Origin of the sequence: Gallintestinimicrobium sp. (genome assembly GCF_046968865.1) — a bacterium.
Lineage (GTDB): Bacteria > Bacillota > Clostridia > Lachnospirales > Lachnospiraceae > Gallintestinimicrobium > Gallintestinimicrobium propionicum.
In genome coordinates, this window is the sequence record NZ_JBKVPW010000013.1 from 1 (window position 1) to 57,671 (window position 57,671).

General features: G+C 48.2%; 38 protein-coding genes, 2 pseudogenes and 1 other annotated feature (1 of these 41 running past the window's edge). Of the genes and pseudogenes, 30 read left to right on the forward strand and 10 right to left on the reverse strand.

Features of this window, described 5'->3' with window-relative positions; all coding sequences use genetic code 11:
- Together ACLTOQ_RS11560 and ACLTOQ_RS11565 are read left to right on the forward strand one after the other, a co-directional pair.
- A pseudogene (locus tag ACLTOQ_RS11560) lies at positions 1–1,412 on the forward strand (hypothetical protein); the annotation flags it as partial.
- A 286-nt stretch (positions 1,413–1,698) separates the two neighbouring features.
- Positions 1,699–3,033, forward strand: coding sequence for a D-serine ammonia-lyase (locus ACLTOQ_RS11565; RefSeq protein ID WP_021916233.1), 1,335 nt, complete (start codon positions 1,699–1,701; stop codon positions 3,031–3,033).
- A gap of 389 nt (positions 3,034–3,422) precedes the next feature.
- Here the strand turns inward: ACLTOQ_RS11565 and ACLTOQ_RS11570 are convergent, their stop codons facing one another.
- On the reverse strand, positions 3,423–4,682 hold the full coding sequence (locus tag ACLTOQ_RS11570) for an IS110 family transposase (protein ID WP_147622923.1): 1,260 nt from the start codon (positions 4,680–4,682) through the stop codon (positions 3,423–3,425).
- Positions 4,683–4,994: 312 nt separating this feature from the next.
- Between ACLTOQ_RS11570 and ACLTOQ_RS11575 the strand changes: the two genes are divergently transcribed.
- The 3 genes from ACLTOQ_RS11575 (at position 4,995) to ACLTOQ_RS11585 (ending at position 9,663) form a co-directional block, all read left to right on the forward strand.
- Entirely contained in the window at positions 4,995–5,741 is a 747-nt protein-coding gene (locus ACLTOQ_RS11575; protein ID WP_262585675.1) for a metallophosphoesterase family protein, read from the forward strand.
- Between the two features lie 171 nt (positions 5,742–5,912).
- On the forward strand, positions 5,913–7,787 hold the full coding sequence (locus ACLTOQ_RS11580; RefSeq protein ID WP_412319479.1) for an ABC transporter ATP-binding protein: 1,875 nt from the start codon (positions 5,913–5,915) through the stop codon (positions 7,785–7,787).
- A complete protein-coding gene (locus tag ACLTOQ_RS11585) occupies positions 7,780–9,663 on the forward strand; it encodes an ABC transporter ATP-binding protein (protein WP_021916236.1) in 1,884 nt (627 codons plus the stop codon). The genes ACLTOQ_RS11580 and ACLTOQ_RS11585 overlap by 8 nt, the downstream gene beginning before the upstream one ends.
- 142 nt (positions 9,664–9,805) lie before the next feature.
- On the opposite strand, the gene carB (ACLTOQ_RS11590) is transcribed toward ACLTOQ_RS11585, so the two are convergent.
- Together carB (ACLTOQ_RS11590) and ACLTOQ_RS11595 are read right to left on the reverse strand one after the other, a co-directional pair.
- Positions 9,806–13,003, reverse strand: a complete 3,198-nt coding sequence (carB, locus tag ACLTOQ_RS11590) for a carbamoyl-phosphate synthase large subunit (protein WP_412319481.1) — start codon at positions 13,001–13,003, stop codon at positions 9,806–9,808.
- A 3-nt stretch (positions 13,004–13,006) separates the two neighbouring features.
- On the reverse strand, positions 13,007–14,089 hold the full coding sequence (locus ACLTOQ_RS11595) for a carbamoyl phosphate synthase small subunit (RefSeq protein WP_412319482.1): 1,083 nt from the start codon (positions 14,087–14,089) through the stop codon (positions 13,007–13,009).
- A gap of 554 nt (positions 14,090–14,643) precedes the next feature.
- On the opposite strand from ACLTOQ_RS11595, the gene ACLTOQ_RS11600 reads away from it, so the two are divergent.
- From ACLTOQ_RS11600 to asnB, 4 genes are all read left to right on the forward strand, one after another.
- The gene (locus ACLTOQ_RS11600) at positions 14,644–15,792 is read left to right on the forward strand and encodes a trans-sulfuration enzyme family protein (RefSeq protein WP_412319483.1); all 1,149 of its coding nucleotides are present in this window, start codon (positions 14,644–14,646) and stop codon (positions 15,790–15,792) included.
- A 118-nt stretch (positions 15,793–15,910) separates the two neighbouring features.
- Complete coding sequence (locus tag ACLTOQ_RS11605; RefSeq protein ID WP_412319484.1) at positions 15,911–17,095, forward strand: MalY/PatB family protein; 1,185 nt, start codon at positions 15,911–15,913, stop codon at positions 17,093–17,095.
- A gap of 204 nt (positions 17,096–17,299) precedes the next feature.
- Positions 17,300–18,235 carry a cysteine synthase A gene (gene cysK, locus ACLTOQ_RS11610; RefSeq protein ID WP_412319485.1) on the forward strand — a complete coding sequence of 312 codons (936 nt, stop codon included), beginning with the start codon at positions 17,300–17,302 and terminating at the stop codon, positions 18,233–18,235.
- A gap of 73 nt (positions 18,236–18,308) precedes the next feature.
- Positions 18,309–18,560 (forward strand) — a binding site (T-box leader).
- Between the two features lie 145 nt (positions 18,561–18,705).
- On the forward strand, positions 18,706–20,289 hold the full coding sequence (asnB, locus tag ACLTOQ_RS11615; protein WP_412319487.1) for an asparagine synthase B: 1,584 nt from the start codon (positions 18,706–18,708) through the stop codon (positions 20,287–20,289).
- 161 nt (positions 20,290–20,450) lie between these two features.
- On the opposite strand, the gene ACLTOQ_RS11620 is transcribed toward asnB, so the two are convergent.
- The gene (locus ACLTOQ_RS11620; protein WP_412319488.1) at positions 20,451–21,074 is read right to left on the reverse strand and encodes a peptidase C39; all 624 of its coding nucleotides are present in this window, start codon (positions 21,072–21,074) and stop codon (positions 20,451–20,453) included.
- A gap of 277 nt (positions 21,075–21,351) precedes the next feature.
- Here ACLTOQ_RS11620 and ACLTOQ_RS11625 point away from each other — a divergent pair, with 277 nt between their 5' ends.
- The 7 genes from ACLTOQ_RS11625 to ACLTOQ_RS11655 all read left to right on the forward strand — a co-directional run bounded on the left by ACLTOQ_RS11625 (position 21,352) and on the right by ACLTOQ_RS11655 (position 29,384).
- Positions 21,352–23,040: an ABC transporter substrate-binding protein gene (locus ACLTOQ_RS11625; RefSeq protein WP_412319522.1), complete on the forward strand. Its 1,689-nt coding sequence runs from the start codon at positions 21,352–21,354 to the stop codon at positions 23,038–23,040.
- 199 nt (positions 23,041–23,239) lie between these two features.
- A complete protein-coding gene (locus ACLTOQ_RS11630; RefSeq protein ID WP_412319490.1) occupies positions 23,240–24,214 on the forward strand; it encodes an ABC transporter ATP-binding protein in 975 nt (324 codons plus the stop codon).
- Between the two features lie 2 nt (positions 24,215–24,216).
- Positions 24,217–25,293: an ABC transporter ATP-binding protein gene (locus tag ACLTOQ_RS11635; protein WP_412319491.1), complete on the forward strand. Its 1,077-nt coding sequence runs from the start codon at positions 24,217–24,219 to the stop codon at positions 25,291–25,293.
- 7 nt (positions 25,294–25,300) lie between these two features.
- Complete coding sequence (locus ACLTOQ_RS11640) at positions 25,301–26,248, forward strand: ABC transporter permease (RefSeq protein WP_021916247.1); 948 nt, start codon at positions 25,301–25,303, stop codon at positions 26,246–26,248.
- Between the two features lie 11 nt (positions 26,249–26,259).
- A complete protein-coding gene (locus tag ACLTOQ_RS11645) occupies positions 26,260–27,141 on the forward strand; it encodes an ABC transporter permease (RefSeq protein ID WP_117962228.1) in 882 nt (293 codons plus the stop codon).
- Between the two features lie 69 nt (positions 27,142–27,210).
- A complete protein-coding gene (locus tag ACLTOQ_RS11650; protein ID WP_412319492.1) occupies positions 27,211–28,341 on the forward strand; it encodes an amidohydrolase in 1,131 nt (376 codons plus the stop codon).
- Positions 28,342–28,418: 77 nt separating this feature from the next.
- Complete coding sequence (locus ACLTOQ_RS11655; protein WP_412319493.1) at positions 28,419–29,384, forward strand: Gfo/Idh/MocA family protein; 966 nt, start codon at positions 28,419–28,421, stop codon at positions 29,382–29,384.
- Between the two features lie 112 nt (positions 29,385–29,496).
- Here ACLTOQ_RS11655 and eis read toward each other — a convergent pair whose 3' ends face one another.
- Positions 29,497–30,741, reverse strand: a complete 1,245-nt coding sequence (gene eis, locus ACLTOQ_RS11660; protein WP_021916251.1) for an enhanced intracellular survival protein Eis — start codon at positions 30,739–30,741, stop codon at positions 29,497–29,499.
- Between the two features lie 179 nt (positions 30,742–30,920).
- On the opposite strand from eis, the gene ACLTOQ_RS11665 reads away from it, so the two are divergent.
- The 4 genes from ACLTOQ_RS11665 to carB (ACLTOQ_RS11680) all read left to right on the forward strand — a co-directional run bounded on the left by ACLTOQ_RS11665 (position 30,921) and on the right by carB (ACLTOQ_RS11680) (position 37,015).
- Positions 30,921–31,511, forward strand: coding sequence for a DUF1653 domain-containing protein (locus ACLTOQ_RS11665; RefSeq protein WP_412319495.1), 591 nt, complete (start codon positions 30,921–30,923; stop codon positions 31,509–31,511).
- 28 nt (positions 31,512–31,539) lie between these two features.
- On the forward strand, positions 31,540–32,673 hold the full coding sequence (gene mutY, locus ACLTOQ_RS11670) for an A/G-specific adenine glycosylase (protein WP_412319496.1): 1,134 nt from the start codon (positions 31,540–31,542) through the stop codon (positions 32,671–32,673).
- Positions 32,670–33,695 carry a glycosyltransferase family A protein gene (locus tag ACLTOQ_RS11675; RefSeq protein ID WP_337673525.1) on the forward strand — a complete coding sequence of 342 codons (1,026 nt, stop codon included), beginning with the start codon at positions 32,670–32,672 and terminating at the stop codon, positions 33,693–33,695. Before mutY ends, ACLTOQ_RS11675 begins: the two co-directional genes overlap by 4 nt.
- A gap of 95 nt (positions 33,696–33,790) precedes the next feature.
- On the forward strand, positions 33,791–37,015 hold the full coding sequence (gene carB / locus ACLTOQ_RS11680) for a carbamoyl-phosphate synthase large subunit (RefSeq protein ID WP_262587867.1): 3,225 nt from the start codon (positions 33,791–33,793) through the stop codon (positions 37,013–37,015).
- Positions 37,016–37,349: 334 nt separating this feature from the next.
- On the opposite strand, the gene gpmA is transcribed toward carB (ACLTOQ_RS11680), so the two are convergent.
- On the reverse strand, positions 37,350–38,099 hold the full coding sequence (gene gpmA / locus ACLTOQ_RS11685) for a 2,3-diphosphoglycerate-dependent phosphoglycerate mutase (protein ID WP_021916105.1): 750 nt from the start codon (positions 38,097–38,099) through the stop codon (positions 37,350–37,352).
- Between the two features lie 412 nt (positions 38,100–38,511).
- On the opposite strand from gpmA, the gene ACLTOQ_RS11690 reads away from it, so the two are divergent.
- The 10 genes from ACLTOQ_RS11690 to ACLTOQ_RS11735 all read left to right on the forward strand — a co-directional run bounded on the left by ACLTOQ_RS11690 (position 38,512) and on the right by ACLTOQ_RS11735 (position 53,351).
- A complete protein-coding gene (locus ACLTOQ_RS11690) occupies positions 38,512–39,855 on the forward strand; it encodes an MATE family efflux transporter (protein WP_412319497.1) in 1,344 nt (447 codons plus the stop codon).
- Positions 39,856–40,057: 202 nt separating this feature from the next.
- The gene (locus ACLTOQ_RS11695) at positions 40,058–41,386 is read left to right on the forward strand and encodes a substrate-binding domain-containing protein (RefSeq protein ID WP_412319498.1); all 1,329 of its coding nucleotides are present in this window, start codon (positions 40,058–40,060) and stop codon (positions 41,384–41,386) included.
- 148 nt (positions 41,387–41,534) lie between these two features.
- A complete protein-coding gene (locus tag ACLTOQ_RS11700) occupies positions 41,535–43,043 on the forward strand; it encodes a sugar ABC transporter ATP-binding protein (RefSeq protein WP_337562441.1) in 1,509 nt (502 codons plus the stop codon).
- Between the two features lie 17 nt (positions 43,044–43,060).
- Positions 43,061–44,713, forward strand: coding sequence for an ABC transporter permease subunit (locus tag ACLTOQ_RS11705; protein WP_412319499.1), 1,653 nt, complete (start codon positions 43,061–43,063; stop codon positions 44,711–44,713).
- 328 nt (positions 44,714–45,041) lie between these two features.
- Positions 45,042–46,655 carry a response regulator gene (locus ACLTOQ_RS11710; RefSeq protein WP_412319500.1) on the forward strand — a complete coding sequence of 538 codons (1,614 nt, stop codon included), beginning with the start codon at positions 45,042–45,044 and terminating at the stop codon, positions 46,653–46,655.
- 46 nt (positions 46,656–46,701) lie between these two features.
- Positions 46,702–48,474 carry a sensor histidine kinase gene (locus ACLTOQ_RS11715; protein ID WP_412319501.1) on the forward strand — a complete coding sequence of 591 codons (1,773 nt, stop codon included), beginning with the start codon at positions 46,702–46,704 and terminating at the stop codon, positions 48,472–48,474.
- The gene (locus ACLTOQ_RS11720) at positions 48,455–49,405 is read left to right on the forward strand and encodes a substrate-binding domain-containing protein (RefSeq protein WP_412319503.1); all 951 of its coding nucleotides are present in this window, start codon (positions 48,455–48,457) and stop codon (positions 49,403–49,405) included. Before ACLTOQ_RS11715 ends, ACLTOQ_RS11720 begins: the two co-directional genes overlap by 20 nt.
- Before the next feature lie 13 nt (positions 49,406–49,418).
- On the forward strand, positions 49,419–50,477 hold the full coding sequence (locus tag ACLTOQ_RS11725; protein ID WP_412319504.1) for a galactose ABC transporter substrate-binding protein: 1,059 nt from the start codon (positions 49,419–49,421) through the stop codon (positions 50,475–50,477).
- Positions 50,455–51,024 (forward strand): DUF6553 family protein, encoded by a 570-nt coding sequence (locus tag ACLTOQ_RS11730; protein ID WP_412319506.1) that lies wholly within the window; start codon positions 50,455–50,457, stop codon positions 51,022–51,024. Before ACLTOQ_RS11725 ends, ACLTOQ_RS11730 begins: the two co-directional genes overlap by 23 nt.
- Positions 51,025–51,314: 290 nt before the next feature.
- On the forward strand, positions 51,315–53,351 hold the full coding sequence (locus ACLTOQ_RS11735) for a glycoside hydrolase family 127 protein (RefSeq protein ID WP_412319507.1): 2,037 nt from the start codon (positions 51,315–51,317) through the stop codon (positions 53,349–53,351).
- Positions 53,352–53,426: 75 nt separating this feature from the next.
- On the opposite strand, the gene ACLTOQ_RS11740 is transcribed toward ACLTOQ_RS11735, so the two are convergent.
- The 4 genes and pseudogenes from ACLTOQ_RS11740 to potA form a co-directional block, all read right to left on the reverse strand.
- The gene (locus ACLTOQ_RS11740) at positions 53,427–54,332 is read right to left on the reverse strand and encodes an RluA family pseudouridine synthase (protein ID WP_262587837.1); all 906 of its coding nucleotides are present in this window, start codon (positions 54,330–54,332) and stop codon (positions 53,427–53,429) included.
- Between the two features lie 3 nt (positions 54,333–54,335).
- Positions 54,336–56,142, reverse strand: a pseudogene (locus ACLTOQ_RS11745) (extracellular solute-binding protein); the annotation flags it as partial.
- A gap of 164 nt (positions 56,143–56,306) precedes the next feature.
- The gene (locus tag ACLTOQ_RS11750; protein ID WP_021914658.1) at positions 56,307–57,164 is read right to left on the reverse strand and encodes an ABC transporter permease; all 858 of its coding nucleotides are present in this window, start codon (positions 57,162–57,164) and stop codon (positions 56,307–56,309) included.
- Positions 57,157–57,671 carry the final stretch of a spermidine/putrescine ABC transporter ATP-binding protein gene (potA, locus tag ACLTOQ_RS11755; protein ID WP_021914657.1) on the reverse strand. The gene runs 559 nt beyond the window's last position, so only the last 515 of its 1,074 coding nucleotides appear in the window; the start codon falls outside the window, past its right edge; the stop codon is at positions 57,157–57,159. Before potA ends, ACLTOQ_RS11750 begins: the two co-directional genes overlap by 8 nt.

Sequence of the window (57,671 nt, forward strand, 5' to 3'; positions counted from 1 at the left end):
AGACGGTAACGCAGGGCAGCGGCTCTGCCGTGCCGGATGAGGCTCCTGTGATTACACAGCGGAAGAGCTCTGTAGAGACAGGCAACACAATCACGATCAATGCAGCTGAGAATGCGACGGCAAACGTGACCATCTCCGATGTAAACATCAATACAAGCGACGCTGCTGTTTCTACAAATGGAAAGGGCAATGTAAACATCGAGCTGGATGGCACAAATACCCTTCAGAGTGGTAGGAATTATGCCGGTCTGGAAAAGAGCAATGACGGTAAAATGACCATTACGGATGAAAATGAAAACGGCAAGCTGATCGCTACCGGCGGCAATTACGGGGCTGGTATTGGCGGCGGCGACTCAGACAATGGCAGTAACATCACCATCACCGGCGGCGATATCACAGCTACTGGCGGCGATTGCGGGGCTGGCATTGGTGGAGGCTTCAGTGCAGGCGGCAAAAACATCACCATCGCAGGCGGAAAGGTTACAGCTATCGGCGGCACCAATGGAGCAGGCATCGGCGGAGGTTTCTTTGGAGATGGCAATGACATCACGATCGCCGGCGGCAAGGTCACAGCTACCGGCGGCGATTATGGGGCAGGCATTGGTGGAGGTGACCACGGCGAAGGCAAAAACATCACCATCACCGACGGCGAGGTCACAGCGGCCGGCGGCACCAATGGAGCAGGCATCGGCGGCGGCTTACGAAAAAATGGAGAAAAGATCACTGTTTCAGGAGATGCAACGCTGAAGGTACAAGGCGGCCCAGCAGATGAAGGGGATGGAGCAGGCGCAGGAATCGGTAACGGCGGCAGCCATAATGGAGACTATCCCGAACCATGCATTCCTGTAAACGGTGCGGAGACAGAGCCGGATACCTCCAACCTGACGACAGGTAAAATTGAATATTACGCACCCGGTGCGGATATGACAAAGGATGAACCGACGAGCACTATATTGGGTTCCGGACAGCCGACATCTCCCGGTGAAACCGCAGCACCTGTGGAATACAGAATGCAGACATCTGCATCAGAGCCGGTACAGGGAAATGGAAAAAGCACAGGATACAAGGCTCCCGTACAAGGACATTTTTATCAGGTAGTAGGTCAGGACGGAAAAGCCATGATTTTTGCTACCGCGCAGAAGAAAGACGTGCTGGCAATTGCAACGGATTCCGATTTTGCCATGCTGACGGGAAAAATGGAGGACATCGAAGCGCTCAGAAAACAGGGCGTGAGAAGGATTATCTTCGCTACAAAGAGAGCAATCTCCACCTTCCTCCTTTCGGAGCTTCTTGAAAAGAGGGCATACGGAGAAATCTGGAGCCTCATCCACGATGGAGAGAACGTTGCGTTTACTGCAGTCGAAAAGAAGATGGATATAAGCAGTATTCTTACCCGGTTACAAACGAAATAAAAACTGATATAATAGGTACTGGTATTTGGAAACAGACATGACAGAAACAGGAAAGAGGACATGATTGGAATGTGTGGAGATCATGCTTTGCAGACTTTGCACAGATGATTTTCCGGTAAATTTTATAGAAGGATATCAGAGGGAACCCGGCAGTGGTCAGACAGCAGTCCTGACGCTGCCGGGTTACTGTATGATTCGTTCGAATATGCACAAAAAGTTTTACGGCTTGGTGCAAGTGATATACTTTCAAAACCCATTGATATGGAACAAAGGAGGCAATAAGCTAATGATTGATGTAGCAGAACTGGAAAAAAAAGTACCAATTTTAAAGGATATACAGAATGAAAAAGAAGTATTCTGGATAAATCCAGATAAAACTAACTGCGAAGAAGCAATGAAGCATATAGAATTAACAATGGCAGATGTAGATGATGCAGAACAAAGACTGAAGCGTTTCGCACCATTTATCATGAAATGTTTTCCGGAAACGAAAGACAGAAATGGTATGATTGAATCTGTGCTTACTCCAATTCCTGGAATGAAAGAGTTACTGAACGAAAAATATAACAGTAATTTGGAAGGTACATTGTTACTGAAACAAGATAGTCATTTAGCTATAGCAGGTTCAATAAAAGCACGTGGTGGCATTTATGAAGTTCTAAAGCATACAGAAGAGCTTGCCTTAGAGCATGGTTTTTTAAAAAAAGAAGATAATTATGAAAAACTGGCAAGTGAAGAATGTAGACAATTTTTTAGAAATTATACGATTCAGGTCGGCTCTACTGGAAATCTGGGAATGAGTATCGGGATTATGAGTGCGGCAGTAGGATATCAGGTCATTGTTCATATGTCAGCAGATGCAAAACAGTGGAAAAAAGACTTACTGAGAAGTCATGGTGTAACAGTAAAAGAGTATGAATCTGATTATAGCGAAGCAGTAAAGAACGGAAGAGCATTATCTGATCAGAATCCGAAAAGCTATTTTGTAGATGATGAAAACTCCAGAACACTTTTTCTGGGTTATGCAGTAGCTGCGAAACGTCTGAAAAAACAATTGGAAGAACAAAAAATCACAGTAGACGACAACCATCCTTTGTTTACTTATATCCCATGCGGAGTAGGTGGAGCACCGGGCGGTGTGAGTTTCGGATTAAAACTGATATTTGGAGATTGTGTACATTGTTTCTTTGTAGAGCCGACACAGGCACCTTGTATGCTGGTTGGAATGACAACTGGGTTAAATCATGAAATTTCTGTACAGGATATTGGGCTTACCGGGTTAACCCATGCAGATGGACTTGCCGTAGGACGTCCATCAGGATTCGTTGGGGGAGTTATGAAGTATTTGCTCAGTGGTGAATTTACCATTAGGGATGGAAAATTGTATGATTATATGAGAGATCTTCTTGAAACAGAGAATATTTTTCTTGAGCCAAGTGCATGTGCTGCTTTTCAGGGACCTGTATATATGGAAAAAAGTGAAATCTCACAGAAATATCTGTTGGAAAATCATCTCAAAGATAAAATGAAAAATACAACACATATTGCATGGGCAACGGGTGGAAGCCTTGTGCCAGAGGCAATTCGCGAAGAATATCGAAACACTTATCTGGATAAATAAAATAAACGGTTTTGATCTGTTAGCAGGTTGAAACCGTATTATTTTATAAAATTGTTACAGATAAGGAGTCAATATCCTCGAAAGAATATATCGAATTTCTAAAACATATGGATTTAGGGTTCGCAGTATCCGAAGGAACGGTTCGAGGAAAGGATAGCAAAGCTGGTTGACCATGTATCAATCAGTCTTGTTGCAAGAAACAGGGAGAATCAAATGGTCGGTGTCCTATTCGGATTGACCGACTATGCCTATTGACTTTATGTAACTGACACAGAAGGGAATATAGAAGTTTGAAACAAAGAAGTAGAGGTTATCCGAGAAAAATAGATCATAACAAATGAACCATCCTTGGGGTGGCTTGAAAAATTAAATATTAACGCAACACCTAATCAGGAAACTGCTAAAGGTTCACCCTTTATGATGTAGCCTCGCTGTTTCAAAAGATTAAGTGCCTGTGAAGTGGAAAGAACTTTTCCTTCCTTCACAGGACGAGATTCAAGAAAACCTTCTGGAGTATATGGCTTTAAATCTGAAAGTATGTGCCAGATAGCGGTCAGGATCATACGGCAGATGGCAATGATGGCTTTCTTGTGACCACGGCGTGCTTTGATACGCTTGTAGCGGCTGGTAAATTCAGAATGCTTCTTCGATTTGATTAAAGCATTTGCAACTTGTACCAGAACTGGTTTAAAATAAGAACCAGCACGGGAAATCCTAGTGGATTTGATTTTTTGATTGCTTTGATCATTACGGGGACAGCATCCGGCCCAGGAGACGAGGTGTTTTGCTGTGGGGAAGACAGACATATCACCACCAATCTCTGAAAGCACTTGGATAGCAGTCAGCGGATTCTTATTGAATCCGGGAACAGTCCTTATTAAGTTTAAAGCAGCCTCATATTTATCACTGAGACGAAGGATTTCCTGTTCTACTTCTGAAATGTGCTTATTGAGTTCATCAATGTGGTCAAGACACTGTCTAAGTTTTACAACCTGTTCTTTCGAGATGGCACCATCAACAGCAGCCTGTATTTCTGTGATAGGAGTTTTGCATCTGCTATCAACAAAAGGTGCTATATCAAATTTTTCTCCTGGGTGTTGTAAAATATGTTCTGTAATAGAACGAGATGATTTACCAAATACATCAGAAAATACATCATCAAGCTTAAGATTAGACACGGTAAGACAATTTTGAGCACGGTTCTTCTCACCAGTAATCATACAAGTGAGCTTGAAACGGTATCTTACAAGATCGCGAAGCTCCCGGATGTCAGCAGGTGGAATAAAGGAAGGTTTGACCATACCACACATGTAAAGATCACAAATCCATTTGGCATCTTTACGGTCGGTCTTATTTCCTTTCATCGGCTTTGTGTATTTGGGATGGGATAGAGTAACCCAGAAACTGTGTTGCTCTAAGATATTGAAAACAGGGATCCAGTACTTACCAGTTGATTCCATGCAAACATCTTTACAGTTGTACTTTGCAAGCCAGTCACACAGCTCATTCAATCCTTTGGTAAAGGAAGAAAAGCGAGCTTGCTTATACTCCGTGCGATTGTTGGAATCAGTGATGCCGATACAGGCATAGATCCATGTTTTGTGGACATCAAGTCCACAACAGTTGAACTTAAAAATTTTAAATGACAAGAAACTACCTCCTGGTATTTATAGTTATAAAACTGACAGTGACTGGTCATCCGGCGAGATCGAGTCGACTTCGGAAGAGATAAGTTTACGGGCTACTGTTATGCGCCACTCATTGATGCCTTAACGGATGACCGACAACAAATATTTATACGAGGTCGCCGCTATACAGCCCCGCCACTTACCCCCACGTGTTCTGTAGTGTGTCAGTCTTATAGGTAAATAATATCAGAAGGGCAAAAAATTAGATAGCGAAGGACAGAACCTGTGTTTCATGACGCATTGGTGTCTTTCGCAGAAAGACGGGCTATATTTATGAAAGTACTTGTAATTTCAGACATTCATGCAAATATTCGGGCGTTGGATACAATTTTGCGGGAGGAAGCAGACTATGATCTGTTATGCTGCGCAGGGGATTTTACGGACTACGGGATCTCACCTCGGGAGGTCCTGGAGCGGTTTCGCCAGTTGGAAAATACAGTCCTCGTATATGGAAACCATGACCGCCATGTCATAAATATTTACGAGAGCGGAGAATGGACAAATGTAGCGGATGGAAAATACAAATGGGTGCATTATAACTGTGAAAGACTGAGTGAAAAAGATATCGATTGGATGAAGCAGCTCCCGGAAAAGGCATATTTTGAGGCAGATGGATGGAGCTATGGAATCGCGCATCAATACGACAATGGCTACGGGACGGTCGAAAGCCGCTATGCCTTTGATCAGTATTGGAATGCCAGCTATGGAGCAGAGTGTGACGGAAAGCGACGATTGATTTTTGGGCATACCCACAGACAATGCATTCATACCCTTGGGGAGGGGATGGAATGGATAAATCCGGGAAGCATTTCCTACAGAAGACCGGATGATCCCGACAAGACTGCGCACTACGCGGTAATCTTGGATGGAAACATACAGCTCAAAAGCATTGCCTATGACAGAACGCTGCAGCTTGCAGAGGCGAAGAGACTTTTGAAAAATGACCGGATGATGCGAACAGAGCTGCAGGATTTTATGTTCTTTTTTGGTGATGCAAAAACCTCAAGGGATCCGCTGTAAAATTTCATATCAGGAGACTGCCGTTTCTTCCGCAAAAGGCGGATCCGGCAGTCTCTTTTTCTCCCATTGCGTTGACTTCCCCTCTTACATCCTTTATACTAAAAAGTACGACTATTTTACTTTTTGGAAAAATATTATAGGGGAAAACAAAAGAAAAAGGAGGGGAAAGTCGTGATTTTCGGCAAGTATATCAATCGTTACTATCTGAAAAATGCACCGGCGCTGCTGCTTGGACTGCTCTCACTTTTGATCGTCGATATTGCCCAGCTGATGATTCCGGAGCTGTATCGTCTGGTCATTAATGGTGTGAACTTAGGAAAAGTGGTGGTGGATGGTCAGACGCTGACCTTTACCAGGGAGGTACTGTTTCAGAATATCTGTCTGCCCATGATCTGGATTGTTTTGATGATGGTGATCGGGCGCTTTTTATGGCGGGTATGCTTTTTCGGTTCCGCAGTGTGTGTACAGGCAGATCTGCGGGAGCGAATGTTTGATCACAGCCGTCGTTTGTCGCAGCAGTATTATCAGGTCAACAAGGTAGGAAGCCTGATGAGCCTGTATACAAATGACCTGGATACGATTCAGGAGTGCTTCGGCGACGGCATTCTGATGTTTTTCGACGCTCTGGTGCTTGGTCTGCTGGCGCTGTACAAAATGTGGCGGATGGATTTCAAGCTTACGCTGCTGGCTCTGATTCCTGCGGCGATCATGTTTGGCATCGGCACTATTATGGGTACGACGATGACAAAACGCTGGGAGGAACGGCAGAAGGCTTTCTCTGATCTTTCGGATTTTGCACAGGAGAACTTTTCCGGCATCGCGGTGATCAAGGCATTTGTCAAGGAATTTAAGGAGCTGACAGCATTCCGTAAGCTAAACCGTGAAAATGAAGAGATCAACGTTACCTATACAAAGATCGCAACCCTGCTGGAGGTGCTGGTGACGCTGTTTGTGGAATCTGTCATCTGCGTCATCTTAGGCTACGGCGGCTGGCTGGTTTATGGCGGTCAGTTCAATGCCGGACAGCTGGTGGAATACATCGGCTACTTTGAATCCATCGTCTGGCCGATCATGGCGATTTCGATGCTGATTGAAAAGACTTCCCGTGGTAAGGCTTCCCTGAATCGTATTACGGAGCTGATGGATGCGCCTGTAGATGTGACGGACCGGGATGGTGTAGGAAATCTTGAAAATCCAAAAGGCAGTATTGAATTCCGGCATCTGACGTTCCGCTATCCGGACGGCGATTATAATGTACTGCAGGACGTCAGCTTTCAGGTAGCTGCCGGTGAAAGTGTCGGTATTGTAGGCAAAACCGGCGCAGGTAAGACTACGGTAGTAGATCTGCTGCTTCGTACCTATAATGTGCCGGATGGTACGTTGTTTGTGGACGGAAAGGATGTGAACAGCGTGTCCATTCATTCCGTACGCAATGCCTGTGCCTATGTGCCCCAGGATAATTTCCTGTTTTCAGATACCATTGCACACAATATCGGCTTTGGCGTGGACGATGCAACTTTCGATCAGATCAACGGTGCGGCGTCGCTGGCGGACGTGCGGGACAATATTGTAGATTTCAAGGAGGGCTATGAAACCATCCTGGGAGAACGGGGTGTGACTGTTTCCGGCGGACAGAAGCAGCGGATTTCCATTGCTCGTGCGCTGTTAAAAAATGCGCCGATTCTGATTTTGGATGATTCGGTTTCTGCAGTGGATACCCGTACTGAAAAAATTATTCTCGATAACTTAAAGACCACCCGTGCAGGCAAGACCACCCTGTTGATCGCACATCGCATCTCGACAGTGGAGGGGATGGATAAGATCGTATTTCTGGAGGATGGCAGAGTAGAAGCGGTCGGTACGCATGATGCGCTGTATCACAGCTGTCCCGAGTATCGGCGGATGGTAGATTTACAGCGTCTGGAGGACGAAACGGCAGATTCGTCCGATGCGGTAGAGACGTCTGACATAGCGGATTCCGTTGATGCCCCAGAGCATGCGCCGGAGTCTGTAGAAAAGTGCGAAGGAGGTGCCAGCCATGATTGAAGTAAATCCGTTGCTTTTGACCGGCGCGGTCATCGGTACGATCACGGCGCTTCTGATCGCCGCTTATGTGCTGGTAAAGGACAAAAAGTCCCAGATGGGATTTGAACGCACGATGAAGGACGGCGAAATTATGCACCGTCTGGTAGCCTATGCAAAGCCGTACTGGAAGCAGTTTGTACTGGTATTGTTCCTGATGATGTTTTCAATCGCCTATGACATTATTTCGCCGCTGATCATCGGTAATATCGAAGAGCTGGTTGCAGGTGATTTTGTTCTGCCTGCCCTGTATGCCCGAGTAGGCGGTTATGTGGTGGTGCTGCTGTTTTCAATGGGAAGTACCTATCTGCAGGCGGTGATTTTGCAGCGGGTTGGACAGCGGATTGTGTCCGATCTGCGTGAGGATCTGTTTACCCATATCGAATCCCTTTCTCATGAGCAGCTCAATGAGATTCCGGTGGGCAAGCTGGTGACCCGTGTGACCAACGATACCAACGCGATTTCGATGATGTTTACGAACCTGCTGGTCAGCCTGACAAAGAATGCCTTTGTTATTGTAGGCATATTAATTGCAATGATCTGCTTAAACTATGAGCTGACGCTGATGGTGCTGTGCTTTGTTCCCTTCATCGTGATCTTTACAGTGATCTTCCGGAAGTTTTCCCGTCGGGCATACCGCAGGGTAAAGGATGCGACGACGGATATCAATACTTATCTTTCGGAAAACCTTTCCGGCATCAAGGTTACGCAGATTTTCGGGCGCGAAGAGGAAAAGATGGCGGAATTTCGTGAGAAAAGCCAGACGCAGGCAAAGGCAAACCTGAGTCAGATTTTCGTGTTCAGTGTATTTCGTCCGTTGGTGTATATGCTTTACATCTGTTCCATCCTATGTCTGTTTTATCTGGGCGGCATGGGACATTTAAACGGCGTGGCGTTTTTAGGACAGACGATCACAGGCGGAACGATCGTTACCTTTTATATGTATATTTCGAAATTTTTCACCCCGATCCAGAACCTGGCAGAGCAGTTTAACTGGCTGCAGTCGGCTTTGGCGTCTGCGGAAAAGGTGTTCTCGATCATGGATCTGGAGCCGAAGCTGGTAGATGCGCCCGATGCCATAGAGCTGGAAGAGGTGCACGGCGAAATCGAGTTTCGCAATGTGTGGTTTTCCTATATTCCCGGGGAATGGGTGCTGCAGGGTGTGTCTTTCCATGTAAATCCGCGAGAAACGGTGGCGTTTGTCGGATCGACCGGTTCCGGAAAGAGCACAATCTTGTCCCTGATCTGCCGCAACTACGAGTTCCAGAAGGGCGAGATTTTGATCGACGGTATCGACATTCGCAAGATCAAGATCGCTTCCCTGCGCAGGCATTTTGGTCAGATGCTGCAGGATGTATTTCTGTTCTCCGGCACGATCCGCAGCAACATCGTTCTGCGGGAAGAGGGCATTTCGGATGAGGAAATCCGTCGCGTCTGCCAGTATGTGAATGCCGATCATTTTATTGACAAGCTGGAGCATGGTCTGGATGAGGAGGTGCGGGAGCGAGGAAATAACTTCTCTGCCGGACAACGTCAGCTGCTGAGCTTTGCGCGAACTATCATCCACAAACCAAGTGTTATGATCCTGGATGAGGCGACTGCTAATATCGACACCGAGACGGAGCTTTTGATTCAGGATTCCCTGGAAAAAATGCGCAGCGTCGGCACGATGCTGATGGTAGCCCACAGACTTTCCACGATTCAGCATGCGGACAACATCATTGTGCTATCCCACGGCAAGATTCTGGAGCAGGGCACGCATCAGGAGCTGCTTGCAAAGCATGGACGATATTACCAGCTGTATACGCTGCAATATCATAAGGAACAGATGGAAGAGTGACGGCGGAGAGCCATCGCGGATGTAGAAAAGATTGAAAAGAAAAGCCCGGAGCACAGCAAAGGAATAGATGCTGTGCTCCGAGCTTTTTTCATCGTATAGGAAACTTCGTTTCCATACGATAAAAACGCTCCGCACGCTCCCTTTACTTTTGCAGCGTGCAGATATCGACCAGCTCTGCCGTATCCGGCGTAAAGCCGCTCTTTAAGATATCCGCCAGGGCAACTGCCGTATCCAGGCTGGTCAGGCAGGGAATGCCAAGCTCCACAGATTTGCGGCGAACCTTTACGCTGTCCCGGGCAGGGGTACGCCCCTTTTTGGAGGTCGAAATGATGTAATTGACCTTTCCGCTTTCCAGAAGTGCGATGGTGTTGTGTTCGGATTCGCTGATCTTATGGACAAGTGTAACCTGCATGCCGTGGTCACGCAGTACAGCTGCCGTACCTGCGGTTGCATACAGGTGGAAGCCAAGATCAGCAAACCGCTGTGCAATATCAGGGATTTCATCCTTATCGGTGTCGCGCACGGTGATGAAGATGCCGCCCTTGTCGGTCAGCTGGTAGCCTGCGCCGACCAATCCTTTGTAGAGCGCTTCCCGCATGGTGGGTGCGATGCCGAGCACTTCACCGGTAGATTTCATTTCAGGTCCGAGCTGCGTGTCCAGTCCAGACAGCTTTTCAAAGGAGAAGACAGGCACTTTGATCGCGGTGTAGGAGGAAATCGGGGCAAGACCGGTGCCGTAAGGCATATCCTTTAATTTTTCCCCGAGCATGACGCGGGTGGCGATATCGACCATCGGGATGCCGGTGACTTTGCTCAGATAAGGCACGGTTCTGGAGGAACGGGGGTTTACCTCAATGACATAAACCTGATCCTGGCAGATGACGTACTGGATGTTGATCAAGCCCTTCGTGTTTAAAGAGAGGGCAAGGCGGGTGGAGTAGTCCACGAGCTTTGCGGTTTTGGCGGGGCTTAAATTCCAGGCAGGGTAAACTGCGATGGAGTCGCCGGAGTGGATGCCTGCACGGTCGATGTGCTCCATAATGCCGGGCAGCAGGACATCCTCGCCATCGCAGATTGCGTCGACTTCAAGCTCCGTGCCCATCATATATTTATCGATCAGAACGAGGTTCCCTTCCATATGGGAAAGAATAATATCCATATATTCTTTTACGTCCGCATCGGAAAAGGCGATAATCATGTTCTGACCGCCAAGGACATAACTGGGGCGCAGCAGAACCGGATAGCCGAGACGGTTCGCTGTTTCGATCGCTTCCTCTGCAGTGTGGACGGTATCTCCGACGGGCTGCTTGATATGGAGCTGTTTTAAGAGAGCTTCAAACCGCCCCCGGTCTTCGGCAGCGTCAATACTGTCTGCAGGTGTGCCCAGAATCGGAACGTTGTTTTCTGAAAGCCATTTGGTCAAGCGAATTGCGGTCTGTCCGCCGAAGGCAACAACGGCACCGACCGGATTTTCCACACGGATGATGTCTCCGACATCTTCCAGAGTCAGGGGCTCAAAGTACAGGCGGTCTGCTGTATTGAAATCGGTGGAAACGGTTTCGGGGTTGTTATTGACGATAACAACCTCATACCCGGCATCCTTTAATGCCCAGACACAGTGAACGGAGGCATAGTCGAATTCGATTCCCTGACCGATCCGGATCGGACCGGAGCCAAAGACGATGACGACGGGCTTTTTGGAGCTGTGTTCCGCGATAAAAGCGGAAGCCTCGTCCTCCTCGTCAGTGGTGGAGTAGAAGTAGGGGGTTTCTGCCGCAAACTCCGCTCCGCAGGTATCGACCATCTTATAGGAATACGGAAGGTGGGGGAAAGCAGAGTTGCCGGACAGGCGTGCAATCGTTTTATCAGGAAAACCGTTTCTCTTTAATTCCCGCAGAAAATCATGTGTGAGCGGCTCTGTCTCCAGCCGTTTTTCGAGGTCGCACAGATGCAAAAGCTTTGCTAAAAACCATTCGTCGATCAAAGTCAGCTGATGGATTTTTTCGATGGAAAAACCGCGGAAGAGCGCTTCGTAAACAGCGAAGATGCGTTCGTCGTCCTGCGCCAGGATTTTGGCGGTTAGGGCTTCGTCGTCGAGTGCGCGCATATGCACGTCTGCCAGGCAGTCATGGGAGATTTCTGCTCCGCGAACGGCTTTCATCAGCGCCTGCTCGAAGTTTCTGCCAATAGCCATGACTTCACCGGTGGCTTTCATCTGGGTTCCGAGCTTTCTTGTCGCATACACGAATTTGTCAAAGGGCCATTTCGGAAATTTGACGACAACATAGTCCAATGCCGGTTCGAAGCATGCTTTCGTCTTTCCGGTGATTTCGTTTTTGATTTCGTCCATTCGGTAGCCGATGGCGATTTTGGCAGCGACTCTGGCGATCGGATAGCCGGTCGCCTTGCTGGCGAGGGCGGAGGAACGGGAAACCCTGGGGTTTACCTCGATAACAGCGTACTCGAAGCTTTCGGGATTTAGAGCAAACTGTACGTTGCAGCCGCCCTCAATGCCCATGGCTTCGATGATGTGGAGTGCAGCACTTCGAAGCATCTGGTATTCTTTATCCGCGAGGGTGACCGCAGGGGCGATAACGATGGAGTCGCCGGTATGGACGCCCACCGGATCAAGATTTTCCATAGAGCAGATTGTGATGACGTTTCCGCCGCCGTCGCGCATGACCTCAAATTCGATCTCTTTCCAGCCGGAGATACATTTTTCCACCAGAATCTGCGTGATCGGGGAAAGACGGAGCCCTGCGGAAGCAATTTGGCGCAGCTGTGCTTCGTCAACAGCGATGCCGCCGCCGGTGCCGCCGAGGGTAAAGGCAGGGCGCACGATAACCGGATAGCCTGCAGAGTGCGCGAAGGAGAGAGCACCTTCAAGCGTCGTCGTAACGACAGAGGGGATGATAGGCTCCCGGATCGCTTCCATGGTGCTTTTAAAAACCTGACGGTCTTCGGCTTTGGCAATGGTTTCCGGGTTTGCGCCAAGAAGTGTAACGCCCTCCTGTGCCAGAAAGCCTTCCTTTGCCAGCTGCATCGAAAGCGTCAGGCCGGTCTGACCGCCGAGGGTGGAAAGAATGCTGTCTGGGTGTTCTTTTTTGATGATTTTTTTTAGAAAATCCAGAGTCAGAGGCTCCACGTAGACATGATCTGCCATGGCGGCATCTGTCATGATTGTTGCAGGGTTAGAATTAACTAACACAACTTCCAGACCTTCCTCTTTTAAAGCGCGGCACGCCTGGGTACCTGCATAGTCAAATTCGGCAGCCTGACCGATGACGATGGGACCGGAGCCGATTACCATTACTTTTTTCAGATTGGGATTTAACGGCATGCTTTATGCCCTCCTTTCCATCAGTGCGACAAATTCGCGGAACAAAAACTCGGAATCATGAGGACCGCCGCAGGCTTCCGGATGGAACTGCACTGAGAAGCCGGGAAAATCCTGATAAGAAACGCCCTCACAGGTTCCGTCGTTTAGGTTGATAAAACGAAGTACTGCATTATCCGGGAGGGAATCGTTTTTGACGGCATAGCCGTGATTCTGACTGGTGATATAATCCCTGCCGGTGAGCAGATCCTTCACCGGCTGGTTTGCACCGCGGTGTCCGTATTTCAATTTTTCGGTGTCCGCACCATTTGCAAGGGCGAGAAGCTGATGCCCCAGGCAGATGCCGAAAATCGGTATGCCGGATTTGCAGAGGTGAGACAGCTCGGAAATGATAGCCGGGTTATCCTTCGGGTTGCCGGGACCGTTGCTCAACATGATACCGTCCGGCGAATAGGAGAGGATGCGTGCAGCTGTCGTGGAAGCGGGAACGATGGTCAGGTCGCAGTTTAATGCGTGCAGCTTTCGGATGATATTCTGTTTTGCACCGAAGTCCCACAAAACGACGTGATGGCGTGGAAGCGGGGACGGAATCTGGTAAGGCTCCCTGCAGGTAACGTGTGCTACCGCGTCCGTGATTGCCCAGCCCTTTAAGTCTTCAACAGCTGCAGAGTCCGGGCGGAGGGATGTGAGCCGTCCGTTCATGACGCCGTGCTCGCGGATGAGCTTGGTCAGGTAGCGGGTATCCAGATCATAGATGCCAGGGACATTTTGCTGCTTTAAAAAAGCGTCAAGATCCATCTGACATCTGAAATTGGAAGGACATGGGCACCATTCTCTGGTGATGTATGCGCTCATGTGAATTCCTTTGCTTTCAAAGTCTTTTGGATTGACGCCGTAGTTGCCGATCAGGGGAAATGTCTGAACGACCATCTGTCCGTAATAACTGGGGTCGGTCAGTGTTTCTGTATATCCGGTCATAGCCGTCGTAAAAACGACTTCCGCGATGACGTCCTCTTTCAAAGGAGCGCCGAAATGTTTTCCGGTCAGACAGGTCCCGTCCTCCAGCTGTAAGTACACAGTTTGTTCCATAAGTACACCTCGCTCATTCTCTTGTGTTTGCTGTACAAATACTGAAAGGCGTCCATGAATCAAACACTTTTCTAAATAGAAAAGTATTTCACTCATGAACGCCTTTGTTCATCTGATGCATTATAGCATTGGGAAAGGGGGCGGTCAAGAATAAATTTTATTTTGTTTACCAGTTCCCCCGTGACTTCGTGGGTACAGATTCCATGCTCGCATGAGAATCTGTACCCACGAAGTCACGGAGGAAGCGCCACTTCATGAGCAAAAGAAGCGGTGGCGCAGCCACTGCGGAAAGCGCCGCAGGCGCGATTTTGCGAATGGCGCGGGGGAACGTCCGTGTTGCCGCGCGGCGAGAAGGGCGCGATTCATGACAATAGAATGTTCACGGAGCGTGCATTCTATTGTATTGCGAATGGCGCGGGGGAACGTCCGGGAGAAGGCCACTGTGGAATCAATTATAAACATATCTACCAACTATGTTTGTGTTGACAAATGGGAAGCATCCAATTAGAATGATAGAAAATATCCGAAAAATAACTGCAAAGGAGAGCAGAAAAATGAGCAATCATATAGAAACAAAGTGTATTCACGGAAATCTGGATTTTTCCTGGGACGAGCCGACAAAGGCGGTGAGCTTCCCAATCTATCAGACGGCGACGTTCGGACATATCGGTTTGGGACATTCGACCGGCTTTGACTACACGAGAGAGAAAAATCCGACCAGACAGCATCTGGAGGAAATCCTTACCGCGCTGGAGGGCGCTTATGACACGACGGCATTTTCTTCCGGCATGGCGGCGGTGACAGCGGTATTTGATCTGTTTGCACCCGGCGACCACATGATCTGTTCTGAAGACCTTTACGGCGGCGTAACCCGTCTGGTCAATACCATCGGCAAAAAGAACGGACTGATGGTTGATTTTGTCAATACCGGTGATTTGGATGAGATCAAACGGGTGCTGCGTCCGGAAACAAAGGCACTCTACATCGAGACACCCAGCAACCCGATGATGGAGATCACTGACCTTTCGGCATGCGCAGAGCTAGCAAAAGAACACAACCTTCTGATGATCACAGACAATACCTTTTTATCTCCATATTTGCAGAACCCGATTGCGCTCGGTGCAGATATCGTCATTCACAGCGCGAGCAAGTTCCTGTGCGGACATAACGACACGATCGCCGGTTTTGTCTGCTCTGCAAGGGAAGAGCTCGCAGCAAAAATCCGCCTGATTGCAAAGACGACCGGCGGCTGTTTGTCCCCCTTCGACAGCTGGCTGGTAATGCGCGGTATCAAGACACTGGCGGTGCGCATGGAGCGGCAGCAGGAAAATGCGGGCAGCATCGCACGCTGGCTGACGGAGCAGAAGAAAGTCAGAAAAGTATATTATGCTGGACTGGAAACGCATCCTGGTTATGAGATCAATGCAAAGCAGGCGAGAGGTGCGGGTGCGATGATTTCCTTCGACGTCGACAGCGTGGAAAAGGCACAGCGCGTGCTGGAAAAGGTGCGCGTCGTCACCTTTGCGGAGAGCCTTGGGGGTACAGAATCTTTGATCACCTATCCGATGAAGCAGACCCATCCGGATGTTCCGAAGGAGTGGAGAGAAAAGCTTGGCATCACCGACACTCTGCTGCGCCTGTCCGTTGGACTGGAGCATGTGGACGAGCTGATTGCGGATCTGGAGCAGGCGTTTGTTTCCTGAGAAAAAATCCACGCTGTAGGGACTGCATTGCGGCGGAGCAGAAAAATGTCGTGTTTGCGACCCGTTGCAGGCATAAGAATCCTGCAGGGCAGGATTTTTGTTGAGAGGGAGATTAGAAATGACAACCTATAATTTTGATCGGGAAATTGACCGGAAAAAGACAAACAGCCTGAAATATGATTTCGCCGTGGAACGCGGACGTGACGTAGATGTGTTGCCATTGTGGGTGGCGGATATGGATTTTCAGGCGCCGAAGCCTGTGTTGGATGCACTGCAGAATGCGGTTTCCCATGGGATTTTCGGTTATAGCGAGGTAAAAGGAGAATATTTTGACGCACTGTATCGCTGGTTTGACAGTCGGTTTGACTGGCAGCCAAAGTCTGAATGGCTTGTAAAAACCCCCGGCGTGGTATTCGCCCTTGCGATGGCGGTACGCGCCCTGACAAAAAAGGGCGACAGTGTACTGATTCAGCCGCCGGTTTATTACCCGTTCTTTGAGGTGATTCGCGATAACAATAGAAAGATCGTAGAAAGCCCGCTCCTTTTAACAGACGGACATTATGAAATTGACTTCGACGATCTGGAAGAAAAGATCGTATCCCAGAATGTAAAGCTGTTTTTGCTGTGCAGTCCCCACAATCCTGTCGGCAGAGTCTGGACAAAAGAAGAGCTTCAAAAACTGGGAGAGCTTTGCGATCGCTACCATGTGTTCGTTGTGGCAGACGAGATTCACTGTGATTTCGCTTTTCCGGAGCATCCGCATACGATATTTGCAAAGGCATGTCCGCAGCTGGAAGAAAAGATGATTCTTTGCACTGCGCCGAGTAAGACCTTTAATCTGGCGGGGCTGCAGGTTTCCAATATCTGGGTTCCCGGAAAAGAGGTCCGGGACAGATTCAAAGCCGAGATCAACGCAGCGGGATATTCCCAGTTGAACGCCCTCGGTTTAATCGCGTGCCAGGCAGCGTACGAAAATGGCGGCGAGTGGCTTGAGCAGTGCCGGGCATATTTGCGGGAAAATTTGAAGGTCCTGCGCAGCTTCTTAAAAGAAAGACTGCCTAAGATCCGTCTGATCGAACCGGAAGGCACTTACTTTGCATGGTTGGACTGCTCGGGACTGGGACTGTCGGACACAGCGTTGGAAAATCTCATTGCACATCAGGCAAAGCTCTGGCTGGATGGCGGCTCTGTCTTTGACAAAAAGTCGGGACAGTTTGAACGCATCGTACTGGCGTGCACGAAAAAAACGCTTTTGCAGGCGCTTACACAGCTGGAAGCAGCCTGCCGGGGAAGAAATTCATAACGCAAAAACAACTGCCGGGAGGCGGTGCTTTTATTCAATGAAACCTCTGTGCTGACGCCGGAAAAACCATGGAATATTTTATTCATGACAATAGAATGCTCGCAGAGCGTGCATTCTATTGTTTAAAAAGGGTTGACAGATCCGAAAAGACAGAATATAATCACATTAACATATAAAGTAAGTAGGTTTAAGGAGGAAGAGCAAATGAGCAACGTTTATACATCCGCAGATCAGTTAATCGGCAGAACTCCCCTGCTGGAGCTGACACATATTGAAAAGGCAGAGGGCTTAAAGGCACACATCTATGGCAAGCTGGAATACTTTAATCCTGCAGGCTCTGTAAAGGACAGAATTGCAAAAGCGATGATCGATGATGCAGAGGTAAAGGGCGCATTAAAGGCAGGCTCTGTAATTATTGAACCTACCTCCGGCAACACCGGCATCGGTCTTGCGTCTGTTGCAGCAGCGAGAGGTTACCGTATCATTATCGTAATGCCGGAAACCATGAGCGTAGAGCGCAGACAGCTGATGAAGGCATACGGCGCAGAGCTTGTCCTGACAGAAGGTGCAAAGGGCATGAAGGGTGCAATCGCAAAGGCAGACGAGCTGGCAAAGGAAATTCCCAACAGCTTCATTCCCGGACAGTTTGTAAACCCTGCAAACCCGGAGGTACACAAAAAGACAACCGGTCCTGAGATCTGGGAAGATTTGGATGGTAAGGTTGATATCCTGGTAGCAGGCGTTGGTACGGGCGGAACCGTGACCGGTACAGGCCAGTACTTAAAGAGCAAAAAGGCTGATGTAAAGGTTGTTGCTGTAGAGCCTGCAGGCTCTCCGGTTTTGAGCAAAGGCACAGCCGGCGCACACAAGATCCAGGGAATCGGCGCAGGCTTCGTACCGGACGTTCTGGACACCAGGGTTTATGACGAAATTATCACCGTAGAGAATCAGGATGCGTTTGCAACCGGCAGAAAGATCGGTCATCAGGAAGGCGTGCTGGTAGGCATTTCCTCCGGTGCAGCAGTATGGGCAGCAATCGAGCTTGCAAAGCGTCCCGAAAATGAAGGAAAGAACATTGTTGTGATCCTGCCGGATACCGGTGATCGCTATCTGTCTACTCCTCTGTTTGCAGAAGAGTAAGATGCAGATGCCCTTCAAACCATTCGCAAAAATTTCTTGACAGAGCGAAACGGGTATGCTATCTTGTAAAAAACAAAAAGCGATGACGAAGAAAAGTAGTACAGACAGACGGCACAGAGAGCAGGCGGCGGTGGGAGTCCTGCGCGGATATCTGTAGGAAAGAACACTTCCGAGCTGCAAGCTGAACGCAGGATCTGTAAGTAGGCGAGCCGGAGTCCCACGTTACAGGGATAGCGTTTCATGGGAACGCGAAAAAGGGGCCGTACAAGGAAGTGCGGCAAGTTAGGTGGCACCGCGGATATAGCAGCAGCTATTCGTCCTATCTCCAATAGGACAAATGGCTGCTGTTTTTGCGTTCTTACAGTTCCCTTCGCAGCTTTCCGTGCGCAGCTTCTTATGCGAGCATGGAATCTGCACCCGGAAAGCGAAAGAAAAACTGCAACGCAGCAAAAGAAAAGGAGGAAAAGCTTATGTGTTCCATTCTCTGCTACGCGGGAAAAGATGTCACCAAAGAAACGATGGAAGGATATCTGTTAAAGACAAAGATGAGAGGACCGGATGCCCAGCAGGTCGTTGAGACCGAATTCGGGTATCTCGGCTTTGCAAGACTTGCGATCATGGGGTTGACCCCGGACGGCATGCAGCCGTTTCAACGGGACGGCAGCTGGGTGATCTGCAATGGTGAAATTTACGGCTTTCGCAAAATCAAAAAGGAGCTGGAAGAGCGCGGTTATCAGTTCCAGAGCGGTTCCGACTGTGAGGTTTTGCTTCCGCTATATGAAGAATATGGACTGGAAATGTTTTCCCATCTGGATGCGGAATATGCCTGCGTATTGTACGATCACAAAAGCGGCAAGCTGATCGCAGCCCGTGACCAGATCGGAATTCGTCCGTTGTTTTATGGTTATTCCAAGAGCGGAAAGATTGCATTTGCCAGTGAGGCAAAGAACCTGATCGGCTGGGTGGACGAGGTGCGTACATTTCCGCCCGGAAGCTATTATTACGATGGAAAATTTGTCAAATATGAGGATATCGCAGCTGTCCATGGTTATGTGCACGAAGATATTGATGTGATTACAAAAAACATCCATGATAAGCTGACGGAGGGGGTAAAGAAACGTCTGGATGCAGACGTTCCGCTGGGCTTTTTGTTATCCGGCGGTCTGGACTCAAGCCTTGTATGTGCAATTGCAGCAGATATTTTGAAAAAACCGATCAGGACCTTTGCAATCGGCATGGACACAGATGCGATTGATTTAAAATATGCAAAAGAAGTTGCTGATTTTATCGGCGCAGAGCATACCGAAGTCATCATGACAAAGGAAGAAGTGCTGGAAAGCCTGGAAACCGTTATCGAAGCGCTTGCAACCTATGACATCACGACGATCCGCGCGAGCATGGGCATGTACCTTGTCTGCAAGGCAATCCATGAAAAAACAGACTTAAAGGTGCTGCTGACCGGTGAAATTTCCGACGAACTGTTCGGCTATAAATATACGGACTTTGCACCGAGCGCGGCAGCCTTTCAGGAAGAGGCAGCAAAGAGAATCCGTGAGCTGTACTGCTATGATGTCCTGCGTGCCGACCGGTGTCTTGCGGCAAACAGCCTGGAAGCCCGTGTACCCTTCGGCGATCTCGACTTTGTCCGTTATGTGATGTCCGTTGACCCGGCGAAGAAGTTAAACACCTACGGAAAAGGAAAATATCTGCTGCGCAAGGCATTTGAAACAGATCATATTTTGCCGGAAAACATCCTGTGGAGAGAAAAAGCTGCATTCAGCGATGCAGTAGGACACAGCATGGTGGATGATTTAAAAGAATACGCAGAGAAGTATTACACCGACGAGGAATACGAAACGCTCCGTCAGAAATATGATTTTGCACAGCCCTTCACAAAAGAAAGCCTGCTGTATCGGGAAATCTTTGAAAAGTATTATCCCGGACAGGCAAGGATGGTGCCGGACTTCTGGATGCCCAACAAGAGCTGGGAGGGCTGTAATGTCAATGACCCCAGTGCCCGTGTGCTGGCAAACTACGGTGACAGCGGAAAATAAAAAAGAATGTGCCTTGGCACATTCTCGCGCCGAGGCGCGGTTGCCTCGGCAACCATCTACCCCTGCGCCGAGTGCGCATCCTCGCGGAGCGTTTTTATCGTATGGAAACGAAGTTTCCTATACGATAAAAATAACGGGTGGGGCTTATAAGCCCCACCCGTTTACGCATTCCATTCGCATTCGCCGGACGTGCGGAACATCAGCAGCGCCTCGCGGCAGGAAAATTCACCCAGCTCATAGTATCCGTGGGAAAGTCGGTTGATGCGTTCCAGAGAAACTGCGCGGTTGGCACATTTTGGCTGGTCATAAATAAACCGGATGCCCTTGGCGTAATATTCAGCGTCGAATTCGGGAGTCCCTTCTTCCTCATAATAAGGGTCGAAGAAAAACACCTCGTCCCTGGAAATGCCGGTTAAAAGCACATAGTGCGGAACTTCAAGAAAAAGACGCAGCACGACAGCTGCGCCGTGCAAAAGCGCCTGACTGATTTCACTGTTCGGGGACAGTGTAACATCGTTACCGAAAAGAAACTGCGTCTGGATCGGAAAAGAGCGGACAGCTGCCAGCTGATTTAACCAACTGCCGACAAAACGCATTGCGGCGGCGGAAGTGCCGTGACGGCATGGTTGTCCCTGTTCGTTATAAGTGTCCATTGTATAGAGCATAATACATTTGAGGATGTCAGGACTGATTTCTTCCCGATCAAACAGGTAGCGGATTCCGTTGGTAATAGAAACAGAACCGCAGTCATATTCTGAGGACTGATAATTTAAGTAATTTTTCATTGAAAAATCCTCCGGTAAAGCATATTATATAAGGTCAGTGGATTGTTCCGTACTGCGCACTCCCACAATCCTACCCACCTATGAGCAAGCTCCTGTGGGCTTAGACCTTTTGACCCTGGCATCCTTATAGGATAGAAAGAATCGTGCGCTCTGCTGTCGAATATAACGCGAACCCCGTATTTTGTCAAGAATATGGGAATAGAGTCTTGACAGATCGAAAAAAATAGAATACAATTCTCACTAACATACCGGATAGATAGGTATTGAGCGGCGGATGATTCGCCCAAAAGGAGGAGCAGTTATGAAAAAACGAAACAGGATCTTAAGCCTGCTTCTGGCAGGAGTGATGGCGCTGGGACTGACCGCGTGCGGCGCATCGAATGCAGGTGCTGCAGCAGATGAAACCGGAAGTGCAGCGGTGAGCACAGAGAGTGCATCCTCAGACACAGCAGCTTCGGGAGAGAAGATTATCAACGTCGGTGTGACCAATACCATCGGCAGTATCAATCCCCTTTTGTTAAACGGCGGCGAGATTAACAAATATGCGACCGGACTGATGTTTTTGCCGTTGATGGAGCTGGATGCTGACTTGAACTTCGAGGGCATGCTGGCAGATTCCATCACAACAGAAGATAACAAAAACTTTATCGTTCACATCGATGATGCTGCAACCTGGTCGGACGGAACGCCTGTTACAGCAGATGATGTGGTTTATACCGCGCTTCGCCTGGCGAGCCCGGTCATCGGCAATACTGCAATGATGTATTATGTATTTGAAGGTGTTGGCGACGACGGCTTTGTGGAGGAAGGTGCAGAGAGTATCGACGGCATTCAGAAGGTAGACGATAAAACGGTACAGTTTACGACTAAAGAAGAAATGCCGATTACTACCTTTGAAAACAGCTATGCGAGATATCTGCTGACCCTGCCCAAGCATGTGATCGAGCAGTATTCCGAGGAAGAGCTTTCCACAGCGGATTGGTTCAACCATCCCGATGTTGTCAGCGGACCGTTCATCGTAACGGATTTCGATGTGGATCATTATATTTCCTATGAAGCGAACAAGGATTATTGGAAGGGCGCGCCCAAGATCGACAAGCTCAACATCAAAATCGTAGACGGAAGTCAGCTGTATGCAGGTCTGCAATCCGGCGAAATCGATATCACCCAGCAGACGATGAGTGATATCCCGCAGGAGGACTATGAGAGCGTAGAAGCCCTGGACAACGTAGACGTTGTATACGGTTCCCCGGTTACCAACCAGTCCGTATTTATCCAGACAAAGAACGTTCCGGATGTAAAAGTTCGTCAGGCGATGCTGTATGCGATCGACCGTCAGCAGATTCTGGAGGAACTGTTAAACGGACATGGCGAAATTGTAGATGGATTCCTGTCCAGTGCAAGCCCGTTCTATGATGATTCCCTTACACCGGTTTCCTATGATCCGGAAAAGGCAAAAGCACTTCTGGAAGAAGCTGGATGGGACGGCTCCCAGACAATCCGTTTCTATGTAAATTCCGGCGATTCGACCTTTGTAAACGCAGCCTCCATCATCGCTGCAGAGTGGGCTGCAGTCGGCATCAAGGCGGAAATCCAGACCGTTGACTTCGCAACGCTGATGAGCGTTGCAGGCACAGAGGACTATGATGTACTGGCAGTACAGTACACCTATGCGCCGGTGGATCCCTATCCGGATGTAGCATGGCTGCTTGGCGGTGAAGGAAGCTGGACCGGCTACAGCGACGATACGTTAAACGACGCATTGACCAAATCCCAGCTGACAAGTGATCCAGAGGAAACAAAAGAGCTGTTCTCCGTTGTGGATAAAAAGGTACAGGAAGATGTTCCGATGTTCTCCGCCTATGTTATCAGCGCACAGGGGGCAGTCAGCAAGCGGATTACAGGCGCAGCTCCCAGCGTATACGGCTTTTTCAACGATGTCCAGAACTGGGACGTAGTGGAATAAAGAAGAATCCTGTTTCACAGAATTCTGTTCTGCCGCAGTGGGATCTTTGCGGAGCATTTTTATCAGAGAAAAAAGAAGTTTTCTTCCGATAAAAAGTTTGTATTTCATATATTTTATGCTATGATAATAACTGCCGCACATCTCTTTTTTGGGAGGTGTGCGGCAGAATCTGATATATGAGTAAAGTGAGGAAAAGCAAATGCCGCATTTACTGGAAGTAGAGGGGCTGACAACCGTTTTTGACAGTGACTACGGACGCACTGTCAGCGTGGACCATGTAAATTTTCATGTAGATAAGGGAGAAGTTGTCTGTATCGTCGGCGAATCCGGCTGTGGCAAGAGCGTGACCTCACTTTCTATTATGGGGCTGCTTGGAAGAGGCGGAACCGTGACGGAGGGAAGCGTCGTATTCGAGGACAAGAACCTTCTGACGATGACGGAAAAAGAGCTGGATAAAATCCGGGGCGACCGTCTGACGATGATTTTCCAGGACCCGCTGACCTCTCTCGATCCGGTCTTTACAGTCGGCAACCAGCTGATGGAGAGCATCCGAAAGCATATGAGACTGTCAAAAGAAGAGGCGCGAAAGCGGGCAGAGCAGATTTTAGGAAAAGTTGGTATGCCCGATCCTCACGGTGTCATGAAAAAATATCCCCATACCCTTTCCGGCGGCATGCGCCAGCGTGTGATGATCGCGATGGCTCTGTGCTGCAATCCGGGCCTGCTGATCGCAGATGAACCGACGACGGCACTGGATGTGACGATTCAGGCACAGATTATGGCGCTGTTGCGCAATCTGCAAAAAGAGAGCGGGATGTCGATGATCCTGATCACCCATGACATCGGGCTGGTAGCGAGCATGGCGGACCGCGTGATCGTTATGTACGCCGGACAGATGATCGAGGAAGCACCGGTAAAGGAGCTGTTTGCTGCACCGGCACATCCGTATACAAAGGCACTTTTGCAGACGGTTCCCGGAATTTATGACGAAAAGGACAGGGAGCTTGTCGCGATTCCCGGCATGGTTCCGGAGAATTATGATTCGATCCCCGGCTGTCGGTTTGCAGACCGCTGCGCCTTCCGGATAAAAGGCTGCGATCAGCCTCAGAGCTACAGACAGATCGGGGAAGGACATTTTGTCAGATGTATGCTCGCCAAAGAAGGAGAAACGTGAAGATGAGCATAAATATGGAAGAAAAAAACACGGAGAAGGAGCCGCTGATCCGGGTAGAAAATCTGAAAAAATATTATCCCATCCGGGGCGGCGTTATTACCCATACGACAGGCTATGTGCATTCGGTGGACGGCGTTTCCTTTTCGATTGCAGAGGGAGAAACCCTCGGTCTGGTGGGCGAATCCGGATGCGGCAAATCGACGGTGGGCAGACAGCTGGTCGGCCTGGAAAAGCCGACGGGCGGCAGGCTGTTTTATCAGGGAAAGGATATGGAGAAGCTTTCCGGAAAAGAGAAAAAGAGCGTGCGCACGCAGCTGCAGATGGTGTTCCAGGACCCATATTCTTCCCTGAATCCGAGAAAGCATATTTATGAAATTTTATCCCAGCCGATGCTCTACCATGGGATTTCCAATAAAGAAACTGTCCACAGGGATGTTGATCGACTGCTGGATATGGTAGGACTTCCCAAACACGTCCTCGGACGCTACCCGCATGAGTTCTCCGGCGGACAGCGGCAGAGAATTGGGATAGCGCGGGCACTGTCTTTAAATCCCAGGTTTTTGGTCTGCGATGAGCCGGTCAGTGCGCTGGACGTTTCGATTCAGGCACAGATTCTGAATTTGCTGCGCAGCCTGCAAAAGGATCTCGGGCTGACGTGCATGTTCGTTGGACATGGACTCGGCGCGGTCAATTATGTCAGCGACCGGATCGCAGTCATGTACCTTGGTAAAATTGTGGAGATCGGGCCGGCGCAGGAGGTGTTCCATCATCCGGTACACCCTTACACCCGCGCCCTGATCGATGCAGTGCCGATTGCAGATCCCAAAAAGCGGGAACAAAAACCGCTTCTGACCGGAGAAATCGGCTCCAGCACGAACCCGCCCTCTGGCTGTCGCTTCCATCCGAGATGTCCGTATGCGACGGAAAGCTGCAGACAGGAAGTGCCGGAGCTTTGCAGTGTTTTCCCAGGCAGCAGTCATCTTGCGGCGTGCCCATATGCAGTTGCGCAGCTGACTGGCGGCGCACCCGCATACGATGCGAAGATGCAGCAGGTTGTCGTAGAGCAGAAATGGAGATAAAAGTGACATGGGAAAATATATGATCAAGCGCATCCTGATCGCCATCCCGGTTCTGATCGGGATCACGATCATCGACTATGCGATTATGTGTCTTGCGGGCAGCCCACTGCAGATGCTGCAGGGACCCCGAATTTCCCAGGCTGCGGTTGCGGCAAAGGAAATCGCCCTCGGTCTGGATAAACCGTTTTATGTGCAGTATTTTGTCTGGTTAAAACAGCTTTTACATGGAAATATGGGCTATTCGATCAAGTCCTATCAGGCAGTCAGCGAGATGATCGCAAGCCATTTGGGACCGACGCTTTTGCTGATGGGCGTATCGCTTCTGGTCAGCTTGCTGATGGCGGTGCCCGCCGGAATTTACAGTGCGATCAAGCAGTATTCCGCAGGAGATTATACGGTTGTTACACTTTCCTTCCTGGGAAGCAGCGTGCCCGGATTTTTCCTTTCTTTGCTGTTGATCTATCTGTTTACGGTAAAACTTGGCTGGCTTCCGTCCAGCGGAATGGCGACGCTCGGAACTGCAGGCGGCGCGGGTGATGTGGCAAAGCATATGGTGATGCCGGTGTTAGTCCTGGCTACCTCCATGGCGGGTACAAATATCCGTTATATTCGAAGCGCGATGCTGGAAATTTTGCAGCAGGATTACCTGCGCACGGCAAAGGCAAAGGGAATCGGAAGATTTCTTGTCATCAATAAGCATGCGCTGCGCAACGCACTGATCCCGATTATTACGGTAATCGGAATGGAGATTCCGGTGCTGTTCGGCGGTCAGGTTATCATTGAGCAGGTCTTTTCCTGGCCGGGACTCGGACTGATGACGATGAGCGCAATCACGAACCGGGATTATCCGGTTATTATGGGTGTCTGCCTGCTGTCTGCAATCGTTGTGCTGGCGGCAAACCTGATTACGGATATTTTATATGCGCTGGCAGACCCGACAATCCAGCTGAAATAGGAGCGGCGAAGATGGAGAAAAAAGATCGTATCAAAAAAGATATTTCAAGAGAAAGCTATTTGCAGACCGTCATCCGTCGTTTTAAACAGCATCATCTGGCAACGGTCAGCCTTGTGATTTTAGCGGTTTTGGTGGTGGCAGCGCTTTTGGCCCCGATCATCGCACCGTACAATCCGGATGAAATCGTCGGAGGCTTTTCCAAAGCGCCCACAGCAGAGCATTGGCTGGGAACGGATCAGATCGGTCGTGACGTCTTGAGCCGGCTTTTGTATGCAACGCGGATTTCCCTGTTGGTCGGTGTGCTGGCGACGGCGATCTCTACTGTGATCGGTGTGATTCTGGGACTGATCGCCGGGTATTTTGGCGGCGCTGCGGATATGATTATCATGCGCTTTACGGATATGGTCATGTCGTTTCCCTACATTTTACTGGTGCTGGTTGCGGCGTCGATTTTTAAGCCGGGGCTCTGGAGCATCATCCTGATTCTGGGCTTTGTAGACTGGCCGGGAATTGCCCGTCTGGTTCGCGGCAATGTGCTGAGCCTGCGGGAGAGTAATTTTATTAAAAGTGATCTCGTGGCAGGAATGCCGCTTCCGTATATTCTGTTTTCCGAGATTTTACCAAATACCGCTGCGCCGATTCTGGTGTATGCAACGTCGGTTCTGGCGTTGTCGATGTTGGATGAGGCGGCGCTTTCGTTCCTCGGAATGGGTGTGCAGCCGCCGACCGCGAGCCTTGGAAACATGTTAAACGGCGCGCAGTCGCTGACTGTACTGACGAAACAGCCGTGGCTCTGGATTCCGTCCGGGCTGATGATCGTGGTGCTGGTCATTGCGATTAACTTTATCGGTGACGCGCTGCGGGATGCGCTGGATCCCAATAGCGGAAAATAAGACTGGAACACGCAAAAGCAGAAAGGACTGCAGCAGGAACACTGCAGGAGGACATCGGAGGGATTTGCGATGATACAGGAAATGGATTTAATGGAAATTTTTTACTGGTTTCACAGACATCCGGAGCTGTCTTATGAGGAATACGATACAACTGCGCAGATTAAAAAGCTGTTGAAAGCAGCGGATGTAAAGATCCTGCCGATTCCGATGGAAACCGGTCTGATTGCGGAGGTAAAAGGAGAAAAGGATGGTCCGGTGCAGGCGCTTCGCTGCGATATTGACGCGCTGCCGATTACTGAGCTGACGGATTTACCTTATGCGTCGGAATGTCCGGGAAAGATGCACGCCTGCGGGCACGATTTTCACATCACGGCGGGAATCGGGACTGCGATCTGGCTGCAGGAACATAAGGACGAGCTCTGTGGGACAGTGCGGTTTTTCTTCCAGCCAGGAGAAGAGTCCTCCCTGGGCGCACGGAAAGTGCTGGAAACGACGGCACTCGATTCGGTTACGCGCGTCTGGGGCTTTCATTCTGATCCGACCAATTTGGTCAATGCCATCGGCATCCGGGAGGGCGCAGTTGCGGCGGCAGTAGATCGGTTTGTGATTACGATAACGGGCGTCGGCTGCCACGGCGCACACCCGGATGATGGCGTTGATCCAATTCCGGCGGCTGCAGCCATGGTTCAGGCATTTCAGACGATCGTAACCCGCAATATCAATCCGTTCCATCCTACACTCATCAGCGTTACGCGACTGGAAGCGGGCAATACCTGGAATGTGATTCCGCAGACAGCACAGCTGGAGGGAACTGTCCGGACCATGGATCGGCAGGATCGCTGCCTGTTTGAAAAACGCTTAAAAGCAATTGCAGAGCAGACCGCATCTGCCTATGGAGCGTCCGCAGAGGTAGAGTGGATTCCCGGTCCTCCGGCTGTTTGCAACGATGCAGAAATGGCGGCTTTTGCAAAGGAAACGGCAGAAGCGGAGGGCTTTCAGACTGTTCCGGAAGAACAGTCGCTCGGCGGAGATGATTTTTCTTTCTACATGGAGAAAGTGCCAGGCTGCTATATTAAAATCGGCATCGGAAAGGGGGCGACAATCCATCAGCCGACCTTTCAGGTGGACCCGGCGGCATTGATGCCTGCGGTACGGTATTTGAGTCGTCTGCTGCTGCGCTGGGGAGAGGAAAAGGGCTGAGCGACGCAGCCGAGGAATATGCATAGTAATACGCAGCTTTTGCGTAAGAACACAATATAAGAAAAGGGGTAAAAAACATGAGCACATTTCGATTTGCCATTATGGGAGCAGGTAACATCGCACATCAGTTTTGCGATGCAGTGACGCTGGTGGAGGACTGTGAGGTGAGCGCGATCGCCAGTAAGGATCTGGGACGCGCACAAAAATTTGCGGAGGAATGCAGCGTAGCCCATGCGTATGACAACTATGAGCAGATGCTGATAGAGGAAAAGCCGGACTGTGTTTATATTGCGGTGACGCCAAACGACCATTTCCGTCTGACGATGCTTTGTCTGGAGCATCGCGTTCCGGTGTTGTGCGAAAAAGCGATGTTTACAAACAGTGCAGAGGCAAAAGCGGTTTTTGAAAAAGCAGAAAAAGACCAAACCTTTGTAATGGAAGCGATGTGGAGCCGGTTTTTGCCCGCGGTCAACCAGGCAAAAAAATGGGCGGCAGAAGGAAAAATCGGCAGACTGGAAGCCTTGCAGGGAAGAATCGGTTTTCTCGCGCCGGAGGGAGCAGACAATCGGTATCACAGCCCTCTGCTGTGCGGCGGAGCTGCGACGGATATCACGGTTTATGCCTATGAAATCGCGACCTGGCTGGTCAATGAGCCTGTCCGCAAAACTTATGCGGCTGCAAACCTTGATCAGACCGGTGTGGACTTAACCGATCAGGTTACGGTGAAGTTCGAACATGTGCTGGCAGATCTTGTGACGAGCTTTGCAGCGCCCATGGGCAACAACATGGTGATTTACGGTCGGGAAGGGCGCATTGAGCTGCCCGATCCCCATTATGCGTCCAAATGCTTCTTATACGGGGCGGATGGAATGCTGAAGGAAGAATTCACAGATACGACGACGCAGAAGGGCTTTACCTACGAGATCGAAGAGACGATCCGCTGCGTGCGCGCAAAGAAGACGGAAAGTCCGGTTGTTCCGCATGCGACGACAATCGCCTGTGCGGAGCTGTTTGATCAGATTCAGGCGGCAAAGAAAGAGTGAACTATCGGAAACAACGTGCAGAAAAAGGCGGTACAGATTTTGAGCTCTGTACCGCTTTTGTGTTGGTGTACCCGGTCCGCATTCCTGCAGGGCAGGGTTCTGTGTGTGAAGTTTAGAAATAATCCGAAAAATACGGTTTTTTGACCGGAATCAGCCGCTCCAGCCAGGTCAGCATATAGTATTCCATCGAGATTTTTTCATGGTCGTAAAGATAAGTCGGGCGCTTGTAGCCCATCATCAAAGCAGTGAGCGTGTTAATGTCGAGTTCTACGACGTTAATGGACTGATTGTCCTCGACACGCTCACAGGTTGTTTCCCCCTCGTGCCAGGAAACGAGAAAATCTCCCTGATTCCAGGAAGCAAGGCCGTCAGTAACCCGGAAATGGATTTTGAAATCCTCCGGCTGGATCTGCCAGGGATACTCCTGCAAAAAGCTTTCAACATCCACGATTCGCGCCATAATATAGGGAGCTATCGTTTCTTCAATCTCACTGTCTTCGAACAGATATGCCATGGGTTCGCCGGAATAATTATCCCCTCGTACCTGTGTGATCATAGAAAAATGCGCGCTGATGTAGTTCCATAGACCGTGTCTGGCCTCGCTGGTTAAATAAACCATTTCCTTAATATGAAAAATTTCATTTGCAATGTAATAAACCAGATAACCAAGGGGCTTGTGCTCTTCATTATAATAAAGGGCTACGATCATATCATCATTTTCCCAGCGCCAGTATTCATCCCAGGCCAGCTTGTCGCGAATGAGTGCACCGTGGTGCTGCATGGCGAAATAGGAATACACGTTATGAAAATCCTCGGAATCCAGGCTGACACGTTCGACCATGCCCCGGACGGGGAAGGCCTTTGGAAGCTGCGTATCCTTGACAGTGAAGGTGAGTTTGTCGGACACGATCTCCCAGCCCATTTTCCGATAAAATGGAATGGAATATGGATATAGAAAGGAAATGGGAAGCTTCTTTTTGTGCATATAGTCGATGACATAGCGCATCAGGGAATGAATCAGTCCGCGTCCGGTGTATTCCGGATAAGTAGTGACTCCGGTGATGCCGCCCATCGCCATAATGTTGTCCTGAATGTTGATCTGCATGGAATAAACAACGATCATGGATGCCAGCTTTTCTTTATAAAACCAACCGAGTACATAAGCGTCCTCGAGAATCGGACGTTTGGCATATTTGATTTCCTCCTGCTCCCAGCCGGTCTGGAAGAGCTCGTAGGAGGTTACCTGAAAAGCATACTGTAAAAGTGCGTTGAACTGTTCCAGATCGTTGTGATCGAGCTCACGCATGCGGAAATCACCGTTGACTTCAAGGTAAGTGTGCGTGTCCTTGTCTGACATAGAAGATGCCTCTTTTCTGAATGATGCGGTCTTTAGATTTCAAAGACATCATACAACCAAATGAAAGGCTCGTAAAGAGGAAAACTTTTCGCATGACAGCTTTTGGAATTTAGAGTATACTGTGATATCAGAGAGTCGTATGGATGAAACGACTGCAGAAAGGGACAGGAGGCAAATTGATGAATCAGATTCCCCAGGCAGGAGAAATTTATCAGCATTTTAAAGGAAAGCTTTATCGGATTGTGGCACTGGCAACCCACACGGAGACCGGTGAGCAGCTTGTGATCTATCAGGCACTTTATGGAGAGTTCCAGGTTTTTGCAAGACCGCTTTCCATGTTTCTGGGAAAGGTGGATGCAAAAAAATATCCTGATGCAGCGGGAAAAGACCGTTTTATGCGGATCCCGATGGCAGAAGCAGCGGCAGTGCCCCAGCCCGTTCCAGCGCCGTCAGAAAACCCTGTTGAGCCCCGGCCCGCTGCAATGCCGTCAGAGAGCACTGTTGAGTCCCGGGCCGTTGCAGCATCCTCTGAGAACTCTGTTGAGCCCCAGCCCGATCCCGGTCTGCTCGCTTTTTTAGATGCGGACAGCTACGAAGAAAAGCTGGAAGTATTTGCATCGCTGGAGGGCAAAGTCGATCTTCATATGTTGAATGCCATTGCTGCTTCCCTGGATCTGGAGCTTTCGGAGGGCAGCTTGGAGGAGCAGTACGACACGCTGAAAAGCTGCCTGATGACACTGGAGCGTTATGAGTGCAATCGCCTGCGGTGAGCAAAAAAGAAAAAAACGGAGAACTGGATTGAAGCAACAAACCCCAAGAAATATTGAAGTACAGAGAAAACAGGAACTGTTAAACCGGATTGCACCGGGACTATTAACATGGTATGATAAAAGCAGACGGAGCTTACCCTGGCGGGAAGAACCGACGCCGTATCGGGTCTGGGTATCGGAGATCATGCTGCAGCAGACGCGGGTCGAGGCGGTAAAACCGTATTTTGCGCGCTTTATGGAACGACTGCCGGATATCGAAGCGCTCGCCGAAGTGGATGACGATGAATTATTAAAACTTTGGGAAGGGCTCGGCTATTACAGCAGGGCACGGAATTTAAAGGCTGCGGCACAGCAGATTGTGACAGAATACGGCGGAGAGATGCCGTCGGATTACAGGGAGCTTTTAAAGCTAAAAGGAATTGGAAGCTACACAGCTGGCGCGGTTTCTTCGATTGCCTTTAAACAGCCCAATCCCGCAGTGGACGGAAACGTACTGCGTGTCATTTCCCGGCTTTTGGAGGATGACAGCGATATTTCCGATCAGTCGGTAAAAAAAAGAGTAGAGGATGATCTGCGTCCTGTCATGCCAAAGGATCGCCCCGGTGACTTTAATCAGGCGTTGATGGAGCTTGGCGCAACCGTCTGTCTGCCAAACGGTGCACCGAAGTGCAGCAACTGTCCGTGGCAGGAATTCTGTCTTGTAGGATTGCATGGCACCTGGCAGCAGTATCCGCAAAAGGCAGCCAAAAAGGCAAGGGCGATCGAAGATAAGACGATTCTCGTGATTCGGACGAGTAGACAGGTCGTTTTGCGTAAGCGTCCGAAAAAGGGACTGCTGGCGGGACTGTATGAATTTCCGGCGATGGACAAAAAGGCATCGTTGGAAGAGGTCAGGGAATGGCTGAAAAAACAGGGTGTGGAAGCTGTCCGGATAGAGACGCTTCCGGAATCAAAGCATATTTTCACCCATAAGGAGTGGCACATGACCGGCTATCAGGTTCTGGTGGATGAACTGGAGCCCATGGGTCAGGATGAATCCCTCCTTTTTGTTGAGACACAGGAAATCGAAGGAAATTACCCGATTCCGTCCGCATTTGCAGCCTACAGCGCCTATCTGAAAATTCAGACAGGTATCCAGAAGATGAAAGGAACAACACTATGAAACTGCTTTCTATTGCAATTCCCTGCTATAATTCGCAGGATTATATGGCACATTGCATCGAATCTCTGCTTCCGGGGGGAGAGGATGTTGAAATTTTGATTGTCAACGACGGTTCGAAGGATGACACCGCCAAAATCGCAGACGAATATGCGGCAAAATATCCTACGATCGTAAAGGCGATCCATAAGGAAAACGGCGGACACGGCTCTGCGGTCAACACCGGAATTGAAAATGCGACCGGAATTTATTTTAAAGTGGTAGACAGTGACGACTGGGTAAAAGAAGATGCCTATCTCGCCATTCTGGAAAAGCTGAGGGAGCTGACCGGCGGTGTGGATACACTTGATCTTCTGATCAGCAACTTTGTTTACGAAAAAGAGGGTGAACGCCGCAAAAAGGTGATGCGTTATAAACATGTCCTGCCGGAATACCGTATGTTTGGCTGGGAAGATGTCGGACGTTTCCATGTCGGTCAGTATATCCTGATGCATTCCGTTATTTATCGGACGAAGCTTTTGCGGGAATGCGGTTTAAAGCTTCCGGAGCATACATTTTATGTGGACAATATTTATGTCTTTGAGCCTCTGCCGTATGTCCGCAACATGTACTATCTGGATGTGAATTTCTACCGCTATTTTATCGGCAGGTCAGATCAGTCCGTCAACGAAAAGGTCATGACCGGACGAATCGATCAGCAGATCAAGGTCAACCAGATCATGACAGACTACTTTGTGGAAAAGAAGAGCGAGATCATGGGCAATAAGCCCCTTGCAAAGTATATGCTAAACTATCTGGACATCATTACGACGATCTCCTCCATCCTGCTGATCCGCATCAACACACCGGAATCTCTCGAGAAAAAGCGTGAGCTGTTAAACTACATCAGACAAAAGGACAAGAAGGTTTACAGAAAGCTGCGTTACGGTCTTTTAGGAAACTGTATGAATCTGCCTGGAAAAACCGGAAGATGGATTTCTGTGGAAGGCTACAAAATCTGCCAGAAGTTTTTTGGCTTCAACTAATCGAAAAAAATCTTGTTGTCCTTTGCAAATTGTGCTAGAATATACAATGGGTTTTTAGGGAATACGTTTACAGAAAGGATAATATGGGTGGATTTATGAAAAGACAAGACATTCATAAGGTACTGATTATTGGCTCAGGACCGATCATTATCGGACAGGCATGTGAGTTCGATTACTCCGGCACACAGGCTTGTAAGGCACTGAAAAAGCTGGGCTACGAAATCGTACTGGTAAACTCGAATCCGGCAACGATCATGACAGATCCGGACACAGCGGATATCACATATATTGAACCGCTGAATGTGGAACGTCTCGAGCAGATTATTGAAAAGGAACGCCCGGATGCACTGCTTCCGAACCTGGGCGGACAGTCCGGACTGAATCTTTGCTCCGAGCTGCAGGCAGCAGGCGTGCTGGACAAATACAATGTAAAGGTAATCGGCGTTCAGGTAGATGCAATTGAGCGCGGCGAAGATCGTATTGAGTTTAAGAATACCATGAATGCGCTTGGTGTTGAGATGGCAAGAAGCGACGTCGCCTACTCCGTAGACGAGGCACTTGCGATTGCGGACAAGCTGGGATATCCGGTTGTTCTGCGTCCTGCATACACCATGGGCGGCGCCGGCGGCGGTCTTGTTTATAATAAAGAAGAATTAAAGACAGTCTGCGCAAGAGGTCTGCAGGCGAGCCTCGTGGGTCAGGTTCTGGTAGAAGAGTCCATTCTTGGATGGGAAGAGCTGGAGCTGGAAGTTGTCCGCGATGCAAAAGGAAATATGATTACCGTATGCTTTATTGAAAACATCGATCCCGTTGGCGTGCATACCGGTGATTCCTTCTGTTCCGCTCCAATGCTGACGATTTCCGAGGAGGTACAGAAGAAGCTGCAGGATCAGGCATATCGTATCGTAGACGCAATTGAGGTAATCGGCGGTACGAATGTACAGTTTGCACATGATCCGATTTCCGGTCGTGTTGTTGTTATTGAAATCAACCCCAGAACTTCCAGATCTTCTGCACTTGCAAGTAAGGCAACCGGTTTCCCGATCGCTCTTGTTTCTGCAATGCTGGCAAGCGGTCTGACTCTGGATGAAATTCCTTGCGGTAAATATGGCACACTGGATAAATACGTTCCGGACGGCGATTATATCGTTCTGAAATTCGCGCGCTGGGCATTTGAAAAGTTCAAGGGCGTAGAGGATAAGCTCGGAACTCAGATGAGAGCAGTCGGCGAAGTCATGAGCATCGGCAAGACTTATAAGGAAGCATTCCAGAAAGCAATCCGTTCTCTGGAAAAGAGCCGTTATGGTCTTGGTCATGTAAAGGATTTTGATCAGAAGTCCAAAAAGGAGCTTCTGACCATGCTTGCAACTCCCAGCAGCGAGCGCTATTTCATCATGTATGAAGCGCTGCGTAAGGGTGCATCTGTAGAAGAAATCAACAAACTGACCAAAGTTAAGGATTACTTTATCGAGCAGATGAAGGAGCTGGTTGAGGAAGAAGAGAAGCTCGTTGCTGCTTATCACGGACAGGTTCCTGCAGATGCTGATTTGAAACAGGCGAAACTGGATGGCTTCTCTGATAAATATTTAAGCCAGATCCTGGGTGTATCCGAGGAAGCAATTCGGACACGCAGAACAGAGCTTGGCGTTGTGGAAGGCTGGGAAGGTGTTCATGTAAGTGGTACTGAGGATTCCGCATACTATTACTCTAGCTATCATATCAAGGACGAAAGCCCGGTAGACAACAGCAAACAGAAGGTAATGATCCTCGGCGGCGGTCCTAACAGAATCGGTCAGGGTATCGAATTCGATTACTGCTGCGTACATGCTGCAAAAGCACTGCGTAAGCTCGGATTCTCCACGATCATTGTAAACTGTAACCCTGAGACGGTATCCACAGACTACGACACTTCCGACAAGCTGTATTTCGAGCCTCTGACTCTGGAAGATGTCCTTGCAATTTATGAAAAAGAACAGCCGGTTGGCGTTATCGCACAGTTCGGTGGACAGACTCCGCTGAATCTGGCAGCAGACCTGAAGAAATACGGTGTCAATATTCTCGGAACCACTCCGGAAGCCATCGACCTTGCAGAAGACCGTGACCAGTTCCGTGAAATGATGGAGAAGCTGGAGATTCCGATGCCGGAAGCAGGCATGGCTGTCAATGTGGAAGAAGCATTGGAAACTGCTCACAGAATCGGCTATCCGGTTATGGTACGTCCTTCCTACGTCCTTGGTGGACGCGGCATGGAGGTCGTTTATGACGATGAAGCGCTGACCTTCTACATGCAGCAGGCAGTGGGTGTAACACCGGACAGACCGATCCTGATTGACCGATTCCTGCATCATGCAACCGAGTGTGAAGCGGACGCAATCAGCGATGGCGAGCATGTATTCGTTCCTTCTGTTATGGAGCATATCGAGCTGGCTGGTATTCACTCCGGTGACTCTGCTTGTATCATTCCCCCGAGAGGACTGACAGAAGAGCAGATCGAAACTCTGAAAGACTACACCAGAAAGATCGCAAAGGAGCTGCATGTTGTTGGCCTGATGAATATGCAGTATGCGATTGAGGACGGCAAGGTATTTGTCATCGAGGCAAATCCCCGTGCATCCAGAACCGTTCCGCTTGTATCCAAGGTCTGCGGCATCAACATGGTTCAGATTGCAACGGATATCGTTACCCTGCCTTATACCGGACGCAAGAGCCCGGTACCGGAGTTGAAAGAAAAGAAATTCGCTCACTACGGTGTAAAAGAAGCGGTATTCCCCTTCAATATGTTCCCGGAGGTTGACCCGGTACTCGGACCTGAAATGCGTTCCACCGGTGAGGTTCTTGGACTGTCTACAGACTTTGGTGATGCATTCTTCAAGGCAGAAGAAGCGACAAAGACCAAGCTGCCCACTTCCGGCTGCGTGCTGATTTCTGTTAATGACAGAGATAAGGCAGAGGTAGTTGACGTTGCAAGAGGCTTCTATCAGCTTGGCTTTGAAATTATGGCAACCGGCAGAACCTGTGACCTGATCGAACAGGCCGGTATTCCTGCCCTGAAGGTATGCAAGCTCAACGAGGGACGTCCGAACATCCTGGATAAGATCACGAATGACCAGATCCAGCTGATTGTCAATACTCCCCGCGGCAAGAAGGGTACAACCGACGACAGCTACATTCGTAAGGCTGCCATTAAGAACCGTATTCCGTATATTACAACCATGGCTGCTGCAAAGGCAACTGTAGAAGGCATCCGTTCCGCAAAACGTGACGGCAAGCTTCCGGTGCAGTCTCTGCAGGAGTTCCATGCAAGCATTATCGATAAATAAAATATCAGATAGCGATAATAAAAACAGCTGCCGTGTTTGTACGGCGGCTGTTTTTGCTACGGTGCGCCCGGCAGCATACAACGCGAATGGAAAATGAGGCTTCTTATATAAAAAAGAATGTGCCTTGGCACATTCTCGCGCCAAGGCGCGGTTGCTTTAGCAACCATCTACCCTTGCGCCGAGTGCGCATCCTCGCGGAGCGTTTATTATCGTATGAAAACGAAGTTTTCTATACGATAATAAAAAAAGGACATGCAGCTCATCCGGAGATGAAAAGCATGTCCTTCTTTTTATTCAAAGAAATTTATTTCAAAGAAATTTATTTCTAAGAAATTTATTTCTTTGCGCCCTGTTTTGCAACTGCGTTCATCTTAGCTTCGATAGCAGCCTGGTCGCCAAGGTAATGATGACCGGTTACGTTGAAGTTATCGTCAAACTCGTAAACAAGCGGAACGCCGGTAGGGATGTTCAGCTCTGTGATTTCATTCTCAGAGATGTTGTCCAGATATTTAACCAGAGCACGCAGAGAGTTGCCGTGAGCTGCGATCAGAACCTGCTTGCCAGCCAGCATGTCCTTCTTGATGTTCTCTTCATAGAAAGGAATTACTCTTGCGATGGTGTCCTTTAAGCTCTCTGTCAGAGGCAGCTCCTTCGGATCTACGTTCTTGTAAGGAGCCTGCAGAGCAGGATTACGCTCGTCGGTAGGCTCAAGAGCGGGGGGCTGAACGTCGAAAGAACGACGCCATACCTTAACCTGAGCTTCGCCGTATTTTTCAGCAGTTTCGGATTTGTTGAGACCCTGCAGAGCACCGTAATGACGCTCGTTTAATTTCCAGGTTTTGATAACAGGAATCCATTCTTCATTTAACTCCTGCAGAACATGGTTAGCGGTGTGGATTGCACGCTGCAGATAAGAAGTATAGCAAACATCAAAGGAGAAGCCTGCTTCCTTTAACAGAACGCCGCCCTGTGCAGCCTCCTTGTGTCCGGTTTCGGACAGATCTACGTCAGTCCAGCCGGTGAACAGGTTTTTCTGATTCCATACGCTTTCGCCATGGCGGATCATAACTAACTGATAACCCATAGTGATTGTTCCTCCTGATTGTGATTTAAGGCATTTAAGCCTGCTTGATTCCAAACAAGCATACACGATTTGAACGGAAAAATCAAGACTTTAGCTTGCCTTTTTAGACAGGATATGGTAATATCCTAACAGTTTGGTCATAGGGTTTGTCTGATACAGGGCTATAGATTTTGCAGTTTCTGAGATTAAAACTGCAGGGTTTATAGCTCTTTTTTATCGTATAGGAAACTTCGTTTCCATACGATAAAAATGCTCCGCGAGGATGCGCACTCGGCGCAAGGGTAGATGGTTGCCGAGGCAACCGCGCCTCGGCGCGAGAATGTGCCAAGGCATATTTTTTTTTATTTATGACAATAGAATGCTCGCAGAGCGTGCATTCTATTGTTGCCGTAGAGGAAAGGAAGGAGTCAAAATGGATCAGAATTTTATGAAAGAAAAGAAGGTGCTGCCGCTGGTATTGTCAATGTCTTTGCCGATGATGCTGTCGATGCTGATAAATTCGCTTTATAACATTATTGACAGTATGTTTGTGGCACGGGTCGGAGAGAAGGCGCTGACGGCAATTTCTCTTGTCTATCCGCTGCAGACACTGGTCACGAGCATCAGCGTAGGCTTTGGGGTCGGAATCAGTGCAGCAGTCGCATTTTTCCTGGGAATGGGAGAACATAAAAAAGCGGATCAGAGCGCCTCTGAGGGGTTGTTTTTGAGCATTGTGCACGGTGTACTGATGTCGGTGCTTTTGACAGCAATTCTTCCGTCTTTTCTGAGACTTTTTACGACAGACGAAGAAATCTATCAGATGGGTATTACCTATGGAACCTGGGTACTGAGCTTTTCCCTTGTGATCTCCGTCTATATTGCTTATGAAAAAATTTATCAGTCACTGGGAAATATGATCGTTCCGACCTTATGTCTGGCAGCGGGCTGTCTGACGAATATTGTGTTGGATCCGATCCTCATTTTTGGAATTGGTCCCATTCCGCGGATGGAAGTAAAGGGTGCTGCGATCGCTACCGTGATTGGACAGATCGTGCCGCTTGTCATGTATCTTGTATGGCATAGGAAAAAAGGACTGGGCGTCTCCATCCATATAAAAGATATGAAGCCGGATCCTGCGATCTGTGGCAGGCTCTATGCGGTTGGAATCCCGTCTTCCCTGACTCTGGGCATGCCGTCCCTTTTGATTACTTTGCTGAACAAAATCGCAGGCGCGTTTTCTTCGGTTTATGTGTTGGTGCTGGGTGTTTATTTCAAGCTGCAGACCTTCCTTTATCTGCCTGCCAGCGGTATTGTGCAGGGCATGCGTCCGATATTGAGCTTTAATTACGGGGCAGGAGAAAAAAAGCGGATGAAGCAGATTCTATCCGTGTGTACCGGACTTATCTTTGGAATCCTGATGGTCGGTACGGCGCTGTTTTTACTGCTTCCGGAACCGATCATGGGTATGTTTTCCAAGGACAGTGTAACGATCCGGGAAGGGGCAGCTGCACTTCGGATCATCAGCCTCGGCTTTGTGGTTTCCGGAATCAGCGTTGTGGCTTCCGGTGCACTGGAGGCACTTGGGGAGGGAATCCCATCCTTTATCATTTCCTTGCTGCGCTATCTGGTGCTTATTGTGCCGGCTGCTTCCATTGGAAGCAGGATGTTCGGTATTACAGGTGTCTGGGCTTCGTTCCCGGTGGCAGAAGTGCTGACTGCAGCTGCCGCGGCCGGAATTTTTACAGCAAGATACCGGACGTGCTTGAAGAGGCTGTGAAATCTTTTACATACCTGACCTCCTGAAATGAAAGAAACTATACAGGATTACTGTAAAAATCTTAGAAAAACTGTGAAATAGCTAAAAATTTCAATAACTAATCAAAAAATATTCTATTTTTAATAAATCCTCTTGTGATTATAATAGGTTTATCAGCTGAGAACGAAAGAAATTTAGCAAAACAACCAAATGGGAGGAAAAAATGAAAAGAAAAGCATTAGCAACAATGATGGCAGCAGCTATGGTATTATCCATGGTTGGCTGCGGCGGAGCCAAAACAGATTCTACAGCATCTACAACCACAACAGAAAAAACAGAAGCAGCGGCAACAGAAGCTGCAGATTCTGCTGCATCAGCAGATGCAACTGTAGAAAATAAAGACAAGCCTCTGTGCTGGTTTAACCGTCAGCCCTCCAGCAGTGCTACCGGCGAGCTGGACAAAGAAGCTCTGAACTTCAACGGCAATACTTACTATGTAGGTTTTGATGCTAATCAGGGTGCTGAACTGCAGGGACAGATGGTTCTGGATTACATCAAAAAGAATGCAGAAACCATTGACAGAAATGGTGATGGCGTGATCGGATATGTTCTGGCAATCGGTGATATCGGACACAACGATTCTATCGCTCGTACCCGTGGTGTTCGTTCTACACTGGGAACCGGCGTAGAAGCAGAAGGCACAGTAGATTCCACACCGGCTGGAACAAACGTAGATGGAAAAGCAAAGGTTGTACAGGATGCAACTCTGGAAGTAGATGGAAAAACATATACGATCCGTGAGCTGGCTTCTCAGGAAATGAAAAACTCAGCAGGTGCAACATGGGATGCTGCAACAGCTGGTAACGCGATCGGAACATGGACAGCTTCCTTCGGTGATCAGATCGATGTTGTAGTTTCCAACAACGATGGTATGGGAATGTCAATGTTCAATGCATGGGCAAAAGACAACAAAGTTCCTACCTTCGGTTATGATGCAAACAGTGATGCTGTAGCAGCAATCGGTGAAGGATATGGCGGAACAATTTCTCAGCATGCAGACGTTCAGGCTTACCTGACACTGAGAGTTCTGCGTAACGCACTGGACGGTGTAGATATCAATACCGGTATCGGTACAGCAGATGAAGCCGGCAACTGCCTGACAGAGGGTGAAGATTACAGATACAGCGAAGAAGAGAGATCTTACTACGCATTAAATATTGCTGTAACAGCCGATAACTACAACGATTTCACAGATTCTACAAAAGTTTACGACAAGGTTGCAAAACAGCTGGATGAAAGCAAGAGCCCATCCAAAAAAGTATGGCTGAATATCTACAACGCATCGGATAACTTCCTGAGCTCTACCTATCAGCCTCTGCTGGAGAAATATGATGATCTGCTGAACCTGAAGGTAGATTACATCGGTGGAGACGGACAGACAGAGTCCAATATCACAAACCGTCTTGGAAACCCGAGCGAGTATGATGCTTTTGCAATTAACATGGTTAAGACCGATAATGCGGCAGCATATACATCACTTCTCTCCAAATAATTTAGAGACAGAATAAAAGTGTAAATGGCAACGATTCAGAGCCATGCGAAATCGAGATGAGGTTTCTGAATCGTTACCGTAAATGAATGAAATTATAGAGGGGTGTCAGCAATGATACCCTTCTTTACTAAGAAAAGGAAGCGCAGCTATGACAGAAGATAAGAATAAATATATCTTATCGATTAACGGCATGAGCAAATCGTTCGGTAGAAATAAGGTTCTGAAACATATCAGCATGAATGTCAAACCTGGAACCATTATGGGACTGATGGGTGAAAACGGTGCCGGAAAATCGACAATGATGAAATGCCTCTTTGGAACCTATCAGAAAGATGAAGGAACCATCGTACTGGACGGAAAAGAAGTGAATTTCTCCGGTCCGAAGGATGCACTGGAAAACGGAGTGGCAATGGTACACCAGGAGTTGAACCAGTGTCTTGAAAGAAGTGTTGTAGATAACATGTTCCTTGGAAGATACCCAAAGAATTCCGTTGGAGTGATCGACGAAGGAAGAATGAAAAAAGAAACATCAGACCTGTTCAGAAAGCTGGGAATTACAGTTGATCTGACGCAGCCAATGAAGAAAATGTCTGTATCTCAGAGGCAGATGTGTGAGATCGCAAAAGCGATTTCCTATCATTCCAAAGTTATCGTACTGGATGAGCCTACCTCATCTCTGACTGCACCGGAGGTTGAAAAACTCTTTAAGATGATGCGTCAGTTGAAGGCTCAGGGAATTTCTCTGATTTACATTTCACATAAAATGGATGAAATATTTGAAATCTGTGATGAAATATCGGTGCTGCGGGACGGAAGCCTGGTTATGACCAAGGCGAGCACAGAAACAGATATGAATGAACTGATCGCCGCCATGGTTGGTCGTTCTCTGGATAACAGATTTCCACCTGTAGACAATACACCGGGAGAAACCATTCTCTCCGTACAAAATATATCAACAAAATATGCACCAAAACTGCAGAACATTTCTTTTGATATCAGAAAAGGAGAAATCTTTGGATTTTATGGTCTGGTTGGTGCCGGTCGTACCGAGCTTCTGGAGACGATCTTCGGAATTCGTACAAGAGCAGAAGGAACGGTCGTGTATGACGGAAAACTGATGAACTTCTCCTCTCCGAAGGATGCTATGGATCATGGATTTGCACTGATCACAGAGGAAAGAAAAGCCAATGGTCTGTTCTTAAAGGGTGATATCACATTCAATACTACCATTGCAAATATGAATCATTATAAAAGCGGGATCGCATTATCCAATGATAAGATGGTACGTGCAACAGCCGATGAGATCAAGGTCATGCATACAAAATGTATGGGACCGGATGATATGATCTCCAACCTTTCCGGCGGTAACCAGCAGAAGGCCATCTTCGGTAAGTGGCTGGAGCGTTCTCCGAGCGTATTTATGATGGATGATCCGACACGAGGAATCGACGTTGGAGCAAAATATGAAATCTATGAACTGATCATCAATATGGCAAAACAGGGAAAAACGATCATCGTTGTTTCTTCCGAAATGCCGGAAATTCTTGGTATTACCAACCGGATCGGTGTTATGTCCAACGGACGCCTGGCTGGAATTGTAAATACAAAAGAAACAAACCAGGAAGAATTACTGAGACTCAGTGCGAAATATCTGTAACAGGAGGAAAAGTGGAAATGGCAGAAAACAGCGTTATTATTTCGGCTGAAGAAGAAGCAAAGCTTTTGAAGCCCATCGATGAATATGTGGAAAAGATCCAAAAGAAAATTGACGCATTACGCGTAGACGGATCGGACAAGGTGAATGATCTGAAAAACCAGATCGCTATCGCAAAGGAAAATAAGAACTTATCCAAAGCACAGAGAGATAAGATCATTGAAAACAGCAAAAAAGAGCTGGAAAATGCGAAAAAGGTAGAAGCAGACAACAAGGAAGAAATTAAAAAGCTGATCGCAGAGGCAGAGGATTATCTGGCGAAGCATTACAAGAAGGATTACTACGATGTAGTAAACAATAGCTGTAAGGCTGCAAAGGCAGAAGAAAACAGCAGATATGAGAAGGTCAAAGCAGATTTAAAGAGCGAGCATCAGAAAAAGATCGCTTCTCTGAAGGATGCAGAGGAGATCAAGGCTGAAAAATATGTGTTGAAAAACAAATTGTTTGATGCACAGATGGCTCACGAATCCAGAATGCAGGAGATCAAAGACAGAAGACATGAAGCATTCATGCATAAATATCATCTGATCGATCTGCTGAGAACCTCCAAGTTCACATTCCCTCAGCAGAGAGCACAGAAACTGGAAAATTACAGATACTCCTTCAATTTATCCCAGTTTTTGTACAAAAATGGCCTGTACATCGTAATCATCCTGATTTTTATTGCATTGTGTATCATCACACCGATTGTTAAAAATACACAGCTGCTGACCGTTACCAACATCCTGAATATCTTACAGCAGGCATCCCCGCGTATGTTCCTTGCACTTGGTGTTGCCGGCCTGATCCTGTTGACAGGTACGGACCTTTCGGTAGGACGTATGGTTGGTCTGGGTATGGTTACAGCAACCATTATCATGCATAATGGAATCAATACAGGTGCCGTATTCGGGCATGTATTTGACTTCTCTGCTATGGCTCCTACTGCGAAAGCATTGCTTGCATTGTTAATGTGTGTGATCTTTACAACGGTATTTTCCATGATTGCCGGCTTCTTCATGGCAAGATTCAAAATGCATCCGTTTATTTCTACAATGGCGAATATGCTGATCATTTTTGGTCTGGTAACCTATGCTACCAAGGGTGTATCCTTCGGTGCCATCGATTTTGCGATCCCTAACACATTCATTCCGCAGATCGGCAAATTCCCGACGATCATCCTGTGGGCAGTTGCAGCAGTTATCATTGTATGGTTTATCTGGAATAAAACAACATTTGGTAAAAACCTGTATGCGGTAGGCGGAAATCCGGAAGCAGCAGCAGTATCTGGTATTTCTGTATTCAAAGTAACGATGGGAGCATTTATCCTGGCAGGTATCCTGTATGGCTTCGGCTCCTGGCTGGAATGTAACCGTATGGTTGGTTCCGGCAGTGCAGCTTATGGACAGGGATGGGATATGGATGCCATCGCAGCCTGCGTAGTTGGCGGTGTTTCCTTTACCGGTGGTATCGGTAAGATTTCCGGAGTTGTAACGGGTGTATTGATCTTTACCTCTCTGACCTACTCTCTGACGATTCTGGGTATTGATACAAACCTTCAGTTCATCTTTGAAGGTATCATTATCCTGGCAGCCGTAACCCTTGACTGTCTGAAATATGTACAGAAAAAATAAGGATATCAACGTTGGAGGCTTTTGATTCTGACAACGTTTTTACAGGAAAATAGGAAAGCAGGACCGCCCGGCCGTCCGATGGATGGCGAGGGCGGTCTTTTGTCGTATAGGAAACTTCGTTTCTATACGATAAAAACGCTCCGCGAGGATGCGCACTCGGCGCAAGGGTAGATGGTTGCTAAAGCAACCGCGCCTCGGCGCGAGAATGTGCCAAGGCACATTCTTATTTACTCTTTTGGTAAATTTTTTATATATTCCTTCAGAAGAAAGCAAATTCTGCTATAATAAGAAAGGGATAAAAAGAAGGGATAAAAAGAAGGGGATAAGCATGGAACAATATAAAGTGATTCTTGTCGATGATGAGGTGGAGGTCATCGATATCATGGAACAGAAGATCCGCTGGAATGATCTGGGATTTGATGTGGTAGGCAGTGCCACCAATGGCGTTAAGGCCCTGGAGCTGGTGGAAAAGCTTCAGCCGGACGTGGTGCTGACGGATATTAAGATGCCTTACATGGATGGGCTGGAGCTGGCCAGAAAGCTGAACCAGGACTATCCGAATATTTACATTATGCTTTGTACAGGCTTTGACGAATTTGAATATGCAAAAGAAGCGGTTCATCTGGAAATCAAAGAATATATGCTGAAACCCATCAGCGCCACAGAGCTGTCAGACAGTCTGGTGAAGCTGAAAAATACCCTGGACAAGGAACGGGAAGAAAAATTAAATGTAAAAAAACTGGAGGATTATTTTCAGGAAGTGCTGCCAAAGCTGCAGTCCAATTTCTTTATTTCCCTGATCGAGGGAAGAGTTGGCGAAGAGGACTATGAACGATTTCTTCAGAACTATCGGGTGGATATGAAGGGACCTTTGTTTTGCTGCATTATCTTTCATACTTCGGAAAATGATGTGCCGGATGGCATGAATCCCTTATTGTTATCCATGTCCGTGGAACGAGAAGTGAAACAGCGGCTGACAGAGAACTGTAATTGTCAGGAATTTATCTATATGGGCAACACAATTTTGATCATGGAGCTTCATTCAGAAGAGGAGATGGCCCAATTGACGGATAGCTGTGACCGATTCTGTCGCTGGGCATGGAGAATTATGGGGGCGGCGGTTACTGCAGGAATCGGAACCGTATGCAATAGTCTGCATGATATCAGCATCTCTTACGAGGGAGCCAGAGAGGCAGTGTCCTACCGTGTCTTATATGGAACCAAACGAGCGATCAATATTGCAGAGATAGTTCCGAAAGAATCCAAAAAGACGGTTCCCCTGGAGGAAACAAGAATGCAGGATCTGTTCCGTGCCATTCACGTGGGAGATCGGGAGGAGATCCGGAAAGAAGCGATCAAGGAGATAGAAAAACTCCATAAGAATGCAGATACCATCAGTCAGTATAATCTGGCTACCATGGAGATTGTCAGCGGATTTTTCAAGTTTTGTGCCAATAATTCTATGGATTTTAATGATATCTCCGGAAATGTACAAAACCTTTACGAAAGAGTCACCCAGTTAGACGAAACCTCCATGACAAACTGGATCATCAATATGTCTGCAGCCATCAGCGAAAAACTGAAAAGTACCAGAAACAGTACCTCCAGACGTATGATCACTGACGCACAGAATATTGTAAAGCAAAGATATATGGAGCCTGACATTTCACTGGATGAGGTATGTGCAGATCTTGGGGTATCCAATTCCTACTTTTCTTCTATTTTTAAGAAGGAAACAGGGCAGCCCTTTGTCACTTATCTTACGGATTACCGAATGGACAGAGCAGAAGAACTGGTACTCAACACCGATGAAAAAAGCTATAAGATAGCAGAAAAAGTAGGATATCAGGATGCAAATTACTTCAGTTATGTGTTTAAAAAGAAATTCGGCGTTTCCCCATCCAAATACAGAGCCTCCGGGAAAAAAGAAAACGAAAAGTAGAAAAAGTACCGTATTTAACATACAGACGATCATTCTATCTGTCCTTATGGCAATCTCATTGGTCACGATCATTGTCATGGGACTGTTGCTGTACCATCGCTTCAAGCTGGCATTGGAAAAAACAGCAGTGGACAACACGGAAGCAACCGTGGAGGGAACTGTAGACCGGTTAAATGCAGATCTGCTGGATATTCGCCAGATCTTTAATGGAGCAAACTATAACGTGGTTCAGCAGTTTGATATATCCAGCCGGGAATTTGTGGAGCAATTCAGTCTTCTTTATGAGACCAACTCCGATAAGGTTCAGAGTGTGGCATTGTATGACCATGAAGGAAAACTGATCGCATCGGAGCCGGTGGCGTTAGAAAAGAAAAATGTGCAGGTGCAGACTCAGGAGTGGTATAAAAATGCAGAAAATGCAATTGAAAATGTACATTTTTCCACACCCCATATCCAGGAATTGTTTGAAGACGGAGCCTATCGGTACCAGTGGGTGGTTTCTCTGAGCAGCTATGTGGATGTCAATAAAGGAGAAATACCGGAAACCGGCGTTCTTTTACTGGATATGAAATATTCTGTGATCAGGGATGTCATGAAACAGATCAACGATTCTTCCGATGGGATCTATTATTATCTGAACAGCCAGAGTGGAGAGATGATCTATCATCCCCGGGAAACGGAATTAAACCGCGGATTATTTAAAGAAAACAGTCTGGAAGCTACAAAGTATGAGAATGGAACCTACGAGATCCGTGCCGATGGTCAGAACGAGACCGTGATTGTCAGAAGTGTAGCTTATACCGGCTGGAAGATGATCGGTGTTGTGCCAGAGAGCGTGCAGAAGTCAAACTTTAAAAATTTCCGTTACTATGTATTTGCCACTATTTTAGTCCTGCTGGTCATGCTTTTGGAGGGAAACCAGCTGGTATCCCGGAAGATATCCAAACCGATCCGGGAGCTGGATGCTTCTGTTAAGACCTATGAAGCAGGAGGAAAGCCGGATATTTATATTGGAGGCTCCTCTGAGATCCGTCATCTGGGACATTCGGTACAGAAGTCTTATGAGCAGATCGAAGAACTGATGGATGAGATCATCCGACAGCAAAATGAACGGAGAAAAAGTGAACTGGATGCCCTGCAAAGCCAGATCAATCCTCATTTTCTGTATAATACACTGGAATCTATCACCTGGATGGTGGAAGCCCAGGAAAATGAAGGAGCAGTTCGTATGATCTCTGAACTGGCAAAACTGCTTCGTGTCAGCCTGTCCAGAGGAAAGACCATTATCTCTATCAAAGACGAGCTGCAGCACAGCAGAAGCTACATGAATATCCAGCTGGCACGGTACAAAGAACGATTTAAAACAGAATTCCGGATCGAGAAAGAGATCGAAAACTACTGCATCGTAAAGCTGGTGATCCAGCCCATTCTGGAAAATGCCATTTATTATGGTGTTGGAAATATGGATGAGGATGAGGACGGCAGGATTATCGTCAGTGGAGAAAAGAAAGAGGAGGACATCCTGATCACCATTGAAGACAACGGTATGGGTATGCCGGAAGAGGTTCTGGAAAAAATCCTGACGGACAACAGCAAAGTTCCGAAGCACGGCTCCGGCGTTGGGGTGATCAATGTGCATTCCAGAATCCGGCTGATGTTTGGAGAAAAATATGGTCTGTCTATAGAAAGTGAACCGGATGAAGGAACGAGGGTCACGATCCGTATTCCGGCAATTCCATATACACCGGAAAATGCAGAAAGACTGGAATCACAAAAATATATCCAGAGGAGATCGGCAGATGAAAAAGAATCGGATTAAATTTCTTATAATTGAGCTTTTTTTGCTGATGCTGGCGGTCTTCTTTGTATGGAAGATTTTTGATCAGAACGTTGCAGAGACCAGGATAGCCGTAATCCTTCCGGAGTCCGGTGATAAGCGCTGGGATGCCCTGATCAAGGGGATGAAACAGTTTGCAGCAGAGAACAATGTCCACATGATTATCTGTAACACCGATGAGATCGACGGACCGGAGGCGGAAAGAGAATTTATCAGAGAACAGAAGGACAATGATATCGATGGCTTTATCCTGTATCCCGCACCCGGACGCGAGACCGAAAATATGCTGAAAAAAGAGTGCGGAAATAAACCCTATTTGCTGATGGCAGACAGCCTGGCGGTAAAAGAGGGAGAAGCTGCCAGTCCTGCGATCCAGCCGGATTATCGGGAGATCGGAAGAAGTCTGGGAGAACAGCTGAGAACGAAAGAGCGAAAGATTGGAATTATTGCTGACTGGAAGATGTCTGAGGCGGTACAGTCAGAGATCAGCGGATTGAATGAGGCACTGGAAGGCAGCGGCAGTGAGATCAGCTGGTGTATCTATCGGAGAAAAGAACAGAACATCGTGGAACGGATAGGGGCAGAAAAAAGGGCAGATACCCTTGTGGTGTTGGATGCCGGAGTTCTGGAAGAACTTGGAGAACAGGCAGAAAATGGAAAATACAGGGGCGCAGAGCTTTATGGTGTGGGCTACAGTCTGAGGACGATCGCACTTTTGGATCAGGGAAATATCCAGGGACTTATTGTGCCGGATGGATATGAAATCGGTTATAGAAGTGTGGAAGAGATGGTCAGAAAGATAGAGCATAAGTTCTATAAAATGCAGGGATATACAACAGAATATAAGGTGTTTCAGAAAGATAGTTTTTCTATGGACGATGATTTAGAAAGGTTTTTATATTCCTATGAATAAAAAGAAAAGAAGAATGGCAATGGTATTATCTGCTATAATAGGGAGTTTGGTCCTTGCGCTGTCCGGGTGTTCCGATCAGTCAGGCCAGACAGAGAAAACTCTGCGTGTGGGAGTAATCACCTACAGTCAGGATGATCCCTTTATCAACGCACTGACGGATGAATTGAAGGCGCATCTGAAAACCATGGAAAGCGAAGAACGGCGGATCATCGTATCGATAAAAAGCGGAAATGACGATCAGCAGGAACAGAACGAAAAGGTAGAGGAAATGATTGATGCGGGCTGTGATGTGCTCTGCGTCAATCTTGTAGACCGGACAGCACCGTACCGGATCATCCGGATGGCAAGAAACGAAAATATTCCGGTGATCTTCTTTAACAGGGAGCCGGTAAAGGAAGATCTGATGCAGTGGGATAAGCTGTATTATGTGGGCTGTGATGCGGAACAGTCCGGGATCATGCAGGGAGAGATCGCAGCAGAATATATCAACAGCCATCCGGAAGTGGACAAAAATGAGGATGGAAAGATCCAGTATGTACTTCTGGAAGGGGAAGCAGGACATCAGGATGCCATCAGCAGAACAGAGTATTCGGTAAAAACACTGATGAAAAACGATGTTTCACTGGAAAAATTAAGCTATCAGTTTGCGGATTGGAACCGGGGGCAGGCGGAGAATCGTATGAACCGTTTGATCAGCCAATATGGAACAGAGATCGAACTGGTCCTATCCAATAACGATGAGATGGCACTGGGGGCTGTGGAAGCCTACCGGAAAGTAGGCTATATCCGCAAAGACTGGCCGGTGATCTTTGGGATCGATGGCCTGGAAGACGCGCTGGAGGCCGTAAAGGCCGGAGAAATGCAGGGCAGCATTTACAATGACAGAGTGGACCAGGCAAAGGAAATGGCAAAAATGGCAGTGACGCTGTTTGAGGGAAAGGACCTCGACCAGGAAAGTCTGAAAGATGGACGGTACTATTTTTCGGAATACAAGAAGGTGGACGGCAGCAATATAGAGGAATATTTAAACGCAGAAGAGGAAGAAGCAGATGGAAAAAACATGGAGACATGATTTTTACCGGGAGACAGATCCGGCAAAACGGCAGCAGATCTTAAAAGCGCATGCAGGAGAGGAAGAAGCCTGGGCGGAAGAATACAGAAACCGGCTCTGGACAGCCCGATACGGAAAATACAGACTACAGAAGGATGAATTCGTCAAATGCCTGATGGAACTGAAATACCTGGCGGAAGGAAGCACTCTGGACCTTGGGGGAGACAGAAGAAGGATGGGAGCTCGGATTCTTTCTGCATTATGCCTGGCAGAAGCGATGCAGTCAGAGGAGTGTTATCAACAGATCCTTCTGGAGGAATTGTATAATGTATTTCTGAAGTTCATTCAGGTCAGCCGAGGGGGCAGAGGCTTCACCTCCATGGTATTTGGCATGGGACAATTATCAGAAGAAGGAATTGCAAAAAAAATCGCCGAACAGATCAGCGCAATTGCCTTTCAGGCGCCCCGCCTGCTGCGCATGGAAAAAGAATTTTCGCTGCTGCAGGAAGCCGCCCTTCGGGCATATCGCCAGGAGTATCCGAATAGGGAGCATTTTTTGAATAAATAGAAAAATGAACAGAAAGGAGTCTACAATGAACAAGAACAAGTTTGCCGCAACACCGCCGATGGGCTGGAACAGCTACGATTAAGAAGACGGTTATGACGCTGTGGACATTTTTCCGTTCCCCGCTGATGGTCGGTGCAGAGCTGACAAAGCTGGATGACTGGACTCTGTCCATGCTTCAGAATAAGGGACTGGATTGAAAAATAAAATTTTTCAATAGCGAGATTTGTGTCTGCGCGCACTTGACACAAACTCGGCATACGCAAAAAGCGTGCGCAGAAATGAGGAGAAACATGGATAAACACAATTATTCCGCACCCGTTTCGCTGAAAAACATTCAGGTGACGGACACCTTTTGGAAAGGGGAAATGGAGCTCGTACGCAAGGAGGTGATCCCGTATCAGTGGGATGCCTTAAACGACCGCGTGGAGGGCGCGGCACCGAGCTTCTGTATGCACAATTTCAAGGCTGCAGGAAAGCTGAACCGGGAAAAGAAAGAAAAAGGAAACACATTTATTGCGCCGAAGTATACCTTTCGCGGCTTTGAGGTGCTTCCGGAGGATCCGAAGCAGTTAAAAGATGACGAATTTTACGGGTTTGTGTTCCAGGACAGCGATTTTTCGAAATGGATCGAGGCGGTTGGTTATTCTTTAACGCAGCATCCCGATCCGGAGCTGGAAAAAATCGCGGATGGCGCGATCGATATCGTCTGCGCCGCACAGCAGGACGACGGATATCTGGACACCTACTATATTTTAAGTGGTCGTGACGCGACCTTTACGAATCTGAAGGACCATCACGAGTTGTACTGCTTCGGACACCTGATTGAAGGGGCTGTGGCATATTTTCAGGCGACTGGCAAGGACAAGCTGTTGAAGGCGGCGGAACGATTTGCAGACTATGTGGCGGCAAATTTCGGTACGGAAGAGGGAAAGCTTCACGGTTATCCGGGACATGAAATCGCAGAGATGGCCCTTGTGCGGCTTTATGAACTGACCGGGAAGGAAAAATACTTAAACCTTGCCCGGTATTTCGTGGACGAGCGCGGAAAGCGTCCCTACTACTTTGATAAAGAGCATCCCGAAGAAGTAAAAAAGGGGCATGAGGACGAACTTCGTTATTTCTATAATCAGGCGCATTTGCCGGTGCGCAAGCAGGACGAGGCGTTCGGACATTCCGTGCGTGCGGTTTATCTATATTCCGGCATGGCGGATGTGGCGAGGCTGACAGGGGATGAAACGCTGTATGGGGCGTGCCGGAGGCTCTGGGACAACATCACAGAGAAAAAGATGTACGTTACGGGCGGAATCGGCAGCACCCATCTGGGCGAGGCGTTCACCTATGCCTACGATCTGCCGAACGACACGGCGTATGCGGAAACCTGTGCGTCGATCGGTCTTGTCTTTTTTGCGCGGAGAATGTTGGAAATCGCGCCGGAGGCAAGGTATGCAAACGTTATGGAACGCGCACTTTATAATGGCGTACTCAGCGGCATGGCGCTGGATGGAAAGAGCTTTTTCTATGTCAATCCGCTGGAGGTACTGCCGGAGGCATGTCATAAGGATGAACGAAAATTTCATGTCAAGCCGGTTCGCCAGAAATGGTTCGGCTGCGCATGCTGCCCGCCAAACCTGGCGCGTCTGCTCAGCTCGATCGGTTCCTATGCATATACGGAAAACGAGGATACGCTGTTTTTACATCTTTATATGGGAAGCACCCTGGAAAAGAAGATCGGCGAAAAGACAGCAGATATCCGTGTGGAATCCAACTTCCCTTGGGAGGGGGATGTGAAAATCACAATTCGCGCAAAGGATACCGGACTGAAGCTTGCACTGCGGATACCGGACTGGTGCAGCAGATATGAGCTGGATGGTTTTACCGGTGGTACGGAAGAAAAGGACGGCTACCTGTATCTGCAAAAGGATTGGGGAGAGGAAGAAGAATTTACGCTTCATTTCCCGATGGAGGTTCGACTGATTGCGGCAAAAGAAGCCGTGCGTGAGGATATAGGGAAAGTGGCCGTGATGAGAGGGCCGGTTGTCTATTGTCTGGAAGAGACAGACAACGGAAAAGATCTGCAGAAGCTGCTGATTGACCCGGAGTTAAACGTAACGGTGTCGGACGGAAATATTTGCGGAACGCCGGTCAAAAAGCTGACTGCAGCAGGGTTTCGGCAGCTTGATACGCATATAGAAAAAGAAAGCGAAGCGCTGTATCATGTCTGGAAGAAGCCGGAGTTTGAAAAAGCGGAACTTTCGTATATTCCGTATTATACCTGGGCAAACCGCGGTGAAAACGAAATGCAGGTTTGGACGCGGGTCAGAGATTGACAGAAATAGACATAAGTGCTGCACCATAGTACGCTCAGTTGAAAGCAGAGGTATGTCGAAAGCAAAAGGAGGGCATCAGGCATCGGGTCGGATGCCCTCCAGTACGTTTTGCATGTCCTGCGGGAGTGGAACATGAAATTCCAGAGGTTCTTTGGTGATAGGATGATGAAAACGCAGACGGGTTGCGTGCAGCGCCTGTCTGGAAATCCATTCCATATCAGGATTATAGAGGGAATCTCCGATCAGCGGATAGCCCAGATATTTCATATGGATCCGGATCTGGTGAGTGCGACCGGTTTCCAGTGTCAGGCGGATCAGGCTGTGTCCGTTTTTTTCTTCCAGCACTTCATAGTGAGTAATGGCAGATTCGCCATGTTCAAAGTCGATGGTACGCTCGATGATGGAGCCGTCCTTTCGTCCCAGTGGAGCGGTGATGGTTCCGGAGGAGGGAGTGACCCTGCCGCGAGAGATCCCGAGGTATTCCCGGTGGATTTCCCGGTTCCGGACCATGGTTGCGAGAATACTGCCGCTGACCAAATGCTTTGCGATGATTGTCAGACCGGAGGTGTTATGATCGAGCCGGTTGATACAGCGAAAGACGAAGGGACAGTCTTTCTGAGCAAAATACCAGGCGAGCCCGTTTGCAAGGGAATGGGTGTAGTTGCGCATCGACGGATGGATCGGAAGATCGGCTGGTTTGTTGATCACCATGAGGTCTTCATCCTCGTAAACGATGTCCAGAGGATGATAAACGGGGGGTATTTTTTCTGAGACCGCAGTTTCCTGAATATGTACGGTTAAGCGGTCGCCTCCCTGCAGGTGGCGGATCATATAGGAGGGAGTACCGTTTATGAGGATGCTTTCCGGCATCTTTTTTAAATCTGTTAAGTTGGCGGAGGAATACCCCTGCCGTTTTAAAAAGCAAGCGACGGTAGGAGAATCGTCGCTTGCTTTGATTTCATAATGTAAAATGCGTTCCATAAGTTAGTTGGATTTAACTTCCTTCCACATGTCATTATAGAGGGAATCCCCGTCTTCACCGAGATAGGTATAGGTTTCCAGACCGGAATACTGGCTTAAATCCGGGAAAGCAATTTTGGAATTTTTCAGGTCTTCGTCCTCGATCAGGTCGCGGGCTGCATCGTTGGGGGTGGAGTAGGTAATGTACTCGAAATTCTTTAAAGCAACGTCACCGCGGCACATAAAGTCAATGAACTTTTCTGCATTTTCCTTATTGGGAGCGTTCTTGGGAATTACCCAGGAATCGATCCAGACATTGGTACCCTCCTTCGGGATGACATATTCCAGATCCGGGTTTTCACGCTGAGTGAAAATCGCTTCGCCGGAGTAGATAACGCCGAGTGCTGCTTCGCCGCCGATCATCTTGTCACGCACCTGGTCGATAACGTATGCCTGTACAAGAGGCTTCTGTTTGATCAGCAGATCACGTGCAGCTGCGAGCTCGGTTTCGTCAAGGGTATTCATGGAATTGCCGTTTAATTTGAGCGCAACCATAAATGCATCACGTACGGAGTCCTGCATCAGAATGCTGTCGGCATATTTTTCATCCCAGAGGATTGACCAGCTGTCAACCGGCTCATCTACCATGGTTTTGTTGTACAGAATGCCGACGGTTCCCCAGCAGTAAGGAACGGAATATTTGTTTTCCGGATCAAAGCCCTTGGACTGCTCCCAATACTGTTCGCCGATGTTTGCCTTGGCATTGGGCATGTTATCGAAGTTCAGCTCGGAGAGCAGATCGTTTTCAATCATCTTGCTGATCATGTAGTCGGAAGGGCAGATGACATCATATTCGGAAGCACCGGTTTCTACCTTGGGATACATGATTTCGTTGGTTTCAAATTCATCATAAACCACCTTTATGCCGGTTTCTTCTTCAAACATGGTAATCGTATCGGGATCGATGTATTCCCCCCAGTTGTAGACGATGACCTGTCCGTTTTCGTCAGAAGCAGAGGAAGCGCTGCCGCAGCCGGTTGTCATGCCTGCAATCAGACCGGTGCACAGGGCAGCAGTAAGGAGCTTTGCAATGGTGTTCTTTTTCATGAATGGATTCCTTTCTGTAAGTAAAATAGTTTAGGAAGACAGTTGGCTGTCTGTGTATCACGGGAGAATCCCGGAGTGTTATTCATGACAATAAAATGCTCGCAGAGCGTGCATTCTATTGTTTTTCCTTTGGTTTCGGAGCCTTGTTGACAAGGATCAGAAGAACCAGAACGGTCATAAAAATAAGTGTGGAAAGTGCATACATTTCCGGCTTAATGCCCTTTTTAACCTCGGTGTAGATTTTTGTGGAAAGGGTATCTACGCCGGGTCCCTTCGTAAAGTGCGTGATGATAAAGTCATCCAGGGACATCGTAAAGGCCATTAAAAATCCGGACATGACACCGGGCAGCAGATCAGGAAATACGACCTTGAAAAATGCCTGCCAGGGGGATGCGCCCAGATCGAGAGCAGCTTCGTAAACACTTGGGTTTAATTGCTTTAAGCGCGGCATAACGCTCAGGATCACATAGGGAATATTGAAGGTTATGTGGGAGAGCAGGATGGTGATAAAACCAAAACGCGCTTTAAAGGTTAAAAACAGAAGCATCAGGGAAATACCGGTTACGATCTCGGCATTCAACATCGGGATATTGGTGATGCTCATCAACACAGCACGGCTCTTTTTTTTCATGCCCTGAATGGATAGCGCAGCAATGGTGCCGATCAGCGTTGCAAAAACAGCAGATAACAGCGCAATCAGGAGCGTGTTGTAAAGTGCCTGCATGATTTCTGAGTTGGAAAACAGCTGAGTGTACCATTTCGTTGTAAAGCCGCCCCATTTTGCCCGGGTTTTGCTGGCGTTAAAGGAAAGAACGACCAGCGTTGCGATGGGGGCATACATGAAGATAAAAATCAGGGCGATATAAATTTTGTGGGCAGTTGTTTTTATCATAAGGAAGTTCCCTCCCCGTTTTTATCAAAAATTGCAGTCATCAGCATGTTGATCAGGATAAATACCATCAAAACAATGGAAAGACCGCTGCCTAAATGCCAGTTGCTTGCCTGAGTGAATTCCTGCTCAATAACGTTTCCGATCAGCAGGATCTTGCTGCCACCCAGCAGATTCGAAATCACGAAGGTTGTCAGAGCAGGTACGAACACCATTGTGATGCCGCTGATGACACCAGGGAGGCTCAGCGGGAAAATAACGCGTAAAAAGGTCTGGAACCAGTTGGCACCGAGATCGTGGGCGGCATTGATGACATTCGGGTCAATCTTTGTCAGCGCATTATACAGGGGCAATACCATAAACGGCAGGAAGTTATATACCATGCCGAGGATAATCGCACCGGGGGTATTGATGATATTTAAAGTCGGCAGCCCGAAAAAGGACAGTACCGAGTTGATGACGCCTGTTTTTTCAAGGAGTGTCTGCCATGCAAGGGTGCGCAGGAGAAAGTTCATCCACATGGGAAGGATGAAAATCAGGACGATAAAGCTCTGCTGGCTGACATGCCTGCCTGCCAGGATCATGGCAAGGGGGTAAGCTAGCGCAAGACAGACAACTGTGCTGATTAAGGAAAGCACGAGTGCAGTAATCAGTGCCTTCATATGCTCCGGCGAGGAGATGGCAGTGACATTTTCAAAGGTAAATGCACCGCTTCTGTCTGTGAGCCCGTAGTAAAAGATCATGCACAGCGGGATGATGATAAATGCGGCAGACCAGAGCAGATATGGCGCAGCCATGAGCCTGTTGTGGGGCCACGGCGCCTTTGGCATCGTATTTTTTTTCACTGATTTACTCATCGATGGATACCGCCTCCTCATCTTCCGAAGCAGGCTTGTTCATGATCTGGATATCGAAGGGATCAACGCGGATGCCGACCTCTGTGCCCACCGGGAACATATCGGTGGAGTGTACCAGCCATTCAAAGCCGTTTGCGGTTACTTCCATTTCATAATGAACGCCCTTAAAGATCAGATGTGTTACCGTTCCGGTCAGCGTTCCTTCTTCCGGCTTGACCAGATCCACGTCTTCCGGACGGATTACAACATCGACGGGCTTGTTTGTGCCAAAGCCCTTATCCACGCAGGGAAACTTCTGTCCGAAGATGGAAACAAGCTCATCGCGGATCATGATGCCGTCGATGATGTTGGAGTCTCCGATGAAGTCTGCAACGAAAGCATTCTCCGGCTCATTGTAGATCTTTTCCGGCGTGCCGATCTGCTGAATGTAGCCCTGGTTCATAACAACGATGGTATCGGACATGGTCAGAGCTTCTTCCTGGTCATGGGTGACATAGATGAATGTGA

Excerpts from the sequence above, each read along its gene's own strand:
- ACLTOQ_RS11565 (WP_021916233.1), top strand. The coding sequence starts at position 1,699 with ATGATTGATGTAGCAGAACTGGAAAAAAAAGTACCAATTTTAAAGGAT.
- ACLTOQ_RS11575 (WP_262585675.1), top strand. The coding sequence starts at position 4,995 with ATGAAAGTACTTGTAATTTCAGACATTCATGCAAATATTCGGGCGTTG.
- ACLTOQ_RS11585 (WP_021916236.1), top strand. The coding sequence starts at position 7,780 with ATGATTGAAGTAAATCCGTTGCTTTTGACCGGCGCGGTCATCGGTACG.
- carB (WP_412319481.1), bottom strand. The coding sequence starts at position 13,003 with ATGCCGTTAAATCCCAATCTGAAAAAAGTAATGGTAATCGGCTCCGGT.
- ACLTOQ_RS11595 (WP_412319482.1), bottom strand. The coding sequence starts at position 14,089 with ATGGAACAAACTGTGTACTTACAGCTGGAGGACGGGACCTGTCTGACC.
- ACLTOQ_RS11600 (WP_412319483.1), top strand. The coding sequence starts at position 14,644 with ATGAGCAATCATATAGAAACAAAGTGTATTCACGGAAATCTGGATTTT.
- ACLTOQ_RS11605 (WP_412319484.1), top strand. The coding sequence starts at position 15,911 with ATGACAACCTATAATTTTGATCGGGAAATTGACCGGAAAAAGACAAAC.
- cysK (WP_412319485.1), top strand. The coding sequence starts at position 17,300 with ATGAGCAACGTTTATACATCCGCAGATCAGTTAATCGGCAGAACTCCC.
- asnB (WP_412319487.1), top strand. The coding sequence starts at position 18,706 with ATGTGTTCCATTCTCTGCTACGCGGGAAAAGATGTCACCAAAGAAACG.
- ACLTOQ_RS11620 (WP_412319488.1), bottom strand. The coding sequence starts at position 21,074 with ATGAAAAATTACTTAAATTATCAGTCCTCAGAATATGACTGCGGTTCT.
- ACLTOQ_RS11630 (WP_412319490.1), top strand. The coding sequence starts at position 23,240 with ATGCCGCATTTACTGGAAGTAGAGGGGCTGACAACCGTTTTTGACAGT.
- ACLTOQ_RS11635 (WP_412319491.1), top strand. The coding sequence starts at position 24,217 with ATGAGCATAAATATGGAAGAAAAAAACACGGAGAAGGAGCCGCTGATC.
- ACLTOQ_RS11640 (WP_021916247.1), top strand. The coding sequence starts at position 25,301 with ATGGGAAAATATATGATCAAGCGCATCCTGATCGCCATCCCGGTTCTG.
- ACLTOQ_RS11645 (WP_117962228.1), top strand. The coding sequence starts at position 26,260 with ATGGAGAAAAAAGATCGTATCAAAAAAGATATTTCAAGAGAAAGCTAT.
- ACLTOQ_RS11650 (WP_412319492.1), top strand. The coding sequence starts at position 27,211 with ATGATACAGGAAATGGATTTAATGGAAATTTTTTACTGGTTTCACAGA.
- ACLTOQ_RS11655 (WP_412319493.1), top strand. The coding sequence starts at position 28,419 with ATGAGCACATTTCGATTTGCCATTATGGGAGCAGGTAACATCGCACAT.
- eis (WP_021916251.1), bottom strand. The coding sequence starts at position 30,741 with ATGTCAGACAAGGACACGCACACTTACCTTGAAGTCAACGGTGATTTC.
- ACLTOQ_RS11665 (WP_412319495.1), top strand. The coding sequence starts at position 30,921 with ATGAATCAGATTCCCCAGGCAGGAGAAATTTATCAGCATTTTAAAGGA.
- ACLTOQ_RS11675 (WP_337673525.1), top strand. The coding sequence starts at position 32,670 with ATGAAACTGCTTTCTATTGCAATTCCCTGCTATAATTCGCAGGATTAT.
- carB (WP_262587867.1), top strand. The coding sequence starts at position 33,791 with ATGAAAAGACAAGACATTCATAAGGTACTGATTATTGGCTCAGGACCG.
- gpmA (WP_021916105.1), bottom strand. The coding sequence starts at position 38,099 with ATGGGTTATCAGTTAGTTATGATCCGCCATGGCGAAAGCGTATGGAAT.
- ACLTOQ_RS11690 (WP_412319497.1), top strand. The coding sequence starts at position 38,512 with ATGGATCAGAATTTTATGAAAGAAAAGAAGGTGCTGCCGCTGGTATTG.
- ACLTOQ_RS11695 (WP_412319498.1), top strand. The coding sequence starts at position 40,058 with ATGAAAAGAAAAGCATTAGCAACAATGATGGCAGCAGCTATGGTATTA.
- ACLTOQ_RS11700 (WP_337562441.1), top strand. The coding sequence starts at position 41,535 with ATGACAGAAGATAAGAATAAATATATCTTATCGATTAACGGCATGAGC.
- ACLTOQ_RS11705 (WP_412319499.1), top strand. The coding sequence starts at position 43,061 with ATGGCAGAAAACAGCGTTATTATTTCGGCTGAAGAAGAAGCAAAGCTT.
- ACLTOQ_RS11710 (WP_412319500.1), top strand. The coding sequence starts at position 45,042 with ATGGAACAATATAAAGTGATTCTTGTCGATGATGAGGTGGAGGTCATC.
- ACLTOQ_RS11715 (WP_412319501.1), top strand. The coding sequence starts at position 46,702 with ATGGCAATCTCATTGGTCACGATCATTGTCATGGGACTGTTGCTGTAC.
- ACLTOQ_RS11720 (WP_412319503.1), top strand. The coding sequence starts at position 48,455 with ATGAAAAAGAATCGGATTAAATTTCTTATAATTGAGCTTTTTTTGCTG.
- ACLTOQ_RS11725 (WP_412319504.1), top strand. The coding sequence starts at position 49,419 with ATGGCAATGGTATTATCTGCTATAATAGGGAGTTTGGTCCTTGCGCTG.
- ACLTOQ_RS11730 (WP_412319506.1), top strand. The coding sequence starts at position 50,455 with ATGGAAAAAACATGGAGACATGATTTTTACCGGGAGACAGATCCGGCA.
- ACLTOQ_RS11735 (WP_412319507.1), top strand. The coding sequence starts at position 51,315 with ATGGATAAACACAATTATTCCGCACCCGTTTCGCTGAAAAACATTCAG.
- ACLTOQ_RS11740 (WP_262587837.1), bottom strand. The coding sequence starts at position 54,332 with ATGGAACGCATTTTACATTATGAAATCAAAGCAAGCGACGATTCTCCT.
- ACLTOQ_RS11750 (WP_021914658.1), bottom strand. The coding sequence starts at position 57,164 with ATGAGTAAATCAGTGAAAAAAAATACGATGCCAAAGGCGCCGTGGCCC.